49 protein-coding genes (1 of these 49 only partly in view) are annotated in these 57,273 nt (G+C 68.1%); 26 read left to right on the forward strand and 23 right to left on the reverse strand.

Annotated features, from left to right (window positions below):
• Together B146_RS28435 and B146_RS0116425 are read right to left on the reverse strand one after the other, a co-directional pair.
• The coding region (locus B146_RS28435; RefSeq protein WP_155897396.1) for a helix-turn-helix domain-containing protein at nt 1-167 on the reverse strand (167 nt) is incomplete at its 3' end.
• Nucleotides 168-327: 160 nt separating this feature from the next.
• Nucleotides 328-915 (reverse strand): transglycosylase SLT domain-containing protein, encoded by a 588-nt coding sequence (locus B146_RS0116425; RefSeq protein ID WP_019997561.1) that lies wholly within the window; start codon nt 913-915, stop codon nt 328-330.
• Between the two features lie 288 nt (nt 916-1,203).
• Between B146_RS0116425 and B146_RS0116430 the strand changes: the two genes are divergently transcribed.
• Nucleotides 1,204-1,950, forward strand: coding sequence for a hypothetical protein (locus B146_RS0116430; protein WP_019997562.1), 747 nt, complete (start codon nt 1,204-1,206; stop codon nt 1,948-1,950).
• Nucleotides 1,951-1,987: 37 nt separating this feature from the next.
• Here B146_RS0116430 and B146_RS0116435 read toward each other — a convergent pair whose 3' ends face one another.
• From B146_RS0116435 to B146_RS0116445, 3 genes are all read right to left on the reverse strand, one after another.
• Complete coding sequence (locus B146_RS0116435) at nt 1,988-2,653, reverse strand: 4'-phosphopantetheinyl transferase family protein (protein ID WP_051091585.1); 666 nt, start codon at nt 2,651-2,653, stop codon at nt 1,988-1,990.
• A 1-nt stretch (nt 2,654) separates the two neighbouring features.
• Entirely contained in the window at nt 2,655-3,095 is a 441-nt protein-coding gene (locus B146_RS0116440) for a GNAT family N-acetyltransferase (protein ID WP_019997564.1), read from the reverse strand.
• Between the two features lie 80 nt (nt 3,096-3,175).
• Nucleotides 3,176-7,177, reverse strand: a complete 4,002-nt coding sequence (locus B146_RS0116445) for a Pls/PosA family non-ribosomal peptide synthetase (protein WP_019997565.1) — start codon at nt 7,175-7,177, stop codon at nt 3,176-3,178.
• Nucleotides 7,178-7,622: 445 nt separating this feature from the next.
• Here B146_RS0116445 and B146_RS0116450 point away from each other — a divergent pair, with 445 nt between their 5' ends.
• From B146_RS0116450 to B146_RS0116460, 3 genes are all read left to right on the forward strand, one after another.
• Nucleotides 7,623-9,566, forward strand: a complete 1,944-nt coding sequence (locus B146_RS0116450) for a sigma-54-dependent Fis family transcriptional regulator (RefSeq protein WP_019997566.1) — start codon at nt 7,623-7,625, stop codon at nt 9,564-9,566.
• A gap of 144 nt (nt 9,567-9,710) precedes the next feature.
• On the forward strand, nt 9,711-10,784 hold the full coding sequence (locus B146_RS0116455; RefSeq protein ID WP_026358674.1) for a 2,3-butanediol dehydrogenase: 1,074 nt from the start codon (nt 9,711-9,713) through the stop codon (nt 10,782-10,784).
• 66 nt (nt 10,785-10,850) lie between these two features.
• The gene (locus tag B146_RS0116460; RefSeq protein WP_019997568.1) at nt 10,851-12,683 is read left to right on the forward strand and encodes an NAD(P)/FAD-dependent oxidoreductase; all 1,833 of its coding nucleotides are present in this window, start codon (nt 10,851-10,853) and stop codon (nt 12,681-12,683) included.
• Between the two features lie 39 nt (nt 12,684-12,722).
• Here B146_RS0116460 and iolB read toward each other — a convergent pair whose 3' ends face one another.
• From iolB to B146_RS0116480, 4 genes are all read right to left on the reverse strand, one after another.
• Nucleotides 12,723-13,520 (reverse strand): 5-deoxy-glucuronate isomerase, encoded by a 798-nt coding sequence (iolB, locus tag B146_RS0116465; protein ID WP_019997569.1) that lies wholly within the window; start codon nt 13,518-13,520, stop codon nt 12,723-12,725.
• A 10-nt stretch (nt 13,521-13,530) separates the two neighbouring features.
• On the reverse strand, nt 13,531-14,415 hold the full coding sequence (gene iolE / locus B146_RS0116470; RefSeq protein ID WP_019997570.1) for a myo-inosose-2 dehydratase: 885 nt from the start codon (nt 14,413-14,415) through the stop codon (nt 13,531-13,533).
• Nucleotides 14,416-14,486: 71 nt separating this feature from the next.
• Nucleotides 14,487-16,397 carry a bifunctional 5-dehydro-2-deoxygluconokinase/5-dehydro-2-deoxyphosphogluconate aldolase gene (locus B146_RS0116475; RefSeq protein ID WP_019997571.1) on the reverse strand — a complete coding sequence of 637 codons (1,911 nt, stop codon included), beginning with the start codon at nt 16,395-16,397 and terminating at the stop codon, nt 14,487-14,489.
• Nucleotides 16,398-16,550: 153 nt separating this feature from the next.
• A complete protein-coding gene (locus B146_RS0116480; RefSeq protein WP_019997572.1) occupies nt 16,551-17,417 on the reverse strand; it encodes a MurR/RpiR family transcriptional regulator in 867 nt (288 codons plus the stop codon).
• 191 nt (nt 17,418-17,608) lie between these two features.
• Between B146_RS0116480 and B146_RS0116485 the strand changes: the two genes are divergently transcribed.
• The 11 genes from B146_RS0116485 (at nt 17,609) to B146_RS26405 (ending at nt 31,396) form a co-directional block, all read left to right on the forward strand.
• The gene (locus B146_RS0116485; protein WP_019997573.1) at nt 17,609-18,409 is read left to right on the forward strand and encodes a TIM barrel protein; all 801 of its coding nucleotides are present in this window, start codon (nt 17,609-17,611) and stop codon (nt 18,407-18,409) included.
• 115 nt (nt 18,410-18,524) lie between these two features.
• Nucleotides 18,525-19,445: a sugar ABC transporter substrate-binding protein gene (locus B146_RS0116490; protein ID WP_019997574.1), complete on the forward strand. Its 921-nt coding sequence runs from the start codon at nt 18,525-18,527 to the stop codon at nt 19,443-19,445.
• Nucleotides 19,446-19,529: 84 nt separating this feature from the next.
• Nucleotides 19,530-20,468, forward strand: a complete 939-nt coding sequence (locus B146_RS0116495; protein WP_019997575.1) for a sugar ABC transporter substrate-binding protein — start codon at nt 19,530-19,532, stop codon at nt 20,466-20,468.
• 62 nt (nt 20,469-20,530) lie between these two features.
• Nucleotides 20,531-22,081 (forward strand): sugar ABC transporter ATP-binding protein, encoded by a 1,551-nt coding sequence (locus tag B146_RS0116500; RefSeq protein ID WP_019997576.1) that lies wholly within the window; start codon nt 20,531-20,533, stop codon nt 22,079-22,081.
• 86 nt (nt 22,082-22,167) lie between these two features.
• The gene (locus B146_RS0116505; RefSeq protein ID WP_019997577.1) at nt 22,168-23,211 is read left to right on the forward strand and encodes an ABC transporter permease; all 1,044 of its coding nucleotides are present in this window, start codon (nt 22,168-22,170) and stop codon (nt 23,209-23,211) included.
• 11 nt (nt 23,212-23,222) lie between these two features.
• A complete protein-coding gene (locus tag B146_RS0116510; RefSeq protein ID WP_019997578.1) occupies nt 23,223-24,332 on the forward strand; it encodes a Gfo/Idh/MocA family protein in 1,110 nt (369 codons plus the stop codon).
• 51 nt (nt 24,333-24,383) lie between these two features.
• Nucleotides 24,384-25,394 (forward strand): Gfo/Idh/MocA family protein, encoded by a 1,011-nt coding sequence (locus B146_RS0116515; protein ID WP_026358678.1) that lies wholly within the window; start codon nt 24,384-24,386, stop codon nt 25,392-25,394.
• A gap of 42 nt (nt 25,395-25,436) precedes the next feature.
• Nucleotides 25,437-27,290, forward strand: coding sequence for a 3D-(3,5/4)-trihydroxycyclohexane-1,2-dione acylhydrolase (decyclizing) (iolD, locus tag B146_RS0116520; protein ID WP_019997580.1), 1,854 nt, complete (start codon nt 25,437-25,439; stop codon nt 27,288-27,290).
• Nucleotides 27,291-27,342: 52 nt separating this feature from the next.
• On the forward strand, nt 27,343-28,257 hold the full coding sequence (locus B146_RS0116525) for a sugar phosphate isomerase/epimerase family protein (protein ID WP_019997581.1): 915 nt from the start codon (nt 27,343-27,345) through the stop codon (nt 28,255-28,257).
• Nucleotides 28,258-28,391: 134 nt separating this feature from the next.
• The gene (locus tag B146_RS26400; protein WP_019997582.1) at nt 28,392-30,083 is read left to right on the forward strand and encodes an EAL domain-containing protein; all 1,692 of its coding nucleotides are present in this window, start codon (nt 28,392-28,394) and stop codon (nt 30,081-30,083) included.
• Between the two features lie 128 nt (nt 30,084-30,211).
• Nucleotides 30,212-31,396, forward strand: coding sequence for a L,D-transpeptidase family protein (locus tag B146_RS26405; protein WP_202814999.1), 1,185 nt, complete (start codon nt 30,212-30,214; stop codon nt 31,394-31,396).
• A 6-nt stretch (nt 31,397-31,402) separates the two neighbouring features.
• Here the strand turns inward: B146_RS26405 and B146_RS0116540 are convergent, their stop codons facing one another.
• Nucleotides 31,403-32,398, reverse strand: a complete 996-nt coding sequence (locus B146_RS0116540) for an MBL fold metallo-hydrolase (RefSeq protein WP_019997583.1) — start codon at nt 32,396-32,398, stop codon at nt 31,403-31,405.
• A gap of 562 nt (nt 32,399-32,960) precedes the next feature.
• Between B146_RS0116540 and B146_RS0116545 the strand changes: the two genes are divergently transcribed.
• Genes B146_RS0116545 through B146_RS0116570 form a run of 6 tightly spaced genes read left to right on the forward strand, consistent with a single transcriptional unit; the run spans nt 32,961 to nt 38,580 of the window.
• Nucleotides 32,961-34,025: a substrate-binding domain-containing protein gene (locus B146_RS0116545; RefSeq protein ID WP_019997584.1), complete on the forward strand. Its 1,065-nt coding sequence runs from the start codon at nt 32,961-32,963 to the stop codon at nt 34,023-34,025.
• The gene (locus B146_RS0116550; RefSeq protein WP_019997585.1) at nt 34,010-35,017 is read left to right on the forward strand and encodes an extracellular solute-binding protein; all 1,008 of its coding nucleotides are present in this window, start codon (nt 34,010-34,012) and stop codon (nt 35,015-35,017) included. The genes B146_RS0116545 and B146_RS0116550 overlap by 16 nt, the downstream gene beginning before the upstream one ends.
• A 60-nt stretch (nt 35,018-35,077) precedes the next feature.
• Nucleotides 35,078-35,887 carry an ABC transporter permease subunit gene (locus B146_RS0116555; protein WP_019997586.1) on the forward strand — a complete coding sequence of 270 codons (810 nt, stop codon included), beginning with the start codon at nt 35,078-35,080 and terminating at the stop codon, nt 35,885-35,887.
• A complete protein-coding gene (locus tag B146_RS0116560; protein ID WP_244498237.1) occupies nt 35,874-36,677 on the forward strand; it encodes an ABC transporter permease in 804 nt (267 codons plus the stop codon). Before B146_RS0116555 ends, B146_RS0116560 begins: the two co-directional genes overlap by 14 nt.
• Nucleotides 36,674-37,750 carry an ABC transporter ATP-binding protein gene (locus tag B146_RS0116565; RefSeq protein ID WP_019997588.1) on the forward strand — a complete coding sequence of 359 codons (1,077 nt, stop codon included), beginning with the start codon at nt 36,674-36,676 and terminating at the stop codon, nt 37,748-37,750. Before B146_RS0116560 ends, B146_RS0116565 begins: the two co-directional genes overlap by 4 nt.
• An 8-nt stretch (nt 37,751-37,758) precedes the next feature.
• Nucleotides 37,759-38,580, forward strand: a complete 822-nt coding sequence (locus tag B146_RS0116570) for a phosphodiesterase (protein WP_019997589.1) — start codon at nt 37,759-37,761, stop codon at nt 38,578-38,580.
• Nucleotides 38,581-38,662: 82 nt separating this feature from the next.
• On the opposite strand, the gene B146_RS0116575 is transcribed toward B146_RS0116570, so the two are convergent.
• The 4 genes from B146_RS0116575 to B146_RS0116590 all read right to left on the reverse strand — a co-directional run bounded on the left by B146_RS0116575 (nt 38,663) and on the right by B146_RS0116590 (nt 41,873).
• Nucleotides 38,663-39,175, reverse strand: coding sequence for a hypothetical protein (locus B146_RS0116575; protein ID WP_051091586.1), 513 nt, complete (start codon nt 39,173-39,175; stop codon nt 38,663-38,665).
• 334 nt (nt 39,176-39,509) lie between these two features.
• A complete protein-coding gene (locus tag B146_RS0116580) occupies nt 39,510-40,853 on the reverse strand; it encodes an ABC1 kinase family protein (RefSeq protein WP_019997591.1) in 1,344 nt (447 codons plus the stop codon).
• 4 nt (nt 40,854-40,857) lie between these two features.
• Complete coding sequence (locus B146_RS0116585) at nt 40,858-41,352, reverse strand: DUF427 domain-containing protein (protein WP_019997592.1); 495 nt, start codon at nt 41,350-41,352, stop codon at nt 40,858-40,860.
• A complete protein-coding gene (locus B146_RS0116590) occupies nt 41,349-41,873 on the reverse strand; it encodes a thiol-disulfide oxidoreductase DCC family protein (RefSeq protein WP_244498238.1) in 525 nt (174 codons plus the stop codon). Before B146_RS0116590 ends, B146_RS0116585 begins: the two co-directional genes overlap by 4 nt.
• A 380-nt stretch (nt 41,874-42,253) precedes the next feature.
• Between B146_RS0116590 and B146_RS0116595 the strand changes: the two genes are divergently transcribed.
• From B146_RS0116595 to B146_RS0116610, 4 genes are read left to right on the forward strand one after another with little or no spacing between them, the layout of a single operon-like run.
• Nucleotides 42,254-43,219, forward strand: coding sequence for an ABC transporter substrate-binding protein (locus tag B146_RS0116595; protein ID WP_026358681.1), 966 nt, complete (start codon nt 42,254-42,256; stop codon nt 43,217-43,219).
• A complete protein-coding gene (locus tag B146_RS0116600; RefSeq protein WP_019997595.1) occupies nt 43,216-44,253 on the forward strand; it encodes a FecCD family ABC transporter permease in 1,038 nt (345 codons plus the stop codon). The genes B146_RS0116595 and B146_RS0116600 overlap by 4 nt, the downstream gene beginning before the upstream one ends.
• Nucleotides 44,250-45,290, forward strand: a complete 1,041-nt coding sequence (locus tag B146_RS0116605) for a FecCD family ABC transporter permease (RefSeq protein ID WP_019997596.1) — start codon at nt 44,250-44,252, stop codon at nt 45,288-45,290. Before B146_RS0116600 ends, B146_RS0116605 begins: the two co-directional genes overlap by 4 nt.
• A gap of 7 nt (nt 45,291-45,297) precedes the next feature.
• Nucleotides 45,298-46,131, forward strand: coding sequence for an ABC transporter ATP-binding protein (locus B146_RS0116610; protein ID WP_019997597.1), 834 nt, complete (start codon nt 45,298-45,300; stop codon nt 46,129-46,131).
• Here the strand turns inward: B146_RS0116610 and B146_RS0116615 are convergent.
• The 4 genes from B146_RS0116615 to B146_RS0116625 form a co-directional block, all read right to left on the reverse strand.
• Nucleotides 46,101-47,507 carry an MATE family efflux transporter gene (locus B146_RS0116615; RefSeq protein WP_019997598.1) on the reverse strand — a complete coding sequence of 469 codons (1,407 nt, stop codon included), beginning with the start codon at nt 47,505-47,507 and terminating at the stop codon, nt 46,101-46,103. The two genes, B146_RS0116610 and B146_RS0116615, sit on opposite strands and share 31 nt — an antisense overlap.
• 5 nt (nt 47,508-47,512) lie before the next feature.
• Entirely contained in the window at nt 47,513-48,535 is a 1,023-nt protein-coding gene (locus B146_RS0116620; protein ID WP_274532748.1) for a PLP-dependent cysteine synthase family protein, read from the reverse strand.
• A gap of 179 nt (nt 48,536-48,714) precedes the next feature.
• A complete protein-coding gene (locus B146_RS30295) occupies nt 48,715-49,302 on the reverse strand; it encodes a CoA transferase (RefSeq protein ID WP_081631015.1) in 588 nt (195 codons plus the stop codon).
• A gap of 59 nt (nt 49,303-49,361) precedes the next feature.
• Complete coding sequence (locus B146_RS0116625) at nt 49,362-50,570, reverse strand: acyl-CoA dehydrogenase (RefSeq protein WP_019997600.1); 1,209 nt, start codon at nt 50,568-50,570, stop codon at nt 49,362-49,364.
• Nucleotides 50,571-51,091: 521 nt separating this feature from the next.
• Between B146_RS0116625 and B146_RS0116630 the strand changes: the two genes are divergently transcribed.
• On the forward strand, nt 51,092-52,099 hold the full coding sequence (locus tag B146_RS0116630; RefSeq protein WP_019997601.1) for a zinc-dependent alcohol dehydrogenase family protein: 1,008 nt from the start codon (nt 51,092-51,094) through the stop codon (nt 52,097-52,099).
• Nucleotides 52,100-52,123: 24 nt separating this feature from the next.
• Here B146_RS0116630 and B146_RS0116635 read toward each other — a convergent pair whose 3' ends face one another.
• The 5 genes in view from B146_RS0116635 to B146_RS0116655 are tightly spaced (at most 35 nt apart) and all read right to left on the reverse strand, a layout consistent with a single transcriptional unit that may run on beyond the window.
• Nucleotides 52,124-52,849, reverse strand: a complete 726-nt coding sequence (locus B146_RS0116635) for an SDR family oxidoreductase (RefSeq protein WP_019997602.1) — start codon at nt 52,847-52,849, stop codon at nt 52,124-52,126.
• Nucleotides 52,850-52,881: 32 nt separating this feature from the next.
• Nucleotides 52,882-54,513: an FGGY-family carbohydrate kinase gene (locus tag B146_RS0116640; protein ID WP_019997603.1), complete on the reverse strand. Its 1,632-nt coding sequence runs from the start codon at nt 54,511-54,513 to the stop codon at nt 52,882-52,884.
• 32 nt (nt 54,514-54,545) lie between these two features.
• The gene (locus tag B146_RS0116645) at nt 54,546-55,277 is read right to left on the reverse strand and encodes an SDR family oxidoreductase (RefSeq protein WP_019997604.1); all 732 of its coding nucleotides are present in this window, start codon (nt 55,275-55,277) and stop codon (nt 54,546-54,548) included.
• A 35-nt stretch (nt 55,278-55,312) separates the two neighbouring features.
• Entirely contained in the window at nt 55,313-56,284 is a 972-nt protein-coding gene (locus B146_RS0116650; protein ID WP_019997605.1) for an ABC transporter permease, read from the reverse strand.
• On the reverse strand, nt 56,274-57,273 hold the 3' portion of the coding sequence (locus B146_RS0116655; protein WP_019997606.1) for a sugar ABC transporter ATP-binding protein. It continues 503 nt past the right edge of the window; the window shows 1,000 of its 1,503 coding nt (coding positions 504-1,503); the start codon falls outside the window, past its right edge — the gene reads right to left on this strand; it ends in the stop codon at nt 56,274-56,276. Before B146_RS0116655 ends, B146_RS0116650 begins: the two co-directional genes overlap by 11 nt.

Consider the following 57,273-nt stretch of genomic DNA (forward strand, 5'->3'; position numbering starts at 1 on the left):
CCCATCTTGCCCGGAGCCAACGAGCCCGTCGTGCGATAACGTTGCGACCACTTTACCGCCGAGGACACCGCGACCCCAAACCGCGTGGCCGCAGATCGGCAGCTCTCGCCGGCTTCGATCGCACCAACGACCCGCTGGCGAAGATCATGCGAAAGAGGTGCTGTCATCCGATGCCGGCCTCCCATCCAGTCAGCATCTTGAATCACACATCAGCCGCGATCGGAACCACAAGTCGATTCCGATAAAACCCGAAACGCTCTAGGAGCCTGTTTCACAACTCGCCGGGCCGACCCGGTCGCGTTGTCAAACAGGTTCTCAGGCCCCGCGTCAGCGGCAGCGCTGGAGCTGCGCGGCGTAGCGGCTCGCCATGGTCTGCGCTCGTTTTGCTCCGCGCAGCGCTTCCGGCCGGTCGCGCCAGACGCCGCGCCCATAGCCGGCATGGCCGGAATGATAGGCGAGATAGAGCCGATAGGCGTCGGACTTGGAAATGCCGAGAATGCGCGCGCTGTTGGCGTGATACCAGCCGATGAAGCGGATCGCGTCGGCGAAATCGTAGCGCCGGTCGGAATAGCGGCCGGTCTTGCGCTGATAGTCTTCCCAGGTTCCGTCCAGCACCTGCGCATAGCCATAGGCGGTGGAAATGCGCGGGCCTGGGATGAAACCCAGAATCCAGCGGCGCGGCGGCCGGGCGCGGGCCTCGAAATTCGATTCCGCCTGGATCGTCGCCATCAGCACGGACACGGGAATGCCGAACTCGGCGGACGCCCGCTCGGCGTCGCGGCGCCAGTTCGTCACGAACCCGCTGCGCTCGGCGAAGATCGCGCAGGTGTTGGCGGTGTTCCTCGGGATCGACGCGCAACCGGACAGGGCGAGCACGGCGAGAAGCGGAAGCAGACGCTTGGCATGATCACTCATGTCGGCAAAATGCGCAGCGAGAAGTTTCCGAAGCGTTGACCATCGATCGGCCTCACGCAATCGGCACCAAGCCTGTGGAAAACCCCGGCGCGGGCGACCGAGCCCCTTCCGCGCAAAGGGCGGGGGCGCGTCGGCCCTCCACGCGAACGCGCTCTAAGCGCCCCCACGCGCCCAACCGCGCCTTAACGCTTACCCTTTATCCATCGGAGCCTGGTGGACGATCGTCCGGTGGATGGGAACGGCTCGGACGACAACGAGACGGCAAGCGAAAGGGGGATTTTAAAGGTCATGCGCGCGCATCGAGCCCTGCTTTCGCTGCCCGTCCTTCTTCTCGCGCTCATCGGGCTGACCGGCGCCTCGCTCGCCGCCGGCCCGATCCTGTGGGAGCTGCGGCCGAGCGTCGGGCTGGATGTGTCGCATATCCTGCCGACGGCGCGGGACATGGCGGTCGCGCTGGTTCCCTGGCTCCCGCCGCTGCGGCTGCACACGCTTCTCGTCAGCCTTCACCTCGCCGGCCTGTGCTTCGGGCTCGGCGGCGTGTTCGTTCTCGACATTCTTCTTCTGAAGGCGACGCTGCGGCGGCATTTCCACCCGCGCAACGCCAACATGGTCTGGATCCTGTCGCAGACCACGACGCTCGGCCTGCTGCTTCTCTGGATCAGCGGGATCGGCCTTCTGCTTCTGGCCGGGCCTGTCGGCGCGACGTTTGCGAGCAATCCCAAGCTGATCGCCAAGATCGCCGTGGTTCTGGCGCTCAGCCTCAACGGCGTCCTGATCCACCGCGTCTGCCTGCCGCGCCTGATGAGCGACCTGACGCCGCCGCTCATGGCCAAGCTCTCGCGGCCGACGCGCACCCTCATGCTCTTCAGCGGCAGCGTGTCGAGCGTGTCCTGGTGCTTCGCCGCCTTTCTGGGAACCGCGAAGGAGCTGAACGGCACGGTCGGCGCGGCCCCGCTCCTCGTGACCTGGGCCTTGATCGTCCTTCTCGCCTTCGCCGCGAGCACGCTGACCCTTCTGCCGCGCCAGCGCGTCTGACCGCCCGGCGAAAGCCGCGCGTCGACGCACTTGGCGCCTACGGCTCGACCACGGCGAGGGTCACGATGCAGGGCGCGCTCGTGTGAAACAGGCGCGCCGCATGGCCGGTCCGGGTCGTCGCCGAGCAGCGCGGCAGGTCGATGGCGATGTCGTCATAGTCGAGAATGCGTCGATGGAGCGGAAAGGTCGCCTTGTAGACCGCCTCTTTCGCGGAAAACACGAGGCGCGCGTCGAGGGCCGAGCCGGGGGCGGGGAGGCGATCGTCGGGCCGCACCACCAGCGCGAGGATATCGTCCGGCAGGGGGTCGGCCGGCTCCACGTCGATCCCGATCGATCCGACCTCGCCGAGCCGCCCGAGCGCCGCGACGGCCCATATGCGATCATGCGCGAGCGAGCCGGTCCACCCCTCCGGCCAGATCGGCTCGCCGGAAGGCGCGCGGGGGATCGCGCACGCGCCGATGCCCCGCGCGCGCAGGAGATCACGCGCCGCCAGCCGCGCCGCGCCGCTCGCGCGCCGGCGGTCGAGCCGCGTCGAGGCGATCGTGACCGCCTCGGCCGGTAGCAAAGCCGCCTCGTCGCCCGCGCGAATGGCGCGGCAGGCGAGCGCGACGCCGGCGGGGGCCATCGCATCCAACGCCCGTTGCAGCGCCGCCTCGTCCGCATCTGGGCCTTCCGCCCCTAGGCCGAGACCGACGCGGCTCATGTCAGGCCCGGAAGCCGGCGAGGCGGGCGATCATCTCGCCGTCCTCGTCGAGCCCTTCCTCCCTGAAGCCCGCCGCCGCATACATCCGCCGCGCCGCCACGTTGGCGGGCTCGTAGCAGATGGTGACGGCGCGCACGTGCTCCAGCGCCTCGATCTCGCGCAAGGCGGCGCCGAGCGCGGCGCGGCCATAGCCCCGACCCTGCTCGGCCCGGTCGATCATGAAGCGATAGATGCGCGCCTCGCCCTCGGTCTCGGTCGCGTCGTACATCAGGAAACCGACCAGCCGCTCGCCCGCGAGGATCGCGCGCGGGCAGGCGCCGGGGTCCTCGTCGGCCTCGGCCAGCGAGGCGGCGTTGGTGGCGACGAAGGAGGCCTGTTCGGGCGCGACGCGGAGCGCGGCCAGCGCCGCGCGGTCTTCCGGCCGCACGGGCGCGAGGCGCACGGGTTCCGATCGAAGGGGCTCCGGTCGGGGGGCCTCCGGTCGGGGGGCCTCCGGTCGGGGAAGGAGCTGGTCGGGACCGCTCACGCGGCGCCCCGGCGCAGGCCCTTGCTGCGCACCGGCGCGGCGAAGCGATGGAGCGTCGCCGGGTTGCCGCGCCAGATCGAGCCGGGCTCCAGCACCTCGCCCTTCATGACGAAGGAATCGGTGTCCACGATGGCCTCGTCGCCCATCGTCACGCCGTAATGGACGAAGGCGGCGGGGCCGACCGTGCAGCCATTGCCGATGCGGATCGTGTCGGACTTGAAGGCGCCTTCCTCCAGCGAATGGGCCTGGATGACGCAGCGCTCGTTGAGCGTCGCGTCGTCGCCGATCGAGACCAGCGAGCGTTCGGTCAGGTTGGCGCCGCCGTCATAGACGCGCCGGCCGACCTCGGTGCCGAGAAGCCGCAGCATGAGCGGGCGGAAGGGCGTGCCCGGGAAGAGGTTGATGACCGGCGAATCCGACAGTTTCCAGTGCCGCTCGTGGAACCAGAAATAGCGGTCGTAGATCGTCGTCATGCGCGGCCGGAGCTTGCCGAAGCGAAGGCTCGCCCGTTCGATCAGGACATGCAGCGGCAATTCGATCGCCATGACGAGGATCGTGCCGACGAACAGGGCCGTCGCGCCCCATTCGTCGTAATAGTTGAGCGCCCGGTCGGCGATCACGAGCGCGATGAAGAGCTCGAGCCACTGCGTTCCCAGGAAGAACAGCGCCGTCAGGGCGTTGTGGCGGTTCTTCTTGCGCACGCGCACGCGCCGCTCGGCCTCGCTGACGCCGGCGATCAGCTCCTTGTCGCGCGACACCATGCGCGGGATCTCGAAGGGCGGCGAGCCGAGAAGACCGACATTCTCGCGCACCGGACCGTCGATCGGCACCATGACCTTGGTGCCGAGCAGGACGTTGTCTCCGGTGCGGCTGTCGGCCGGGAAGAAGATGTTGTTGCCGAAGTAGTTCCGCTCGCCGACGCGCGTGTGCTCCAGCTGGAAGGAGGAGGCGGACTTGTGCATGTTGATCATGAACAGGCCGTCCGACACCATGGTCTGGCTGCCGATCTCGCACAGGAGCGGGTTTTCCTGAACCTGGTTGCTGCCGAAATTCGAGCCGGTCTGGGTGATCTCGTTGAGGTTCCAGCCGAGCGCGCGCAGGTAGTGGACGGCGGCCGAGCTGTCACCGAACAGGAGATTGAGGATGCGCGAATTCGTACAGAACTCCACCGCGTTCTGAACGAGATAGTGGAAGCCGTAGAGCGTGTAGGTCCGCCCCGGCTTCAGGACGAAGCGGGCGAGGCGCGGCAGGAGAAGGGCGACCGCCAGCGACAGGGCGATGATGCCGACGAGCGTGACCGTGGTGCCGATCGCCACGATGCCGATCGTTTCCTGATAGTTGTCGCTGACATTCTGCCAGTAGGAGTGGAACAGAAGCGGGAAGGGCGTGACGATGGCGAAGAGCAGCACGAGCTGCACGACCTCGAACAGGATGCGCCGCATTTCCGAGATCGGGCGGCTGCGCACCTTGCAATAGTCGGCGTCGGTCGGCACCGCCGGCGAGCCGTGCCAGCGTTCGCCATCGGGGATGGTCTGACCGCGCTGCAGCGAGGAGGAATGGCCGAGCTGGGCGTTGTCGCCGATCCGCGTGTCGATATCGAGAACGCAGCCGACGCCCACGAACGCGCCGTGCCCGACTTCCACCGGGCCGGTGTGCATGTAGCCGGCGCGCGCATGATAGCCCAGAATCATCGACTCCTTGCGCAGGATGGCGTTGTCGCCGATGCGGATCAGGTCCGTGCAGACCGGGATCGTGCGGCATTCGATGATCGTGTTGTGGCCGATCCGCGCGCCGAGAAGCTTGAGATAGAGGCTGTAGAGCGGGCTGCCCTTGAACAGCACAACCGGCGCGGTGCGGATCAGCGTCTGCACCACCCAGAAGCGGTAGTAGCGAAGGCCCCAGAGCGGGAAGGCTTCCGGCTTCCAGCGCCCGATCAGGAGCCATTTGGCGCCGACCGCGAGGCCCGACATGCCGAAGAACAGGAAGGCCGACAGCGCCACGCAGCGCAGGTAGAGCTGCCAGGGCTGATCGAGCGCCACATAGACCCAGTCGAGCCCACGGTCGAAGACCCACAGGCCGAAATAGCTGTAGAGCCCGTAGAACAGGAGCTGCGCGGCGCCCGTCGCCCAATAGGCGAAGTCCGTGGCGCGATGGGTCAAGACGGACTCGTGCGTCGCCTCCGCGATCTCCTCGGGCGTGCGCAGATGCTCGGCCAGAAGCGCCACGGACGGGAAGAGATAGATGTCGCGCATGGACGTCGTCGCCCAGGCGGGCTTGGCGCGCACGCGGGCGCAGAAGCGCGCCATCAAGAGCGAATTGGCGCCGAGATCGTCGAAGAAGTGATCCTCGACCGAAATCTCGTCGAGCCCGAGCACCGTTTTCGCCGCGTCCAGAAGGAAGCGCTCGTCCTCGTTGCGCGGCGGCGTCACGGGCCGTTCCAGCGCGACGGGGCCGCCCTTGGGTTTCGGCAGCTGGCGAAGGTCCACCTTGTTGGCGACCGTCATCGGCAGGGCGTCGAGCTCCTCCAGATAGGTCGGCACCATGTAGTCGGGCAGGCGGCGCTTCAGCTCGGCCGAGATCTCGCCCTTGGCGAGCAGGCAGCTTCCGGCTTTGGGCGCATAATAGGCGACGAGTTCCGTGCGGCCGGGCTGCAGCTCGACCGCCGTGACGGCGGCCTGCGCGATGCCGGGCTGGTCGAGCAGCGCGGCCTCGATCTCGCCGAGCTCGATGCGGTAGCCCCGGATCTTGATCTGCGTGTCGATGCGCCCGTGATACTCGACCTCGCCCTCGGCATTGATGCGGCCGAGATCGCCGGTGCGATAGATGCGGTGCGAGGGGTTGTCCGGCAGGTCGAGAAAGTCGGGAATGAACTTCTCGGCCGTCAGGTCGTCGCGGTTGAGATAGCCGGCCGCCAGGCCGATGCCGGCGATGCCGATCTCGCCCATCTCGCCGGGCTCGGCGAGCCTGGGCTCGGCGGCGTCGAGAAGAACGATCGTGTAGGAGGGCAGGGGCGCGCCGATGGTCACGGCGCGGTCGGCCACGAGCCGGCCCATCGTCGCCGTCACGGTCGCCTCGGTCGGGCCGTAGGTGTTGAGGATCTCGCGCCCCGGCTGCTCCCAGCGCTGCACGAGGTTCTGCGGGCAGGCCTCGCCTCCCACCAGAAGCAGGCGCAGGCTCGGCACGTCGCTCTCGATCGAGGAGAGAAGCGTCGGGCTGCAGGCCATGCAGGTGATCGAATGGGCGCGCAGGAAGTCGGACAGTTCCTCGCCCACCAGCGTCAGGCGGCCGGGCGCGGGATAGATCGTGCAGCCGGCCGCGAGCGGCACCCAGATCTCCTCGGTCGAGAAGTCGAAGGCGACGGTCATGCCCTGGTAGACGCGGTCGCCCAGCTTGTAGCCATAGGCGGCGGCTGCGACCTGCACGAAATTGGTGATGCTCGGGTGCCGGATCACGACGCCCTTGGGGCGGCCCGTGGTGCCGGACGTGTAGAGAATGTAGCAGCTGTCATCGACAAGCGCGCCGAGGAAGGGCGCGTCGGCCGTTTCGGCGTCGATCTCGGCCTGCGCCTGATCCAGAAACAGCGGGGCGACCGGCAGGCGCTCGACATTCAGCGCATAGGCCGAGACCGTGATCACCAGCTCGATCGCGGCGTCCTCGACGATCAGCGCCATGCGCTCGGGGGGAAAGGCGGTGGCGAGCGGCACGAAGACCGCGCCCGCCTTCATCACCGCCAGGATCGCCACATAGGTCATGGCCGAGCGGTCGAGCAGAAGGCCGACCCGGTTGCCCGGGCGCACGCCGCGCCGCACGAGCGCATGGGCGAGCTGGTTGGCCCGGGCGTCGATCTCGGCATAGGACCAGGTGCGCCCGTCCGACACCACGGCCGGCAGCGCGCCGTAGCGCGCGGCGCGCTGGGCGAAGAAGGCGTCGAGCCGCTGGTCCGGCGGCCCGTCCGCGCGGAAGGATGCCCCCTTCAGAATGGAAGCGTGGTCCGGCATTCGCGCAGGACCTTCGGCAACGGAGAGGGCCGCTTGGGTGTTGAGTTTGGGCATCGGCTGGTTCGCAAGATCTCGTCAGATATCGCGGCGACACCAGGCCCGCAACGCAAGGCAGCGCCCGGCCGGGCGCGTCCGCGCGGCGGACCCGACCCAGGTGCCAGAGGCTTTCGAACTTTGCTTACCCGTCATTCGCCATCGCGCCGGTCGAGGGGTCGACGAGGCGCAAGACCCATGTCCCTTCGTAAAGGGGAGGTCAAGAGGTTTTGATCCATCGTGATCGGAGCGCGAGCAAGAGTGATCGGCGGGGCCGGACGGCGGGTCCCGGGGTAACATCCGGAAGGGATTGGCAAGGCTTCGTCCCGGTGCGATGCTCCTGTCCAGCAAACGGGAGGACGGCACGACCAGCCGACGGCAAGAGCGGCGAGCGGCGCCGCGATGGGTTGCCATGGGGCTCGGACTCGGCCTTCAGCATATCAAGGAAATCGAGACGGTGGCGCTCGGCGCGGCCTCGCCGCGCGACGCGGCGGTGCGCCAGAGCTGGCAGCGCTGCATCGAGACCTATCGGCTCGATCCGGCCCGCGCCTGCGAAGCCTATATCCTGCCCGAAACGCGGCTGCGCGAGCACCGCCAGCGCTCCGAGGAGCTGATCCGCACCGCCCGCTCGGGGCTGGAAACGCTGCACGGGCAGATGGGCGGCCAGGGCTACGTGCTTCTCCTGTCGGACGCGCAGGGCGTGACGGTGGATTTCGTCGGCGATCCGACCTTCGACAACCAGCTGCGCCGCGCCGGCCTTTATCTCGGCTCGGAATGGTCGGAGCCGCGTGCCGGCACCTGCGCGGTCGGCTCCTGCATCGCGATCGGCGAGGCGCTGACCATCCATCAGAGCGATCATTTCGACCTCACCCACACGCCGCTCACCTGCTCGGCCGCGCCGATCTACGACACGGACGGCACGCTCGCCGCCGTTCTCGACATTTCGGCCCTGCGCTCCCCGGAAGCCAAGGTCAGTCAGGCGCTGGTCCTGCATCTCGTCTCGGCCGCGGCCCGGCGGATCGAACTCGCCAATCTCATGGCGCGCTCGCGCGGCGACTGGGTGATCCGCTTCTCGCGCTCGCCGGACTTTCTCGACGTCGATCCCGAAGGCGCCGTCTCGCTCGATGCGTCGGGACGCATCTCGGGCTTCACCCATGCCGGCCACAAGTTCCTCGCCGAAGCCGTCGGCGCGCCCTGGCGCGATCCGGCCACCGTGCTTCTCGGCCGCCCGATCGGCGACTTCCTCGATCTCGACCTCGACGGGCTGCCGCTTCTGACCCGCGACCGGCCGAGTGAAACGCGGCTTCTGGCCGCGCGTGACGGCAACGGCGTCTTCGCCCATGCGATCGCCCCGCCGAGACCCATCGTGGCGAAGCCCGCGCCGCGCGCGCCCGTGCCCGTTCCCCCGCCCGCGAGCGGCGCCTTGCCGGCCGCGCTCTCGGCGCTCACGGGCGGCGATGCGGCGATGGCCTCGCTTCTCCAGAAGGCCGCGCGTCTCGCGCCGACCGCGATCCCGATCTGTCTCCAGGGCGAGACGGGCACCGGCAAGGAGGTGCTGGCGCGCGCCATCCACCGCTGCCGGGGCGCGCAGACGCCCTTCGTGGCGCTGAACTGCGCGGCGCTCCCCGAAACGCTGATCGAGGCCGAGCTGTTCGGCCATGCGCCCGGCGCCTTCACCGGGGCCGGCCCGAAGGGGCGGCGCGGGCTGATCGAGGCGGCGAACGGCGGGACGCTGTTTCTGGACGAGATCGGCGACATGCCGCTCCTTCTCCAGTCGCGCCTCCTGCGCGTTCTCTCCGAGCGCGAGATCGTGCCGGTCGGCGCGCGCACGCCCGTGCCCTTGAATCTCCGCGTCCTCTCCGCCTCGCATCGCGACCTCGGGGCGCTGGTGCGCGAGGGCCGCTTCCGCGAGGACCTTCTCTACCGCCTCAACGCCGCGACGCTGCGCCTGCCGGCCTTGCGGGAGCGCAGCGATCTCGACTGGCTCATCGACCGGCTTCTCACAGAGACGGGCGGCGCGACCCTGAGGCCGGACGCGCGCGCCGCGCTTCTCGCCCATGCCTGGCCCGGCAACATTCGCGAGCTGCGCAACGCGCTGGAGGTCGGCGCGGCGCTGGCCGAGGGGGGCGCGATCGGCCTGGCCGACCTGCCGGACGCGATCCTGGCGCCGATCTCCGCCGCCGCGATCCGACCGGACGCGGAGAAGGACGAGGGCGAACCGGGCGAGGCGAACACGCTTCGCGCCGTTCTCGCCGACTGCCGCTGGAACGTGTCGGAAGCCGCGCGCCGGCTCGGCTGCGACCGCACCACGGTGCATCGGCGGATGCGCCGGCTCGGCGTCGCGCCGCCGCACTGAACCTGCGGCGCCACAGGTGCGGCACGCGCCGTGGCGGGCCTTGCCCGAGGGTGGCCGGATCGGCCGCGCGCCCCCGGAAAACGCCGAGTTCCCGGCCTTGGCACGGCGCTTGCAATTCCTTCAGCGGGAGGACCGCCGATGACCATGCAAGCCTTACGATTCCATGCCGCCAAGGATCTTCGCGTCGAGACCGTGGCCGAGCCCGGCCGGCCGGGGCCGGGCGAGGTTCGCATCCGCAACACGCGGGTCGGCATCTGCGGCACGGATCTGCACGAATATGCCTATGGCCCGATCTTCGTGCCGAAAGAGCCTCATCCCTTCACCGGCGCCTCGGGCGTCCAGATTCTCGGCCACGAGTTCGGCGGCGTCGTCACCGATGTGGGCGAGGGGGTGACGCGCGTCGCGCCGGGGGATCGGGTGTCGGTCCAGCCGCTGATCATGCCGCGCGACAACGAATATTACGCCGATCGCGGCCTGTTCTTCCTGTCGGAGAAGCTGGCGCTGGCGGGCCTCTCCTGGCCCTGGGGCGGCATGGCCGACTATGCGCTGCTGAACGACTACAATGTCTACAGGATTCCCGACGCCATGAGCGCGGAGGAAGCCGCGCTCGTCGAGCCCACCGCCGTCGCCGTCTATGCCTGCGACCGGGCGGGCGTTCGCGCCGGCTCCAGCGTCCTCGTCACGGGCGCGGGGCCGATCGGCCTTCTCACGGTGCTGGCCGCACGGGCGGCGGGCGCGACGCGGGTCTTCCTGTCCGACCCCAACCCGACCCGGCTCGAGATCGCGCGGACGATCGATCCCGATCTGGTGGTGATCGATCCGACCAAGACCTCGGTCGCCGAGCGCCTGCGCGAAGGGACGGACGGAGGCGTCGGCGCCGATGTAGCCATCGAAGCGGTGGGCAACGAGCGGGCGCTCGGCGACTGCGTCGAGGCCGTACGCCGGCAGGGCGTCGTGGTGCAGGTCGGCCTCCATCCCGGCCCGTCCAAGCTCGACTGGTTCACCGTCACCTGCAAGGACATCGATGTCCGTGGCTCCTGGGCCTATCCGACGACGTCCTGGCCGCGCGTCATGGACCTCATCGCGACCGGCCGCCTGCCGGCCTCGAAAGTCGTCACCCGCCGCATCCAGCTCAAGGACGCCGTGCGCGAGGGTTTCGACGCGCTGCTCGACCCGGCCGGCACGCAGCTGAAGATCATGATCGATCTGGAATCTTGAAAAATGCCGGCGGGAGCGCTCGCAGAAGCGCCCCGCCCTCCGACAATCTCCTGGGAGGAACCCTTCATGAGCGAAACTCTGGAACGCCCCGTCACGCGGAGCCCCGAGACCGACAACACGGCGCGCCGCGCCGCCGAGACCTGGCTGTCCGCCTTCGAGGCGGCGCTCGGCGCCAAGGACGCCGCGCAAGCCGCCAGCCTGTTTGCCGAGGACAGTTTCTGGCGCGACCTCGTGTCCTTCACCTGGAACATCAAGACCGTGGAAGGGCCTGATGGCGTCGGCGACATGCTGGCGGCGCAGCTGCCCGGCATGAGCGCCTCGCGTTTCGAGCTGGAGGAGGAGCCGACCGAGGACGGGGGCGTCGTCACCGCCTGGTTCCGTTTCGAGACCGATGTCGGACGCGGCAAGGGGCTGCTGCGTCTGAAGGACGGCAAGGCCTGGACCTTCCTGACGACGCTCCATGAGCTGAAGGGTTTCGAGGAGCCGATGAACGAGCGCCGGCCGATGGGCGCGCAGCACGGCGTCTCGGCCAACCGGCAATCCTGGCTGGAGCGGCGCGAGGCGGAGGCGCGCGAACTCGGAAACACGCGCCAGCCCTATGTTCTCGTGATCGGCGGCGGGCAGGGCGGCATCGCGCTGTCCGCCCGGCTCGGCCAGCTCGGCGTGCCCACGATCGTGATCGACCGGCACGAGCGGCCGGGCGATCAATGGCGCAAGCGCTACAAGTCGCTCTGCCTGCACGATCCCGTCTGGTACGACCACCTTCCCTATATCGACTTCCCCAAGAACTGGCCGGTCTTCGCGCCGAAAGACAAGATCGGCGACTGGCTGGAAATGTACGCCAAGGTCATGGAGCTGAACTACTGGGGCTCGACAACGGCCAAATCCGCCCGCTACGACGAAGCGAAGGGCGAATGGGAGGTCGTGGTCGAGCGCGGCGGCGAGGAGATCACGCTGCGGCCGAAACAGCTCGTGCTGGCGACCGGCATGTCCGGCAAGGCGAACTGGCCGAATTTTCCGGGCATGGACCGCTTCCGGGGCGAGCAGCACCACTCGTCTGAACATCCGGGACCGGACGGCTACAAGGACAAGCGCGTCGTCGTCATCGGCTCCAACAACTCGGCCCATGACATCTGCGCCGCGCTCGCCGAAAACGGCGTCGACGTCACCATGGTCCAGCGCTCGACCACCCATATCGTGCGCTCGGAATCCCTCATGGAACACGGGCTCGGCGATCTCTATTCCGAGCGCGCGCTCGCCAACGGCGTGACGACGCAGAAGGCCGACCTCATCTTCGCCTCGCTGCCCTACCGGATCATGCACGAGTTCCAGATCCCGGTTTACCGGAAGATCGCGGAGGTGGATGCCGACTTCTACCGCGACCTCGAAAAGGCGGGCTTCCGGCTCGACTGGGGCGCGGACGGCTCGGGCCTCTTCATGAAATATCTGCGCCGGGGCTCGGGCTACTATATCGATGTCGGCGCCAGCCAGATGATCATCGACGGCCGCATCAAGCTGAAGGCAGGGCAAGTCGAGGAGATCACCGAGACCGGCGTGAAGCTCGACGACGGCACGGAACTGCCCGCCGACGTCATCGTCTATGCCACGGGCTACGGCTCGATGAACGGCTGGGCGGCCGACCTCATCAGCCAGGAGGTCGCCGACAAGGTCGGCAAGGTCTGGGGCCTCGGCTCCGACACGCCGAAAGACCCCGGCCCCTGGGAGGGCGAGCAGCGCAACATGTGGAAGCCGACGCAGCAGGAGGCGCTCTGGTTCCACGGCGGCAACCTGCACCAGTCGCGCCATTACTCGCTCTATCTGGCGCTGCAGTTGAAAGCACGGATGGAGGGGATCGCGACGCCGGTCTACGGCCTGCAAGAGGTCCATCACCTGCGCTGAGGGAAACGATCGGGGCGGCTTCGAGCCGCCCCGCTTCGTTCAAGGCTTCAGCAGCCACTCGTGTTCGGGCGCGTTGTGGAATTTCCACGTCCGCTTCGGCCCGGCCATGACGTTGAGATAATAGAGATCGTAGCCGTGGATCGTGGCGCAGGGGTGGTAGCCCTTGGGAACGAGCGTCACGTCGCCGTCCTCCACCGCCATGGCCTCGTCCAGCGAGCGGTCGTCGGTGTAGACGCGCTGGAAGGCGAAGCCCTGCGGCGGGTTGATGCGGTGGTAATAGGTTTCCTCGAGATAGGATTCCTGGGGCAGATCGTCTTGGTCGTGCTTGTGAGGCGGATAGCTCGACGTGTTGCCGGCCGGGGTGATCACCTCCACCACGAGCAGCCCGTCGGCCTCGGCCGTTTCCGGCAGGATATTGGTGACGTGGCGCACATTGTTGCCGCGCCCGCGCACCTCCTGCGTGTTGTCCTCCTCGCCGATCAGGCGCGGGGGCCGCGCGCCCGGCGTGCCCGGCGCGGTGCAGACGGCGAGTTCCAGATCGGTCTCGGCGGTGACGCGCCATTCCATCCCGGCCGGCACATAGACCGAGGAGGGCTTGCCGTCGAAGGGCGACATGCGCCGGCCGAGCGTGCCGAACTCTGTGTCGCCCGCCTTGATGTCGGCCTTGCCCGACACGAGCACGAGGCAGGTCTCGCGGGTCGCCTCGCCGCCCGTGACGGTTTCGCCGGGCTTCAGCTTGTGAAGAGCGAACCCGACATAGGTCCAGCCGGCGCTATCGGGCGTGACATCGACGACCCGGCCCTCGATGCCGGAGGGTTTGACGAGAAGCTTGGACATGGGCTCTCCCTCAGCGCTTCAGGCCGGCTTCGGCGAGAAAACGGGTCAGGTTGTCGTAGCCGAGTTTCACATAGGTTGCGGGATGGGCCTTGTCGGGGTCCTGCTCGGCCTCGATCACCACCCAGCCGGAATAGTCGGGCAGTGCCCTGAACACCGAGACATAGTCCACCGACCCGTCGCCCGGCACCGTATAGACGCCGGCGAGAACCGAGGTGAGGAAGCTCCAGTCCTCCTGCGCGGCCTGCCGGGCCACATCGGTGCGCACGTCCTTCACATGGACATGGACGATGCGATCCTTGTAGCGGCGCGCGAGATCGGCCGGGTCCGCCCCGCCCCAGGTGGCATGGCCCGTATCGAGAAGAAGGGTGAAGGCAGGTCCCGTGCCCGCCATCATCCGGTCGATCTCCGCGCCGGTCTGGATCACCGTTCCCATATGGTGATGATAGGCGATGCGCAGCCCTTCGGCCTTCAGAAGCTCGGCAAAGCGGGTAAGGCGCGGCAGGAAGCGCTCCCATTCCTCTTCCGTGAGAACGGGCCGAGCGTGAAGCGGGGAGGCCTCGTCGCCATGCACGGTGCGGGTGCATTCGCAGACGATGAAAATGTCGGTGCCCGCGCCCTTCACGAGGGCGATATGGTCGCGCGCGGCCTCGAACTCGGCCTCGGCGTCGCGGTCGAGAAGGAAGGTCGAGTACCAACCGCCGACGAAATCCATGCCGTATTCGCCGAGCTTGGCCTTCAGCGCCCCCGGCTCGCGCGGGAACTTGTGGCCGAGTTCCATGCCCTCGATGCCGATCGCGCTCGCCTCCGACAGGCATTGTTCGAGGCTGATATGGCCGCCGATGTCCTGCCGGTCGTCATTGCTCCAGCAGATCGGGTTCGCGCCAATACGGATCATGCTTCCTCCCAGACTGTCCTGATATCGCTGGGCGCGGGGTGCCGCCGCCCGGTCCTCGATGTGGCCGCCGCTCACGCGGCCTTGATGCTTTGCGCCGCCCCGCGCCAGGCGTCTACCAGCGCGCCGAAGCGACGGGCCATGTCCGCGATCGCCGCCTCGTCGTCGATCTCCCCGCGCAGCCAGCGGCGCGCGGCGTCGGCGAAGATGGTGCGGCCGACCGCGAATCCCCTAACCATCGGCACCTCGGCGACGGCGGCGAAGGCGGCCTTCAACTCGGCTTCGGGCGCATCGAGCCCGAGGAGGACGATGCCCCGGCAATAGCGATCATTGGCCGCGATCGTGGTCTCGATGCGGCGCCAGGCGCCGACGCTCGTCTGCGGCTCCAGCTTCCACCAGTCCGGCTTGATGCCGAGATCGTAGACATGCTGCACGATCTCGGCGACCGTGGTCTCGCCGAGCGCGCCATGCTTGCCGGCGATGATCTCCACCAGAAGCTCGCGTCCGACGGTGCGCGCGGCATCCCACAGGCGCAGAAGCTCGCGGTCTTGGCGCTCGCGCAACTCGGCCGGATCGTCCGGGTGGTAGAAGCACAGGCACTTGATGACCTGATCCACGGGCCATTCGGTGAGATGGCTTCCGAGATCGGCCATGTGATCGAATTCCAGCGGGCGCGAGCCCGGCTTTTCTACCGGCCGGCCGATCCAGAAACCCTTGGCGGCGGCGCGATAGAGCGCCTTCTGGCCGTAGATCCCGTCGAGCAACATGCCGAAGCCCGGATCGTCGCCGGCGACGCGCGCCGCGGCTTCCACCGCCAGGACCTTGAAATCCTCGATGCGCTCGCGCGACGCGCCGGCCGCATCCGCCATTTCCTCGATCTGCATCCGGTGGTCGCAGGCGAGCGCCATGAGCCGGTCCGGCCCGGGCCGGCGCGTCGTCGCCCAGTGGATGTGGTTCAGCTCCTCGTCCCGGCGCAGGCGACGCTGGATCGCACTCTTGGCGAGAAACGCGTCGAGCTCGGCCGAGGTCGGATATTCCGGCGAGCAGAGAAGGCGCGACACGGCGAAGGCGCCGCAGGCATTGGCCATGGTGGCGCATTCGGCGGCCGGCCTGCCGCGCAGCCAGCCCGCCAGAAGGCCGGACATGAAGGCGTCCCCCGCGCCGAGCACGTTGAACACCTCGATCGGGAAGCCGCGCCCGGCGATGCCGTCCTCCAGCGTCTCGATCGGCCCCTCGAAGACGATGCAGCCCATGGCGCCGCGCTTCAGAACCAGCGTCGCCGAGGACACCGCGCGAATCGCCTTCAGCGCCGCCAGCGGATCACCGACGCCGCCGGCGATCATCATTTCCTCTTCCGTGCCGACCACGAGATCGCAATCGGGGAGGATGGCTTGCATCTTCCGCGACACGGCGTCGGAGGCGACATAGCGCTCGAAGCCCGCCGCGTGGCCGGCGAGGCCCCAGAGATTGGGGCGGTAGTCCACGTCGAACACGACCTTGCCGCCATGGGCCTTGGCGATGCGGATCGCCTTGAGCTGGGCCGCTTCGGTGTTGGGCTTGGAGAAATGCGTGCCGGTGACGACGATCGAGGCCGCCGAGGCGACGAGGCTTTCGGAAACGTCGGCCTCGCAGAGCGCCATGTCGGCGCAGTCGGAGCGATAGAAGATCATGGGCGAGACGCCCTCGTCCTCGACCGCGAGAAGCACGAGCGCCGTCAGCCGCTCGGGATCGACGGTCACGCCCGCCGTCTCGACGCCCTCGCGCACCAGCTGCTCGCGCACGAAGCGGCCCATCTGTTCGGCGCCGACGCGTGTCAGCAGCGCCGACTTGAGCCCGAGCCGCGCCGTGCCGATGGCGATATTGGCGGGGCAGCCGCCGACGGATTTGGCGAAGGAGCCGATATCCTCCAGCCGCGAGCCGATCTGCTGGCCGTAGAGGTCCACCGAACAACGGCCGATCGTGACCACGTCGAGCGCCTTGGCCATGTGCCTCTTCCTTCTCATGGGATGAACATGGGGGACGGACGCCTCGATCCGGCGGCGATGCCGACGGGTCGGGCCTCGCCCCTCTCGAAGATTAGATGAAGCACGTGGTACAAACTGCGTCAATATGGAATTTCAATTCCAAATAACGTCGGTTCAGTCGCCTTGCTCCCGCCCCGGCCCGCGCCGGTGCTCGGCGATCCCGACGACGAGCGTCATGGCCAGCGCCATGCTGGCGGCGAGCGAGCGGAAGCCCTGGAAATCGGCCTCCACCACCTCGAACCAGAGCCGCCCTTCGGCGACGAGCGGGCTGAACGGGCTGTCGGTGATGACGACGAGCGGCGCGCCCTGATCGGCGATCTGCCGCGCGAAGCTGACGGTTGTGGAGGCATAGGGCGTGAAGGAGATCGCGAGCGCGGCGTCGCGCGGCGTCGCGAAGGACACCGTCTCGGCGTCGGTGCCGACCGCCGAGCCGATCAGGACATTGCGGATGCCAAGCTTGCCGAGCGCGTAGCTGACATAGGCCGTGACGGGGAAGGAGCGGCGCTGGGCGATGAGATAGATCGTCTCCGCCTCGGCCAGGACGCGAATCGCCCGGTCCATCTGGCTCATGTCGAGCCGGTCGTGCATCCCGGAGATGGAGCGCGTCGAAGCCTCGCAGAACCCGTCGAACAGGGCGGCCGAGCGCGAGGCGTCGCCGTTGCGGCCGCGCAGCGACAGGAGCCGGTCGTCATAGTTCGACACCTGATTGCGCAGGCGCTCGCGAAACAGGGTCTGGAGATCGGAAAAGCCCGCAAAGCCGAGGGCCTGGCTGAAGCGGATCAGCGTCGAGGGCTGCACCTCCGCCTTTTCCGCGATGCTCGTGACCGTGCCGAGCGCGATCTCGTCGGGCTGCGCGAGCGCGAAGGAGGCGACCTGCTTCAGGCGCTTGGGCAATTTCACCGTGCCCCCGGCCAGCAGCTCGCGCAGCTCTGCGAAGCTCTCGGGCGCCTGCGGCCCGACCGGGTCTTCCTCTGCCGTCATGCCCTGGCGCTCCCGTTTTTCAATTTGAAGGTGAATCGCGATCGAAGGCCGCTTGACACGGTTTCGAATTGCAGAATACAAAATTCCATATCGACGTAAATGGGCATACAAGTTCCAAATTTTCCGAAAACCGGAAAGCGATCGATCTGCGGGAGGAGAGACGTCGGGTGGTTGAATTTGCCTTGAATCACATGACGGCGCCCGGTTTGAGCGTCGAAGCCTTCTTCGAACTGGCCGCGCGGCTGGGCGTGTCGGCGGTGGAAATCCGCAACGATCTGCCGGGCGTCGCGCTCGCCGACGGAACGGCGGCGAGCGAGGTCGGCTCCCTTGCTTCCGCGAAAGCCTTGCGCATCCTGTCGATCAACGCGCTGCAGCGCTTCAACGAATGGACGCCGGCCCGCGCCGTGGAAGCCAAGGCGCTGTGCGAGCAGGCCCGCGCCGCCGGGGCGGAGGCGCTGGTCCTGTGCCCCGTCAACGAGGAGGGGTTCTGGACGGACGACGCCTCGCGCCTCCAGGCGCTTCGCGACGCGCTTGCCGCGCTCGCGCCGATCCTGGAAGCCGCCGGCCTCGTCGGGCTGGTGGAGCCGCTCGGCTTTGCGGAATGCTCGCTGCGCCTGAAGAGCGAAGCGGTCGCCGCGATCGACGCGGTCGGGCAGCGCGATCGGTTCAAGCTCGTCCACGACACGTTTCACCATTTCGTCGCCGGCGAAACGGCGCTCTTTCCCGAGCGCACCGGCCTTGTCCACATTTCCGGCGTGGAGGACCGCGCCGTGCCGCGCGAGACCATGCGCGATCCGCATCGCGTGCTGGTCGGCGCGGACGACCGGCTGGACAATCTCGGCCAGATCCGCGCGCTCGAGAAGGGCGGCTATCGCGGCCCCCTGTCTTTCGAACCCTTCGCGCCTTCCGTCGCAGGAAGCCGCGACATCGAGGGCGATCTCAGCGCCAGCATGCGCTTCGTCGCGGACGGCCTGACGTCCAAGGCGGCCTGAGACCGACATGGGGCGCCGGCGGGGAGGCCGGCGCCTTTCACTGGAAAAACCAAGCACTTCAAGAAACGGGCCGCTGCATCCAGGCGAGCGTCCGAATGTCCCGGGAGGAACCCTCATGAAACGCATCCTGCTCGCGCTCGCCGCTTCCGCCGCGATGATGGCCTCGGCCCAGGCCGCCAATATCGGCGTGTCCATGGCCCTGTTCGACGACAACTTCCTGACCGTCCTGCGCAACGGTCTGGAGACGGCCGCCAAGAAGGATGGCCTGTCGCTGCAGGTCGAGGACGCGCAGAACGACATTGGCAAGCAGCTCAACCAGATCCAGAACTTCATCGCGCAGGGCGTCGACGGGATCATCGTGAACGCGGTGGACACCGACGCGACCGCGCAGATGACCAAGCTCGCCACCGCGGCCGGCATCCCGCTCGTCTACGTCAACCGCCAGCCGGCTGATGTCGAGACCCTGCCGGAAAAGACCGCCTTCGTCGGCTCCGACGAGAAGAAGTCCGGCACGCTCGAAATGCAGGAAGTCTGCAAGCTCATGGGCGGCAAGGGCGACATCGTCGTCATGATGGGCGAATTGTCCAACCAGGCGGCCCGCCAGCGCACGCAGGACATCGAGGACGTGATCGCCAAGGAGCCCTGCACCGGCATCAAGATCCTCGACAAGCAGACCGCCAACTGGCAGCGCACCCAGGCGACCGACCTGATGACCAACTGGATCTCGGCCGGGCTGAAGCCCGCCGCCGTCGTGTCCAACAATGACGAGATGGCGATCGGCGCGATCCAGGCGCTGAAGGCCGCCGGCATGAAGGACGTGATCGTCGCCGGCATCGACGCCACGCAGGACGGCCTCGCCGCCATGAAGGCGGGCGATCTCAAGGTCACCGTGTTCCAGAACGCCGCCGGCCAGGGCGCCGGCGCGGTCGAGACCGTCAACAAGCTCATCAAGGGCGAGAAGGTCGAGAAGGTCGTGGACGTGCCCTTCGAGCTCGTGACCCCCGCCAACATGGCCCAGTACGAAGCCAAGAACTGAACGAAGTCCGGACCTGACGGTCCGGCCGGGGTGCCGCGCCCGCGCGGCGCCCCGCTCCCTCCTCATCTCGACGGAACCCGAACCATGACGACGTGTCTTCGCGCGGCGCTGGCCGTGTCGTTTCTCTCCATCATCGCAGCCCCCGCGAGCGCCGAGACGATCGGCATCACGCTGGCGCGCGCCGACTCCGTTTTCCTCACCATCCTGCGCCAGGGCATGGAGACGCGCGGCAAGGACATGCCGGGTGTCACGCTGCAGGTCGAGGACGCGCAGAACGATCCGCAGCGCCAGCTGGATCAGGTCCGCAATTTCATCGCGGCGGGCGTCGACGCGATCGTGGTGACGGCGGTGGACGGCGAGGGCACGCCGGCCATGACGAAGCTGGCGAAGGAGGCGGGCATTCCCGTCGTCTATTCCGTCCACCCGCCCGCCGATCTCGACACGCTGCCCGAGAAGACCGCCTTCGTCGGCTCCGACGAGGTGCAGTCCGGCACGATGCAGACGGAGGAAGTCTGCAAGCGTCTCGGCGGCAAGGGCGCGGCCTATGTCCTGATGGGGCCGCTCAACAATCATTCCTCGATCGTGCGCACCAAGGACATCGAGGACGTGCTGGCGACGCCCGCCTGCCAGGGCATCACCATCGTCGACAAGCAGGCCGCCGGCTGGGACCGGATCGAGGCCCAGAACATCATGACCAACTGGCTGTCGTCCTCGGCCGAGTTCGATGCCGTGATCGCCAACAATGACGAGATGGCGATCGGCGCGATCCAGGCGATGAAGGCGGTCGGCCGCGACCCCGCGAGCGTCGTCGTGGCCGGCATCGACGCCACGCCCGACGGGCTCGCCGCCATGAAGGCGGGCGATCTCGACGTCACCGTCTTCCAGAACGCGACGGCGCAGGGCGCCGCCACGGTGGATGCGGCGGTCAAGCTCGCCAAGGGCGAGGCGGTGGAGCGCAAGATCTGGGTGCCGTTCGAACTGGTGACGCCAGAGAACCGGGACCGTTACGCCAAGGCCCAGTAACCCGGCACGCGGCGGCGGGCTCGTCCCGCCACCGGCCCGATCCCTGCGGGAGGCAGCGAGACATGGCGACCCAAACGATCAGCCCGGCCACGATGCGCGCGGTGCGCGAAAGCGGCGCGGTGCCGGGCTCGGACTATCTTCTGGAAGTGGACGGCGTCCGCAAGGTGTTTCCGGGCGTCGTCGCGCTCGACAATGTCGAGTTCCGCGTCCGGCGCGGCACGGTCCATGCCCTGATGGGCGAGAACGGGGCCGGCAAGTCGACGCTCATGAAGATCATCGCCGGCATCTACACGCCGGACGGCGGCGCCTTCCGCCTGCGCGGCCAGCCGATCCGCCTGAAAGGGCCGCTCGACGCGCTCGAGAACGGCATCGCCATGATCCATCAGGAACTCAACCTGATGCCCTTCATGACGGTGGCCGAGAATATCTGGATTCGCCGCGAGCCTTTGAACCGCTTCGGCTTCGTGGATCATGCCGAGCTGCGCCGCCGCACGGAAAAGCTCTTTGCCGACCTTTCGATCGACATCGACCCCGAGGCCGAAACGCAGACGCTTTCGATCGCCTCGCGCCAGATGGTCGAGATCGCCAAGGCCGTGTCCTACCAGTCCGACGTTCTGATCATGGACGAGCCGACCTCGGCGCTGACGGATCGCGAGGTGGAGCATCTGTTCCGCATCGTCCGGCAGCTGCGCGGGCAGGGCAAGGGCATCGTCTACATCACGCACAAGATGGACGAACTCGCCGAGATCGCCGACGAGGTGTCGATCTTCCGCGACGGCAAATATATCGGCACCGAGGACGCCAAGACCGTCACCCGCGACGACATCATCCGCATGATGGTCGGCCGCGAGCTGACGCAGATGTTTCCCAAGGAAGACGCCAGGATCGGCGAGACGGTGCTTTCGGTGCGCGGTCTCTCGCTCGGGCGCGTCTTTCAGGACGTCTCCTTCGACCTTCGCGCCGGCGAGATCCTCGGCATCGCGGGCCTCGTCGGCTCGGGCCGCTCCAACATCGCCGAAGCGCTGTTCGGGGTGACGCCCGCGACATCGGGCACGATCGAGCTTTTCGGCCAGCGGGTCGAGGTCGCCCATCCGGGCGTCGCCATGCGCCACGGAATGGCCTTCCTCACCGAGGACCGCAAGGACACGGGCTGCTTCCTGCCCCTTTCGATCACCGAGAACATGCAGATGGCGGTGATCCAGAGCGAGTTCACCTCCGCCGGGTTCGTCCGACAGAGCGAGGTCGACCGGCGCTGCGAGGAGATGTCGAGGACCCTGCGCGTCAAGACGCCCGACCTCGACGAACGCATCGAGAACCTGTCGGGCGGCAACCAGCAGAAGGTGCTGATCGGCCGCTGGCTGCTGACCAAGCCCAAGATCCTGATCCTCGACGAGCCGACGCGCGGCATCGATGTCGGCGCCAAGGCCGAGATCCACCGCCTCGTCTCCAAGCTCGCGGGCGAGGGGCTGGCCGTCATCATGATCTCCTCCGAACTGCCCGAGGTCCTGGGCATGAGCGACCGGGTGATGGTGGTCCATGCGGGCCGCGTCGCCGGCATTCTGGACCGCGCCGAGGCCACGCAGGAGCGCGTGATGGACCTCGCGTCGAGCTGAGCCGGCGCCCCCCGAACGAACCGCGATGCGACGCCGGACGGGCGCCCGACACGCCGCCCTCCGCCGACCAACCGAAAGGTGAAGCCATGTCCCTGAACGAAGCGACGCAAGGCGGCGTGCCGCCCGCTCCCGCCGTCGACAAGCCCGCGCGGCGCAAGCGCCGCCTGCCGACCGAAGTCTCGATCCTTCTCGTTCTCGTCGGCATCGCGCTGATCTTCGAGGCGCTCGGCTGGGTGCTGATCGGCCAGAGCTTCCTGGGCAACAAGCAGCGCCTGATCGTCATGATCCTGCAGGTCTCGGTGATCGGCATCATCGCGGTGGGCGTGACGCAGGTCATCATCACCTCGGGCGTCGACCTCTCCTCCGGCTCGGTCGTCGCCTTCACCGCCATGGTGGCCGCGAGCCTTGCCCAGAACCCGGACTATGCCCGCGCGGTCTATCCGGCGCTGACCGGCCTGCCGGTGATCGTCCCCATCGTCGCGGGTCTTCTCGTCGGTCTCGGCGCCGGGCTCGTGAACGGCGCGCTCATCGCCTATACGGGCATTCCGCCCTTCATCGCGACGCTCGGCATGATGGTGGCGGCGCGCGGGGCGGCCAAGTGGTACACGGGCGGCCAGCCGGTCTCCATGCTCTCCGACGGCTATGCGGCGATCGGCGCCGGGGCGATGCCGGTCATCATCTTCCTCGCCGTCGCGCTCGTCTTCCACATCGCGCTTCGCTACACGCGCTACGGCAAGTTCACCTATGCGATCGGCGCCAACCGGCAGGCCGCCATCGTGTCCGGCATCAACGTCAACCGGCATCTGCTTCTCGTCTATGCGATCGCCGGCACGCTGGCGGGTCTGGCGGGCATCGTCACCTCGGCCCGCGCCGTCTCGGGCCAGGCCGGCATGGGGGTCGCCTACGAGCTCGACGCGATCGCGGCGGCGGTCATCGGCGGCACCTCGCTCGCCGGCGGCGTAGGGCGCATCACCGGCACGGTGATCGGCGTCATCATCCTCGGCGTCATGACCTCGGGCTTCACCTTCCTGCGCATCGACGCCTATTACCAGGAGATCGTGAAGGGCGTCATCATCGTCGCGGCCGTGGTCGCCGACCAGTATCGCCAGCGCAAGCGGGCCCGGGCGTGAGGGAGCGGGACATGTCCAAGGATTCAATCGGCGTCGGGCTCATCGGCACGGGCTTCATGGGCAAATGCCACGCGCTCGCCTGGAACGCGGTGGCGGCGACCTTCGGCGAAACCCGCCGCCCGCGCCTCGTGCATCTGGCCGAAGCCGACCAGAGCCTGGCGGATAGCAAGGCCGCCGAGTTCGGCTTCGCGAGGGCGAGCGGCGACTGGCGGGCGGTGATCGCCGACCCGCAAGTCGATGTCGTCTCCATCGCCGCGCCCAACCCCTTTCACGCCGAAATGGCCTGCGCGGCCTTCGAGGCCGGCAAGCATGTCTGGTGCGAGAAGCCCATGGCGACGAGCCGGGCGGACGCGCGCCGGATGCTGGAGGCGCAGCGGCGCACCGGCCGGGTCGCCGCGCTCGGCTACAACTACATCCAGAACCCCGCCATCCGGCAGATGGAAGCGCTGATCCAGGACGGCGTGATCGGTGCGGTCAACCATGTGCGCCTCGAGATGGACGAGGATTTCATGGCCGATCCGGACGCGCCCTTCGCCTTCAAGAACGGCGCATCATCCGGCTATGGCGCGCTCGACGATTTCGCGGTGCATCCGCTCTCGATCCTCTGGCGTCTCGCGGGGCCGGTTTCGAGCGTCATGACCGATCAGGCCAAGCCTTACGCCAGCCGCGAGGGGCGGCCGGTCGAGACGCACGAGATCGCGACCTCGCTCCTGCGCCTCGAGAGCGGCGCGTCGGGCCTTTTGGTGGCCAACCGCGCCGCCTGGGGCCGCAAGGGGCGGATCGCCGTGCAGGTCTTCGGATCGAAGGGCACGATCGCCTATGATCAGGAGCGCATGAACGAGTTCCAGCTCTTCACCCGCGAGGGCGACGAGCGGTGCCGGGGCTTCCGCACCGTGTTGACCGCCCCCGCGCACGCCCCCTATGGCGCCTTCGTGCCCGCGCCCGGCCATGGGCTCGGCTTCAACGATCTGAAGGTGATCGAGGCGCACGAGCTTCTCGCCGCCATCGACGGCCGCCCCGCCCGGATCGTGGATTTCGAAACGGGTTTCGCCATCGAGGAGGTGGTTCACGCCATGGCCCGCTCGCACGACGAGCGGCGCTGGGTGGATTGCCCCGCCTGACTCTACCCCCCATTCTCCCGCCAATTCCAAAAGACCTCACGGACAACGAACATGACATTGAAGATCGGTGTGATCGGCACGGGCGCCATCGGCCAGGAACATATCGCGCGCCTGCACGGCAAGCTGGCCGGCTCGACCGTCACCGCCGTCAACGACATCAACCCTGAGAGCGCCCGCGCCACCGCCGAGCGCCTGTGCCCCGGCGCGCGCGTTCACGAAACGGGGCAGGGCGTGATCGACGATCCCGATGTCGATGCGGTCGTCGTCACCTCCTGGGGGCCGAGCCACGAGGAATTCGTGCTGGCCTCGATTGCCGCCGGCAAGCCGGTCTTCTGCGAAAAGCCGCTCGCCACCACGGCGGATGCCTGCCGGCGCATCGTGGAGGCCGAGATCGCGAGCGGCCGTCATCTCGTGCAGGTCGGCTTCATGCGCCGCTACGATGCGGGCTACCGGCTGCTCAAGGGCGTCGTGACTTCGGGCCGGATCGGCGAGCCCCTGATGCTGCACTCGGCCCATCGCAACCCGAGCGTGCCGGCCCATTATTTCGGCGACATGGGCATCACCGACACGTTCATTCACGAGATCGACGTTCTGCGCTGGCTGGTGGACGATGATTACGTCTCGGCGCAGGTGATCCAGGGCAAGCGCTCGCGCCATGCCAAGGAAGGTCTCGATGATCCTTACGTCGTGGTGCTCAAGACCAAGTCCGGCATCGTCATGGACACCGAGATTTTCGTGAACTGCCAGTTCGGCTACGACATCCAGTGCCAGATCGTCGGCGAGGACGGCACGGCCAACCTGCCCGAGCCGATCAGCGTGCCGCTCCGTCACCAGTCCCTCGCGGGGCAGGAGATCATGATGGACTGGAAGCTGCGCTTCATCGACTCCTACGATGTCGAGTTGCAGGAATGGGTTCAGGCGACCGCGAAGGGCGAAGTCACCGGCCCGACCGCCTGGGACGGCTATTTCGCCGCCGTGACCTCGGACGCCTGCGTCGAGGCCAAGCGCACGGGACAGATCGTCCCGATCACCACCATGGACAAGCCGGCCTTCTATCGCTGATCCCTGACGGGACGCAGTGAAGGGGCCGAGGAGAGCAAAGACATGACGAAGACGATCCGGTTGACGGTGGCGCAGGCCGTGGTGCGCTTCATGATGGCGCAGAAGACTGTCGTGGAGGGGCAGACCCTGCCGATCTTCGCCGGCTGCTGGGCGATCTTCGGCCATGGCAATGTGGCGGGCATGGGCGAGGCGCTGCATGGCGTGAAGGACGCCTTCCCGACCTTCCGCGCCCATAACGAGCAGGGCATGGCCCATGCGGCCATCGCCTTCGCCAAAGCCTCGTTCCGCCGCCGCTTCATGGCCTGCACGACCTCGATCGGCCCTGGTGCGCTCAACATGGTGACGGCGGCGGGCGTCGCGCATGTGAACCGTCTGCCGGTTCTCTTCCTGCCGGGCGACGTCTTCGCCAATCGCCTGCCCGACCCCGTTCTTCAGCAGATCGAGGATTTCGGCGACGGCACGGTCTCGGCCTCCGACTGCTTCCGCCCCGTGTCGAAATATTTCGACCGCATCCAGCGGCCCGAACAACTGATCCCGGCCCTTCAGCGCACCATGCAGGTGCTGACCGATCCCGTGGATTGCGGGCCGGTGACGCTCTCGCTCTGCCAGGACGTGCAGGCCGAGGCCTACGACTTTCCCGCCGCACTCTTTGACGAGCGCGTCTGGACCACGCGCCGGCCCCGGCCGGACGAGGACGAGCTGGCCCATGCCGTCTCGCTGATCCGCGCCTCGAAGCGCCCGATGATCGTGGCGGGCGGCGGCGTTCTGTATTCCGAGGCGACGCAGAACCTTCTCGCCTTTGCCGAAACGCACGGCGTTCCGGTCGCGGTCACGCAGGCCGGCAAGTCCGCCATCGACGAGACGCATGATCTGGCACTCGGCTCGATCGGCGTCACCGGCACCTCGGCGGCCAACGCGCTGGCTGTCGATGCCGACCTGATCCTCGCCGTCGGCACGCGGCTTCAGGATTTTACCACCGGCTCCTGGGCCCTGTTCCGCGAGGAGGGGCTGAAGGTCGTCGGCCTGAATGTCGCCGCCTATGACGCGGTGAAACATGGCGGCGTGCCCCTGGTGGCGGACGCCAAGGTCGGGCTGAAGCTCCTCTCGGAAGGCTTGGCCGGCTGGAAAGCCGAGGTCGCCCACACGGCGCGCGCCCATGCCGAGCGCGTCTCCTGGTTCGAGGCGGCGGGCCGGGCGCTGGCCACCTCCAACGCCGAACTCCCGTCCGACGCGCAGGTGATCGGCGCGGTCGCGCGGGCGCGGGGCACGGAGAATTCGATCGTCGTCTGCGCGGCGGGCGGTCTGCCGGGCGAGCTGCACAAGCTCTGGGCGCCGACCCAGCCCGGCGGCTACCATCTCGAATACGGCTTCTCCTGCATGGGCTACGAGATCGCCGGGGGCCTCGGCGTGAAGATGGCGCGGCCCGAGAAGGACGTCATCGTCATGGTCGGCGACGGGTCCTACATGATGCTGAATTCCGAGCTCGCGACCTCGGTCATGCTCGGGCAGAAGATCACCGTCGTCCTCCTCGACAACAGGGGCTATGGCTGCATCAACCGGCTCCAGATGGCCTGCGGCGGCGCCAACTTCAACAATCTCCTGGAAGACTGCCATTACGAGGTCTTCCCCGAGATCGACTTCGTGGCCCATGCCAAGGCCATGGGCGCGTCGGCCGAGAAGGTTTCCTCGATCGCCGATCTCGAAGCCGCGCTGGAGCGCACGCGCGCCGACACGCGCTCGACCTTGATCCTCATCGACACGCATCCGCTGATCACCACCGAGGCCGGCGGCCATTGGTGGGACGTCGTGGTGCCCGAGGTTTCGGACCGCGCCGAGATCGCGCCCGCGCGCGCCGATTACGAGCGGAACCGCGCCTTCCAGCGCGCCCTCAACTGAGCCGGTCAATCCTAGTCGGTCAATCCAAGTCGGTCGGGGAGGACCGGACGCCATGAAGATCGCTCTCGATCCCTATATGCACCGGCACCTGTCGCTGCCGGACCTCTGCCGCAAGACGGCGGAGCTCGGCTACGAGTATATCGAGCTTTCCCCGCGCGAGGATTTCCTGCCCTGGTGGGTGCGCCCGCGCGCCCACAAGGAGCGGGTGGCGGAGTTCAAAAAGGCCCTCTCCGACCATGGCGTGAAGCTCGCCTCGGTGCTGCCCATGTACCGCTGGGCGAGCCCGCACGAGGACGAGCGCATAGCTGCGGTCGGCTACTGGAAGGAGGCCATCCGCGCGACGGTCGAGATGGGCTGCGACACGATGAATTCGGAGTTCGGGCGCGGCCCCTCGCCCGACCGCTCGCACCGCTCCAATTGCTGCGGCGGCCATTTCACGCACGAGCATTCGGAAGCGGCCTGGTGGCGCTCGATGGAAGAGCTGGTGCCGATCTTCGAGAAGGAGGGCGTGACCCTCAACATGGAGCCGCACCCGGAGGACTGGTGCGAGACGCTGCATCCGGCGATCGACATGCTGAAGACGATCGGCTCGCCGAACGTCAAGTTCCTCTACTGCGCGCCGCACACGTTCTATTTCGGCGACGACATGGCGAAGATGATCCGCGACGCGGGCAACCTCATCGCCCACGTCCACGTCGCCGACACCTACAACCACAAGGCCAGTTCAGGCCTGCGCTATATCGTCAACCCGCCGGGCGCGAAGGTGACCGTTCACCAGCACATGGACATCGGCAACGGCGAGATCGACTGGGACGTGTTCTTCGGCTCGCTGGCGGCGGTCGGCTTCGACGGGATCGTCACGGCCTGCGTCTTCGGCTGGGAGGAGCGCGCCGACGCTTCGGGCCGCTTCATGCGCGAGCGTATTGGTCATTATGTCGATAAGCATTGGCCCAATAACAAAGGCTAAGCAAATTTCGCGGGCTTTCGGCCGTTTGAGGACGAGACCTTTCGTCTGTCATGGAACGGGAAAGGTTTCGCTCCGAAAAGACACGAATTCCTAACGCGGACTCGACACAGTCGGGACAACGTTTAGGGGTCCACATGTCGAAGCCCGAGTTCTCGTCCGACCTGATGTATCGGCTGCTGGTCCAGGGCGTGAAGGACTATGCGATCTATCTCCTGGGCCGAGACGGCACGGTTCTGAACTGGAACGCCGGGGCCGAGCGCGCCAAGGGCTACACCGCCGAGGACATCGTCGGGCGGAACTACGCCTGCTTCTATTCGCAGGAAGATCAGGCCAAGGGCGTCCCGCAGCACAATCTCGACCTCGCCCTGCGCGAGGGACATTTTGCCACGGAAGGCTGGCGTTTCCGCAAGGACGGCTCGGCCTTCTGGGCCAGCGTCGCGCTGGACGTGATTCGCGACGAGGCGGGGGCGCTTCTCGGCTTCGCGAAGGTGACGCGGGATCTGTCCGAACAGCGCGAGGCCACGCGCCGTTTCGAGCATCAGGCGATCCACGATCCGATGACCGGCCTTCTCAACCGCGTCGGGCTCGGCGAATGCCTCGACCGGCGCCTGGCCCGGATCGACGCGGAAGCGAGCCTCGCGCTGCACGTGGTCGATCTCAACCGGTTCAAGCCGATCAACGACACGTTCGGCCATCAAGCCGGGGACGAGGCGCTGCGGCAGGTGGCGCGGCGCCTCGAAGCCATGGCCGGTCCGTCCGGCATCGTCGGGCGTCTGGGCGGCGACGAGTTCGCCGTTTTGCAATCGGGCGCACCGAGCGTCGAGGCCGTGGAGGTCATGGCGAGCGCGATCGTCGACTGTGTCGCCCTCCCGCTGCAGATCGGCTCGACGCTTGCCACGGTCGGCGCCAGCGTCGGCGTGGCGATCGCCCCGCGCGACGGGGCCGACGCGGCCACGCTTCTGCGCAATGCCGACCTCGCCGTCCACGCGGCCAAGAGCAAGGGCCGCAACCGAGCGCGCCTCTTCGACCCCGCGATGGGGGAGCTTGCCCTCAGCCGCAACCTTCTGGAGTTGAAGCTGCGCCATGCGGTTGCCGCGCGTGACTTCCGGCTCGCCTATCAGCCCGTCGTGGACGGGCGAAGCGGCCGGGTGCTCGGCTTCGAGGCCCTCCTGCGCTGGGACGACCAGACCGGGCGCAGCATGTCGCCGGCCAGTTTCATTCCGCTCGCCGAGGAACTCGGCCTCATGCCCGAACTCGGCGAATGGGTTCTGCAGCGGGCCTGCGAGACGGCGGCGAACTGGCCCGTCGATCTCGTCGTGGCGGTCAACCTCTCGCCGGCGCAGCTGAAGCAGGAAGGCCTTGCCGACCTCGTCGCCTCGATCCTCGGGGAAACCGGCCTGCCGGCCCGGCGGCTCGAGCTGGAAATCACGGAAACGGCGCTGCTCGGCGATCTCGACAGCGCGCGGCGGGTCCTGTCCCGTCTTCGCGATCTCGGCGTCGGCATCGCGCTCGACGATTTCGGCACCGGCTTCTCGTCGCTGTCGCTGGCGCGCGAGCTGCCGCTGACGCGCATCAAGATCGACCGCAGCTTCGTGGCCGATATCGACGAGACGCAGGCCGGAAACGCGATCGTGGATTCGGTTCTCGCCCTGTGCCGGGGCTATGGGCTGGCGACGACCGCCGAGGGCGTCGAAACCGAACACCAGCGCGCCGCGCTGATCGCGGCGGGCTGCCACGACCTGCAAGGCTACCTCTTCGGCCGCCCGGCCCCGATCGAGAGCTGGCGCTCGATCCTCGATCCGGCGCCCCTCCTGGCGGAGGCCTGACGGCCCCTCGGGGTCGAACGGCAGGGCTTCCGCCGCACCCGCCCGATTTTTTGCCTGTCCGGCAACCGGGCACGGAGCCGGTCCCGCCTTCGCACGTTGCCCTCGCGATCGTTCGAGGGAGGATTGCGATGAAGATCTATCTGCCGGTCGTCACGGCGCTCGTTCTGGCGTCGGGCGGGGCGCTGGCCGCGCCGGCGCAGCCCGACCTCTCGGAAAGCGCGATCAACGCCGCGACCTTCTCCGACTGGCGCACCCGCCAGGACGAAGCCGCGCGCGACACGCCGGAAGACGGCCGGACACCTGATGGGAAGGCCGCAGGCAACGAGGCCACGGGCGGCGAGGCGGAAGAGGACGCGTCGGCCGAAGGCGAGGGCACCGACGCCGCCCGCACCGAGGACCGATCCGACGCCTCCTCCGATCAGACCGACGAAGCCACCCGAAGCGAAAACGAGAACACCGACACGCCGGCGGACCCGTTCCTCGTCCGGCTTCAGGTTCTCCTCGACCGCGCCCATGCCTCGCCGGGCGTGATCGACGGGCGCGCCGGGGGCAACACCGACAAGGCGATCCGCGCCTTCGAGGAGATGCGCGGCCTGAAGGCCGACGGCGCGGTGGACGAGGAACTCTGGTCCGCCCTGATGAGCGACGAGGCGCCCGTGGTCCGCAGCTACACGCTGACGCAGGAGGACGTGGACGGGCGCTACGTGAAGGACCTGCCGAGCGACTACGGCGCCTTGGCGAAGCTCGACTGGATCGGCTATCGCGGCCCCGAGGAGATGCTGGCCGAGCGCTTCCACATGGACGAGGACTTCTTGCGGGAGCTGAATCCCGGCGCCGATTTCGGCAATGCCGGCACGCAGATCCTCGTCACCGATCCGGGCGCCGAGCCCCAGACCAAGGTCGCGCGCATCGTCATCAGCAAGTCGCGCGGCGAGTTGTTCGCCTATGACGAGAACGACAAGGTCGTGATCGCGGCGCCCGCCACGATCGGATCGGGCGACACGCCCTCGCCGAGCGGCACGATGAAGGTCAATGGCAGCGCGCAGGAGCCGACCTACGAATACGACCCCGACAAGAACTTCCAGCAGGGCAAGAACAAGAAGGAGCTGACCCTTCCGCCCGGCCCGAACGGCCCCGTCGGCATCGTCTGGATCGATCTGGCCAAGCCGACCTACGGCATCCACGGCACGCCGGACCCGTCCGAGATCGGCAAGACCGCCAGCCATGGCTGCGTGCGCCTGACCAACTGGGACGCCAGGGCGCTGTCGAAGCTCATCCTGCCGGCGCGAACCGTGGTCCGCTTCGAGAAGTAATCGGGGTCAAAGGGCCGGCAGGGCAGGGACGTCCCAGCTTTCGCCGGCCCGCATGGCGCGGAAGCGCTCGGCCGGAAGGCCGCGCGCCGCCATCGCCGTGCGCAGCGCCTCGGCGGGCTCGCCCAGAGCCTCGTCGGTCAGCTGAAAGGTCGCCCAATGGTGGCCGACCGCGAAATCGGCCTTCGCCAGCACCATGCCCTCGACCGCCTCGTCCGGGTTCTGGTGCTGCGCTTCCATGAACCAGCGCGGCGCATAGGCCCCGATCGGCAGGATCGCCAGCCGGAAGCCGCCATGCTTGGCCGAGGCGGCGCGGTAGTTGACGCCCCGGTGAAAGCCGGTGTCGCCGACATGGTAGATCCGCCCGGCCGACGTTTCCACCGCGAAGCTCGCCCAGAGCGCCATGCGGCGATCCCGCGTGCCGCGCGCCGACCAGTGATGCGCCGGCTCGACATGGATCGTGGCGCCCGGCGCATCGATCCGGTCGCCCCAGTCGCCGACCGAAAGCCGCGCCTTCGGCACCGCGTCGCGGACGATGCGATCGTTGCCGAGCGGCGTGACGATCAGCGGATCGTGCGCGGCCTGAAGCCGGGCCAGCGTCTCGACATCGAGATGGTCGTAATGATTGTGACTGAGCAGCACGAGATCGATCGGCGGCAGCGCGTCGAAGGCGATGCCGGGCGCCACGACCCGTTTCGGGCCGATGAAGGAAAAGGGCGACACGCGCTCCGACCAGACCGGATCGGTCAGGATGTTGAGCCCGGCGATCTGCACGAGCAGCGTCGCATGGCCGACCATGGTGACGCGCAGATCCGCGACCCGCGCGTCCGGCACGGCGCTCGGAAACGGGCTCGGCGCGCTCGCCGGCCAGGCCACGCGCCCGCCGCCGAACTGCCAGCGCAGGACGTCGAGAAAGGGCCGAGGCTCCATACCCTCGGGATTGAAGAAGCGCGTTCCGTCGAAATGGTCGCTGACGGGGCCGGAGTAATAGGGATTCCCGGCCATGGCGCTCCTCGTTCCCAAGGCAAGCGCGGCGGCCACGGCGCCAAGGCCGAGAGTTCCAAAGAGCTGCCGTCGATTCATGGGACGAGTCTAGACGGGCGTCCGACGAAAGCAAGGCAGGCAAAGCTTGGAGCCGCCAGCGATGGGTGAGGCGCGGGAGACTTTGATGGGTGCCGTGCGATCCGGAACGCAGTTCAGCCCCGAAGCGCTCCGCACTCCGATGCGATTGTTCGCGCGCTCGCAATCGCTTGTAAGGGATTCCACTCCCATTTCCGAAAGCTTGAATCCGCCCGATCCGAAGACATCGTAATATGTCTTATGGAACATAAAGGGCATTTTCCGGCCGGAATGGCAGCCCGTTCTCTGGTCAGGACGCTGAAACTAAAACGAAAAACGACATAGATCCCAAAAAGAATGTGCGGACGGATTGTCTCTGATCCACCCCCATTGAAACGGTCCGCCCTGACGTCATGAAAACGGATGAAAACGCCGTCATCCCACCATCACGCGACAGAGCTAGGAGATCCGCGTCGAATTGATCGAGGCGTGAGGTTTCTGGAAGCGGATGAACGGGGCGGTGGTCACCATCAGGGATGTCGCGCGGGTGGCCGGCTGTTCGATCGCCACCGTGAGCCGCGTCGCGACGGGCTCGGTGCCGGTCGCGGACGCCACGCGGCAGCGGGTGATCGCAGCGGCGCTGAGCCTCAACTTCCCGCTCGGTCGCGGCCCATCGGCCTCGCGCGCCGTGCTGGGCGTCCTGGTCCCCAGCCTCGCCAACCCCGTCTTCGCCGCCGCCCTGGCCGGGATCGAACGCTGCGCCCGCCTGCGCGGCGTCTCCACCGTCATCGCCCAGTCCCACTATCTCCCCGAAGGCGAGGACGAGGGCGTCAGGGCGTTGATGGCCGAAAGGCCGCGCGGGCTCATCCTCACCGTCTGCGATCCCGCCACGAGCCGGGCCCTGGGAGAGATCGCGGCCCAGCGCCTGCCTGCCGCGACGATCTATAACGGCTCGGGGCCCGCGGGCGTCGGGTCGGTCGCGGTCGACAATCGCGGCGCCATGGCACTCGTCGTGCTGGAACTCCTGAAGGCCGGCCACCGCCGCATCCTGTTCGTCGGCGGCCGCTTCGCCTCGTCCGATCGGTCGGCCGCGCGCCATGTCGGCTATCGCGACGCGCTTCAGGCCGTGGGCGTCCGACCCCTTCCCCCGCTGGAGGTCGATTTCATCGATGCGGCGCAGGACATCGACCTCACCGCCGCGCTCGATCGCCACCGTCCCACCGCGATCGCCGCGTCCAACGACCTCCTCGCCGTCAGCGCCATCGCCTCCCTCGATCGGATGGGCCTCTCGGTCCCGCGCGACGTGTCCGTGACCGGGTTCGACGGCATGGAACTCGCCACCCTGATCCGCCCCCGCCTCACCACGGTCGCCCAGCCGTCCACCGCCATGGGCATGGTGGCGGCGTCCATGGTGCTCGACATGGCGGCCGGTGCGCGGGGCCCGGAAGCGCTCCGGGTCGATGCCACGCTCCTGCGCGGCGAAACCATCGGGCCGGCCCCGGGCCCGCAGTCCCTCTCCCCCTCGGCCAACCTCCCAACCACGGAAACCCCGACGCCATGCTTTTCCGACTGACCTTCCTCGCCGCGACGCTCGCGCTCGGCACCTCGTTCGGCTCGCCCGCCGCCGCCGAGGACGCGATCTGCTACAACTGCCCGCCGGAATGGGCCAACTGGGGCAAGATGCTGGACCAGGTCCGCGACAAGCTCGGCATCTCCATTCCCGGCGACAACAAGAATTCCGGCCAGGCGGTCGCGCAGCTCATCGCCGAGCGCCAGAGCCCCGTCGCCGACATCGCCTATCTCGGCATCAACGCCGGCATCTCGGCGGCCGCGCAGGGTCTCGTGCAGCCGTTCCGCCCCGAGCGCTTCGACGAGATCCCGGCGGGTCTGCGCGATGCGGACGCCCGCTGGTGGGCCGTGCATCAGGGCACGCTCGGCTTCTTCGTGAATGTCGACGCGCTGAACGGCGCGCCGGTCCCGGCCTGCTGGGCCGACCTCGAGAAGCCTGCATACAACGGGCTCGTCGGCTATCTCGACCCGACGTCGGCGGCCGTCGGCTATGTCTCGGCCGTGGCGGCGAACCTCGCGCTCGGCGGAACGCTGGAGGACTTCTCCCCGGCGATCGACTATTTCGGCAAGCTCACGGAGAACGGCGCGATCGTCGCCAAGCAGACCTCCTACGCGCGAACCGTGTCCGGCGAGCTCCCGATCCTTCTCGACTACGACTTCAACGCCTACCGGGCGAAGTACACCGAGAACGGCACGTTCGAATTCGTCATCCCCTGCGAGGGCACGGTGAGCTTTCCCTATGTGATGACGCTCGTCGAGGGCGCACCGCATGCGGAGGCCGCCAAGACGGTCCTGAACTACCTCCTCTCGGACGAGGGTCAGCTCTTCTGGACCACGGCCTACCTGCGCCCGGCCATCCCCGTCGAGATGCCCAAGGACGTCGCCGACCGCTTCCTGCCGGCCAGCGAATACGCCCGTGCCAAGGACGTCGACTGGGCGAAGGCGCAGGCCGCCCAGGCCGCCTTCTCCGAGCGCTACCTCGCCGAAGTCCGCTGATCCCGCCCCGGCGGGCGGCCCGGCGCCGCCCGCCATCCCCCGCACACCGTCCGACACGCCATGCGAACCCTTCGATTCGACCTTCTCCTGCTCCTGCCGCTCGCGATCTTCGCCCTCGCCTTCCTCCTGATCCCGCTGGCCTATCTCGCGGTGGAGGCGGCCGGCGGCGCGCGCGGGCCGGCGGCGTTCCTCGCCATCCTCACCGAGCCGCGATACCGCGAGAGCCTCCTCGCGACGCTCGCCCTCGCGCTCGTCACCACGGCGGCGACGCTGGCGGTCGCCACGATCGCCGCGCAGACGCTCGCCAACCGGCGGTTTCCCGGTCGCGGACTGCTCCTCTCGCTGCTCGCCTTTCCCCTCGCCTTCCCCGGCGTCGTGGTGGCCTTTCTCGTCATCCTGCTGGGCGGGCGGCTCGGCCTCGTCGGCAGCGTGAGCCGGGCGCTGACCGGCACGAACGTCGTCTTCGCCTATTCGCTCGTCGGTCTCTTCCTCGGCTATCTCTACTTCTCCGTGCCGCGCGTCCTGCTGACCGTGCTCGCGGCCGCCGAGAAGCTCGACCCGTCGCTCGTCGAGGCGGCCCGCTCGCTCGGTGCCGGGCCGCTCGCCATCCAGCGCGACGTCGTGCTCCCCGCGCTTTTTCCCGCCATGTATGCCGGCGGAGCGCTGTGCTTCGCCACGGCCATGGGCGCCTTCGGCACCGCCTTCACGCTGGCGACGCGCGTCGATGTCGTGCCCATGCTGATCTACACCGAGTTCACGCTCGCCACGAACGCCTCGATGGCCGCCGCGCTCTCCATCACCCTCGGCCTCATCACCTGGGCCGCCTTGGCGCTGGCCCGAACGGGAGCGCTCCGCGATGCCTCGCTCTGACATGCGCTGGACGACGCTGGCCGGCATCCTCGTCACCGCTCTCCTCGTCCTGTTCCTCGTGCTCCCGGTCGCGTTGTCGGCGATCGCCGGCCTCAGCGTCAGCTATGCGCGCGGTTTCGACGCCGGGTTCACGCTGCGATGGGTCGGCGAGGTCTGGAGCCTTTATTCCGATACGATGCTGCGCAGCCTGGCGGTCGCCGGCATGACGCTGGCGGCGACGCTCGCGATCGGGGTTCCGGGTGCCTACGCGCTGGCCCGGCGTGGCGGCCGGCTGGCGCGGGTGGTGGAAGAGATCGTCACCCTTCCCGTCGCGATCCCCGGCCTCGCGCTCGCCCTCGGGCTGCTCTTCGCCTATGGCAGCTTCGCCGCGTTCCGGCAGTCGACGATCTTCCTCGTCGTCGGACACACGCTCTTCACCCTGCCCTTCATGATGCGGGCGGTCGGCGCGACGCTGGAGACGATCGACTGGCGCGTTCTGGACGAAGGGGCCGCAAGCCTCGGCGCCTCGGCGTCCCGCCGCTTCCTCGACGTGGTGCTGCCCAACATCCGGCCCGGGGTCCTCGCCGGCGCGCTCACCGTGGTCACCCTGTCGATCGGCGAGTTCAACCTGTCCTGGATGCTGCACACCCCCCTGACCAAGACGCTGCCCGTCGGCCTCGCGGACGCCTATGCGTCGATGCGGCTGGAGATCGCGTCCGCCTACACGCTCGTGTTCCTCCTGATGATCGTTCCCCTTCTCGTCGGTCTCCAATTCGCGGCGGGCCTCAGTGAAAGGCGCTTCGCCCGATGACCCATCCCTCCCGAGACGGCCTGCACGGCACCGCCGTGTCCATCCGTTCGCTCACCAAGACCTTCCAGGGCGCTCCGGCCCTGGCGGGGATCGACATCGAGATTCCCGCCGGCGAGATCCTGACCCTTCTCGGCCCGTCCGGCTGCGGCAAGACCACGCTGCTGCGCATCATCGCGGGGCTGGAGCGGCCGGACGGGCCGGACATGGTCCGCTTCGACGGCGAGGACGTCTCGCATGTGCCGATCGAGCGGCGTCAGGTCGGCATGGTGTTCCAGTCCTATGCCCTGTTTCCCAACATGACCGTCGCCGAGAACGTCGCCTACGGGCTCAAGGTGCGGCGGGTCCCGGAACCTGAGCGCGAGCGCGAGGCCCGTCGCCTCATGGAGGTCGTCGGCATCTCCGATCTGGCGAACCGACGCATCTCGCAGGTGTCCGGCGGCCAGCGCCAGCGCATCGCGCTGGCCCGCGCCCTCGCCATCCGGCCGCGCATCCTGCTGCTCGACGAGCCGCTGTCCGCGCTCGACGCGGTGCTGCGCGAGCGCCTGCGCGCCGAGATCGGCGAGCTCCTGCGCGAGGTCGGCATCACGGCGGTCTACGTCACGCACGACCAGGCCGAGGCCATGGCGATCGGCGACCGGATCGCCGTCATGGAGAAGGGGCGGATTTCGCAGATCGGCGCGCCCCGCGACATCTACCAGCACCCCGCCAACCCCTTCGTCGCCCGCTTCGTCGGCACGATGAACCGGATCGACGCGGCCGTCGCGAACGGCGCCTTGCGGGCGGGCGACGGCGAGACCTGGCTCTCGATGCCGCGCGGCGGCGACGACCGGGCGACGACCGTCTGGTTCCGGCCGGAAGCGCTGAGGCCGACCGCGGCCGCCGGCCCGCAGATCCGCGCGCGCATCGCCGCGGCCAGCTTCCTCGGCCCGACGCAGCGGCTCGCCGTCACCATCGGCGGGGGAACGCAGACGATCCTCGTCGACCTCCCCGCCTCGCCCCCCCTCGCGCCCGGCGGGATCGTCGAGCTCGCGCTCGATCCCGCCGACCTCTTCGAATACGACCGACAGGCCTGATCCCACCGATGCTCATCGCCCAGATTTCCGATCTCCACGTCCGCCCCGCCGGCCAACTCGCCTACGGCGTCAGCGAGACCAACCCGTTCCTGGAGCGGGCCGTCCACGCGCTCCTGCGCCTCGACCCCGCGCCCGACTGCGTCCTCGTGACCGGCGACATCACGGATTGCGGCCTTGCGGAGGAATACGCCATCGCCGCCGCCCTCCTCGCCCGCCTGCCCTGCCCGGTCTACTGCATCCCCGGCAACCATGACCGACGCGAGCCCTTTCGCGCCGCCTTCGCCCCGGCCGGCTATCTCCCCGCCGCGGGCGCGCTGAACTACGTCGTCGACCGCGGCCGGGTGCGCATCGTCGCGCTCGACAGCCTCGTGCCCGGCGAAAGCGGCGGGGCCTTGAGCCCGGCGACGCTCGCCTTCCTCCGTGCGGCGCTCGACGACGCGCCCGACCGGCCGACGCTGGTGATGCTCCATCACCCGCCCTTCGAGACCGGGATCGCCCATATGGACCGCGTCACGCTGACAGCGGGCCGCGACGGACTGGAGGCGATCGTCTCGGCGCATCCCCAGGTCGAGCGCGTCCTGTGCGGACATGTCCATCGATCGATCCAGACCCGGTTCGCCGGAACGATCGCGCAGTCCGCCCCCTCGGTCGCCCATCAGGTGGCCTTCGACCTGCGAGCGGACGGCGCGTCGTGCTTCGTCCTGGAGCCGCCGGCCTTTCTCGTTCACCGCCTCGGCGAGGCCGGTGTCGTGACGCACGAGGTCGAGGTCGATCGCGCGCCGGGACCGTTCCCGTTCGTGCTGCCGGCCGACTACCCCGGACGCCGCTGATCCGTCAGCCGTGCCAGCTTGGCTGGAGCCCTCGGAACAGCGACGTCTCGGGACGATGAAAGGGGACGTCGCGTCCGCTCGGTCAGCGGACTTTCCGGCTCCGCTCGAGCACAGGTCGATGTCCGGCTTCGTCGAAAGCGCCGGACACGGCGCCCTTTTCATTGGGCACCGGATTCATGCCTTCGTTCGCCGTCCGGTCGACGGGCCAGCCCGGATAAGGTTCCGCATTCTGGCGCTTCAAGTCGAGGGCACGTCGGGCGTTGGCACGCAGATCGCTTCGCGCCGCCTTCGCCTTGCGGCGCGCGCTCTCCTTGTTGGCCCGCTTCAGCGCGGCGGCAAGAAGTTCCCCTTTGCCGGTGGACCCCGTGTTGTCGGCGGCGGGGCGCTGCCCCGAAGGAGCCGCCTTGCCCCGCATCTCGCGCCGCTGCCGCCGCGCTATGCCCTGGGCACGGTCGCGCGTATCGCGCAGCCGGCGCACGAGATCGCCGAGTTCGGCTTCTTCCAGTTGCCCCAAGCCGGGATGTCGCGCGCGCTCCACAAGGTCGAGTTCATCCTTCGAGAGCAATCGCTGTTCGTGACGTCGCGTCCGGGCCATTTGACCTCCTGTTTCCAAGTATACGCCTCCCAAACTCGTCCGCGCGGACGGAGTTGCGGCACGTGGAGTTGAACAGGCTTCAAGATGGGTCAAAGAACATCACGGTTCCGCCATCTCGAAACCTGGTCGGAGCAGCGCGGCGTTCCACTCCCCTCTGCTGCATCGTTCCCGGCAAATACTGGCCGAAAGCCCTTCCCTTTCTCGAGCCTCGATCGCGACGCTGCCATTGCACCATCATTCGCGAGAACCGATCGGTCATAAGGCAACTTTCTGCTGGCGGAGTAGCGGCGCCCAAGCATTGGAAACGTGGCGGTGCGAGCGGGTGGTTCGATCGTCAGAGCCCGCCTGGGCCCATGCCGACATGCGCGGCGACCATCGATCGCACGTCGACCCGTGCCTCAAGGCGCGCCGCGAGGAGCGCGATGCCGCTGATCTTGCGCTGAACGAAGAGCGTGTCGGTCGGCGGCACGTGCCAGGTCTCGCGGTCGCCCGCCACCGTGGCGGCCTGATCGCGGACGAGGGCGAGGACGCGCCGGTCGGTAAAATCGAACGGGCCCGCCTTCGAAGCCTCGCTCACGATGAGCCCGATCATGCGATCGATCAGAACCTCGTGCCGCCGGACGGCGGCCTCGCCGAGGAAACCCGCATCCATCGCGGCCTTCTTCACCGCTCCGCCGTCGCCGGAAAGGCCGGCCGCCAAAAGCGTGCGATAGGCCTGCGCCGTCGCCGCCGAGACCGGGCGCGTCGCGCCGAAGTCGAGAAGCACGATCTTTCCTGTCGCAGGCTGGTATCGGAAATTCGCGAAATTGGGATCGGTCTGCATCACCCGCAAGCGGAAGAGTTCGTCGAGAACGAGTTCGATCAGGAGGGCCGCGATGCGATCGCGCTCGGCCTGCGGCGCGCCGACCATGTCCTCGACCGGCACGCTCTCGACGAAGGACATGGCGAGGACCTTGTCGGTCGTGAAGTCCGGCGCCAGGGTCGGCACCACGAAGGCGTCGCGATCGGCCAGGAGACGCCCGTAGGCCTCCATCTGGGCACCCTCGCGCCGATAGTCGGTCTCCTCGTGCAGTTGCGCCTTCGCCTCGGCCAGGAGAGGCGCGATGTCGAGTCTGGCGGGCAGGAGACCGGACATGCGCAGGAGCGTCGCGACATTGTCGACATCGGCGTCGATGCTGCCGCGAACGCCGGGATACTGGACCTTGATCGCCAGCTCGCGTCCGTCGAGCGTCATGGCCCGGTGGACCTGACCGATGGAGGCCGCGGCGATGGGTCGGTCGTCGAACCGCTGGAAGCGGATGCGCCACTCGCGCCCCCATTCGGCAGCGAGCATGCGCTGGAGCTGAACCGGCGGCATGGGATCGGCCGAAGCCCGAAGCCGGGCCATGAGCTGGGCGAGTTCGGGGGGCAGCGCGTCGCCCGCGTCCATCGAGATCATCTGCCCGAGCTTCATCGCCGCACCGCGTAGGTGCGACAGGCGGTCGGCGACCCGGAGCAGGTTGCCGGGCGTCAGCAGCATGTCGCGCATGGCCGGGCGCTCGCCGTCCGCGAGGCGCCGAGCGCCCTCGACGAGCATCCCGCCCGCAAGCCCGCCGGCGAGCCGTCCGAACTGCCCGAGCCGCGACAGGCGACCGCTCGGCACCGGGCGCCCCTTCGCGCCGTCCCCTCGTTCGCTCATGGCCTCACCATCCCGCGCTGCCGGCGTCACCCTTGAATGGGCCTGCAAAACTGTCGGTGATCCAGCCGCCGTAGAACGTGCCGGGCTGCGGCGTCACGATCTGCCCGTCGACCGAGCAGCGGTCGAACGGTCGCGCATAGAAGGCGACGTGATCCGTCAGGAGGACGAAGGCGGGCGTCGGCGAAGGGTAACTCCATCCGACCCGCTCGATCACCTCGCCGTCCACCACGACGTCCCAGTAGACCGCCGCACCCTTCCATTCGCAGAAGGAGCTGCCTTCGGCCCGGCGCAGAATGCCGGGTTCGATATCCTCTCGGGGAATGTAATAGCTGGGCGGATGGCTGGTCTCGAGCGTGCGGATCGTCCGCCGGCTGTCCGCGATCCGGCGCCCTCCATGCTCGATGACGATATGGGCGCGCGTCGGCTGGGCGATGGCGGGCCGGGGGAAGGACCAGACGCTTTCCTGTCCGGCCGCGATCGGATCGGGCTTGGGTCTCATGGGCGTTCCAGACGGCGGGCAAGCGTCTGCAGCGCGGGGCGCGCTCGCAGGAAGGCACGGTAGAGGGGCTCGAGCAGCGCCGACGCGAGCGGGCTTCGGAACGCGAGCCCGAGCGGGCGAAACATCGGAATGGCCCGCCACATGGCCGCGAAGGCTTGGGCGCCGCTGAGCAGGCGCCCGTTCTCCGACGCGTGGAAGCGGGCGAGGAGCTCACCCCGATCGAGCGGGCACGCCGCCGGCTCGGCCTGCTCGATATCCACGAAGCGGATCGCGCCGCGACGATCGAGGCGCCGCATCAGGGCGATCTCGCGTCGGCACAAGGGGCAGGATCCATCAAACCAGACCGTGAGTTCTGACATGCACAGGAGATGGGGCCGTCGATCCCGGAAGTCGCGCCCTTCAGCCTGCGGCAGATCGCGCTCGATCCGCCTTCCGCCCGCTCCCACCCGGCGCGGTGCTTCGTCACGCGACGCGGTTATCGATCGTCGCCGCCGCAAAGTGGCCACGCTGGCCGTCCGCAAGGTCGATCCATCCCCCTTCGATCGAAGACCGACCCGTTTCTTGGGATGCAGGCGCTTGGAAGGCCAGCCTCCGCGAACCTGTCCCTGATTTTGGCCGCCTTGTCCCATGATGCCGGGTCCGCGACAGCTGCGGCCGGTATGTCGACGAAACGTAACGGAAGGCCGGGCGGGCCGCGGATGTAGCCCTGTCGTGCGATCGGTGATCACGGCGAGAGGCTCGCTGTCTGGCAGGCGGATCGGAAGCACGCTTCGTCGGACGGCTGTTTGGGATGCTCACGGCCTGCGAGCACGGAACCCACTCATAAAAACATGATTGTGATTGTCATGTTATGCGGCTAAAGAGTCCCGAGTGTTGACGTTGCGAAAGAGGGCCGCCGAAAATGTGGAAATATTCTAGTCTATTGTCCGCATCGCTCATTGTCCTGTCTGTCTGCTGTCCTGCTGCGGCCGACAACAAAGCAAATCCTATCACCGACGACCGCGGCGTCAGTGTCGAAGTGCCTTCGAACCCGCAGAGTGTTGCTGCCGTCTCCTATCTGGCCGTCGATGTCGGGCTGGCCTTGGGTGTCGCTCCCGGCCATTTCGCCGTGACCTACATGACCAAGGGCCGCGATCCCGATTTTCTCCTGGGGCTGACGAAGGAGATGAAATCGCTCGGCCAGCGCGCCAAGCCCAATCTCGAATTGGTGAACGAAGCCAAGCCCGATCTGATCGTCGCGATGAAGCGTTACACGATCGGAAACGCCGCCTCCTACGAGAAGATCGCGCCCTACCTCGCCTATAACATCGAGCGCTACGACGAGAGCTTCCGAGAGGTCGCCGATCTCGCCAAGGCGTTCGGTCAACCCGAACGCGGCGAAGCGTTGAACGCGTCCTTCAAGCAGCATCTGGCCGATTACGTCGCAAAGGCCCCCAAGACCGTTCATCCCCGCTTTCAAATCATGTGGGCGGGCGACACCCCCTTCTCCTTCCACACGGAGAACACGGCGGCGTCGATCGTCGCGGCGCTCGGGGGCGACAACATCGTCGGGCCGATGACGCAAGGCGGCCGCTTCGGCATGGAGATGAGCCTGGAAGCCATGCTGGAAAAGGACCCCGAGGTCATCTTCGTCTATGACAGCGGCCCGGATCGGCCACAGGAGAACAACCCGATCTGGAACCAGCTCTCGGCCGTCAAGAACGGGCGCGTCCACTATGTCGGCGACCAGTGGGTGGAGACGAACGGCCCGATCGCGCGCGAGATCGTTCTGCGCGAAGCCGCGCATTTCCTCTACCCCGACACGTTCCCGGCCGTGAATGTCCGGGCGGAAGCGGCCAAGATCATCCCGACCGCTCTCCAGAAATGAGCCCCCGCCGCGCCGCTTCGCCGCCGCGCGGCGATCTTCTTCTGATGCCGGTTCTGACCGGCCTCCTCCTTGCCCTCGCCGGGTTGGCGATCATCGGGGGGCTGACCCTCGGCGACCGCACGCTGCCACCCGGCACCGTGATCGACGCGCTCCTGTCGAAAGCGGGCCGCGTCGATACGATCCTCGTCTGGACGTTGCGCCTGCCCCGAAGCCTTGCCGCCTTCCTGGCGGGGGCGGGGCTCGCGCTGGCGGGCTTTCTCCTGCAATCCTTGACGCGCAACCCGTTGGCGGGACCGGGCCTCACGGGCGTCACGTCGGGTGCGGTGGCCCCGATCGTCGCTGCCTTCGTGTTCCTGCCCTCGCTCTCCTCGGTCTGGTATCCGCTGGTCGGCTTCGTCGGCGGCATGGCGGCGGCGACCGCCACCTTTCTCATCGCCTCGGGGCGGATGGCGAGCCCCTTGCATCTGGCGCTCGGCGGCATCAGCGTGTCGCTCTTCCTCCATGCCGTGACGACCTATGTCCTGCTTCTCAGCGGCCCGCAGGTTCCCTCGCTCCTGTTCTGGCTGTCCGGCGGCTTGCAGGGGCGATCCTGGCCGCATCTGGCGTCCATGGCGCCCTTCGTCGTTCTGGCGCTGGCGGGCGCGCTTTCCATCCACCGCGTTTTGGACCTTCTCTCGTTGAGCGACGGAGCGGCTATGGGCATGGGATTGCGGCTCGCCCTGTGGCGGCCGCTCGTATTGCTTCTGGCCGTGCTGCCGGTGGCCGGCATCGTGCCGGTGGCGGGCCCGATCGCCTTCATCGGTCTCGCCGCCCCCCATATCGCTCGCCTGCTCCGCCCGCCCGGATCGGGATGGGCGATCGGGCTCGCCGCCGCCATCGGCGGCTTGACGACTGTTATCGCCGACCTCGTCGCCCGCAGTCTGGCGGCCCCGCGCGAACTGCCGGTCGGACTCGTCACGGCGCTGATCGGCGGGCCGGTCTTTCTATATCTCGTTCAGCGCCCGCGCGCCCTGGCCGTCGAGGGGGAGCGATGACACCATCGGCCTCCGCGCTCCCCGCCCGTCGGCCCGCGCGCTGGCTCCTGCCGGCCTTGGCCGGCCTGACACTCATTGCGCCGCTCGTCGCGGTTCTCTTCGGGGTCGCGGACCTGCCGCTCGGCGACGTCGCGTCCGTTCTGACGGGAGGCGGCAGCGCCGAGGCGCGCTCGATCATCCTCGACATCCGCCTGCCCCGGATCGTCACCGGGATGCTGGCTGGAATACAGCTGGCGACGGCCGGTTTCCTGCTCCAGACCATCACGCGCAATCCGCTCGCCGACCCCTCGCTCATGGGGGTGTCGCAGGGTGCGACGCTCGCCGTCACCTTGTTCCTGATGATCGCGGTCTATAGTCACGATCCCGGCTCCAACACGCTGGTCGAGCTTCCCTCGTCCTGGCTTCCCGCTGTTGGAATGCTGGGCGGGCTCGCCGCCGGCGGCCTCATCACTCTCATGACGCTGCGCCATGATCTCGGCCCCCTCCGGTTGACGCTGTGCGGCGTCGCGACGGGCGCGCTGCTTCAGGCCGTGGCGCTCGGGATCGTGGCCGGCTGGGGCTCGACGCGCCTGGAAGTCCTGCTCGAATGGCTGTCGGGCAGCCTTTATGCCAGGCGATGGGAACATGCCGTGTTTCTGGCGCCCTTCACGCTCATGGGGCTGGCCGTGCTGCCGCTGATCTGGCGGCCACTCGAACTCCTGCGCTTCGAGTCCAGCGTCGCGCGCTCCTTCGGCCTTGCCTATGCCCGCGACTTCTCCTTCGTTCTCCTGGTGTCCTGCGCGCTCGCCGCCAGCGCGGTCGGCGCGGTCGGGCCGATCGTCTTCGTCGGTCTGATCGTGCCCCATCTCGCGCGCAGGCTGGCGCGCGGGCATTTCCCGCTCGTCCTGCCGCTGACGGTGGCGCTCGGCGCCAGCACCGTCACGCTCTGCGACCTTCTGGGTCGGCTCCTCGGAGGAGCCGACGAAATTCCGATCGGCGTCGTCACCGCGCTGTGCGGCGTGCCGGTGCTGATCGCACTCCTGCGTCGAATGCCATGAGGAACCCATGCCTCTCCACGCTCGCAACCTGACGGTCCGCTACGGTCAGAGAGCGGCCCTGTCCGACTTCGCGCTCAAGCTCGAACCGGGGGAGGTCCGGGCGCTGATCGGCCCCAACGGATCGGGCAAGAGCACGGCGCTACAGGCGCTGGCGGGCCTCGTTCGGGCTGCGGCCGGCGAGGTGGAGATCGAGGGCCGATCGGTCTTGGCCATGGGTCGGCGGGAACTGGCGCGTCATCTGGCCTTCCTGCCCCAGCAGCCGGTCGCACCCGACGAGATGACGGTCGGGCAGCTCGTGCGCCAAGGGCGCTTCGCTCATGTCGGCCTGTTCAGGAGCTATGGACCGGGGGACGAGGCCGCGATCGGCTGGGCGCTCGAATGCACCGGCCTTGCGCGGTTTTCCGAACGCCCGTTGAACGCCCTGTCCGGTGGCGAGCGCCAGCGAGCCTGGATTTCCGCCGCGCTCGCGCAGGAAGCGCGCATCCTGTTTCTGGACGAGCCGACGACCTTTCTCGACATCGGCTATCAGGTCGAGCTGCTCGATCTCGTTTATCGCCTCAGCCGCGAGCGCGGGGTGTCGGTGGTCATGGCGATCCACGACCTGAACCAGGCCCTGTCGGTCGCCGATCGCATCAGCGTCCTCGAAGCCGGGCGCTGCGTCTTCGACGGCGAGCCCGGCGCGCTGGCGGCGAGCGGGTTGATCGAGCGCGTGTTCCGCGTGCAGGGGCGCTTCGTGGATCTCGCCCCCGACGCGCCCCCGCATTTCGATGTCGATCTTCTCCGGCGGCAGGGCACTGTCGCTCTTGCGCCTCACGCGGCCGGGACGCCTTCCCCGTTGTGAGCCGCGGCGAGGCGGCGCAGTTCCATCGTGAAGCGCAGCCACAGGAGAAGGCTCGTCGCGGCGAAGCCGAGGCACAGGCCGAACCAGACGCCATAGGCGCCCCAGCCCGTTCCCTGCGCGCAAAGGGCCATGGCCGGAATGCCGATCAGCCAATAGCCGATCAGCGTGTTGGTGAGACCCGCCCTGGTGTTGCCGAGCCCGCGCAACAGCCCGACGCAAATGTTCTGCGAGCCCTTGAAGATCTGGTGTGCGACCGCGAACCACAGAAGCGTCGAGGCGACAGTCAGCACCGCGCCATCGCCGCGCTCGCCCAGAAAGGGCAGAAGCACGGCCTCCGGCAGGAGAATATAGACGAGGCCGATCGCGCTCATGAGCGTCAGGCTGATCGTCAGCGCCTGGAGCGCGATGCGGCCGATCTCGTCCCGCTCGCCGCGCCCGAGCGCCCGGCTGACCAGGATCGATGTGCCCTGCGAGAGACCGATATTGGCCTGATACACGATGTAGGCGAGCTGGTTGACCACGTTGGAAGCAGCCAGAGCGACCGGGCCGAACGTGCCCATGAAGAGCGAGGCGATGGAGGTGATCGCCGCTTCCGATCCGTAGGTCAGCGAGATCGGCGTCCCCATGCGCACGATGCGCATCACCGTCTCGCGGCGCGCGCGCCAGCCGTCGAGCGCCAGAAACTCCCGCATCGCCGCGTCGCGCCGGATCATCCGCAGATAGACCACAAAGTTCCAGATCTGGACGAGCGTGGTGGAGAGGCCGATGCCCGCGAGCCCGAGCTTCGGCAGGCCGAGCCAGCCGTAGATGAAGACGGCGTTGAGCAGCGCGTTGACGCCGATCGAGACCAGCGTCACGGCCAGAAGCGAGCCCGGCCGGCGCAGGCCGACGGCGAACTGGCGCAGGACGTTCATCCAGAGCATCGGCACGAGCCCCGGCGCGAGCGCGAGCATGATCGGCCGCGCCAGGGCGACGACGCCCTCGTCCTGCCCGAGAAAAGGCAGGAGATGGCCGAGCGCGACCAGAAGCAGGCCGGCAACGAGCCCCGTCGCCGTTGCGATCAACAGCGACGCGCGCAGGAGATCGCGGATCTCCTCGCGTCCCGCCGCATCGATGGCGCTCGACGCGCCGCGCTTCTCGGCGCGGCCCGCCGCGCCCGCGACGAGATTGCCGACCCCCGTCACCATGCCGACGCCCATCGTGCGAAGCTGGTTGTAGAGAAGCAGGCCGAGCCCCCCGGCCGCGACCGCGCCGAGGCCGAGAAGGCCCATCATGAGAAGATCGACCGTGGTCAGCGCGACTTGCGCGAACTGAATGCCCGCGATCGGCGCGGAAAGCCGGATGATCTCGCGGTAGCGGGATGAGGAGGTGGACATCACCGTCAGGTTCCCGTTCGCGCGTGGTCGATCGCAGCCAGACGCTGCGACTCCTCGAAAGCCGCCAGCAGGCGATGGAGGCGCTGATGCGCCGGCTCGTTCAGGAGGCCTCGCTCCATCAGCCAGGCATCGTCGTAGATTGTGTCGAGATACTTCTCGCCGGCGTCGCACACCAGCGCGACCATCGTGCTTCCCGGCTCAACCAGAGCCAGTCGCTTCAAGGCGAAGAAGATCGCCGCGCCCGCCGTTCCGCCGACGAGAAGGCCCGTGCGCCGCGCGACCACCCGCGCCGTGGTGAAGGCATCCATGTCGGACACCGTCACGCCTTCGTCGATCAGATCGTGCCGGACATTCGGCCCGACCGGGAAGCCGGCGCCCGCGCCCGCGCCCGTCTGCCAGTACTTGCCGCCGGGGCCGCCGAAGATGATCGACCCTTTCGGCTCCACGCCGATGCTGGTGACGCTCGACCCGCGCTCGCGTAAGGTACGAACGGTGCCGCAGAGCGTGCCGCCCGTTCCGACCGCGCCGACGAGATAATCGACATCCGTCGCGAGGTCGGCCAGAAGCTCGTCGGCAAGCCCGGCATAGCCGGCATTGTTGCTCGGGTTGTGATGCTGGTCGGGCCAGAACGCGCCGGTGTCGCGCGCGATCTCGCCGGCCACCCGGCGTCGCTCCACCGTGCTCGGCCCCTCGCCGCTGTCACCCACCATGATGAGCTCGGCGCCCATCGCCCTCATGGCGCGCAGCTTGTCCTTCGAGGCGTGACCATCCACCACGGCGAGGAAGCGATAGCCCCGCTCGATCGCCACGAGCGCCAGACCCGTCCCGGTATTGCCCGAGGTCGGCTCGACGATCCTCCCGCCGGGCTTCAGGGCGCCCGACCGCTCCGCCGCGAGGATCATCTCGCGCGCCATGCGGACCTTGGTGGAGCCCGTCGGGTTGAACTGTTCGAGCTTCAGGATAAGGCGGCTTCCGGCGCCCGTGCAGGTGAGTTCCATCGAGGGCGTTCGCCCGGTGAGGTTCGATATCCTCGGTTGCGATCAGGCAGGCGAGATCCAGACGGCAGCATAGCATCGGCAAATCCCTTCTCAGGCTGCGCGAAGTCGAATGATTGCTGATTTATGGGATCAAAATTCTGTCCAGGCGTTTGATAATTTCTTCGTGACCAACAGTCAACGTCTGATAGTGAAGTTTATATACTTTGGAATTATTTTATCTCTAAGTCTGGACTGTCTGTCCTGTCGTTTCGCCGCCAAGCGGAGGGATGCGGATCCCGCCAGGGAGCCCGGTCGGGATGTCGATCCGGGCGCCGCATATCTCCTGCGGCCCGCCCGCTGGCTCGCCGGCGAAGTCCATGATCCCGCATAGGCCCAGAATGAGACAATCGTAGCTCGCAGATGCGCGATCGGATCGCTCTGCCCGAACCCCGCGATGGGGCAGGAGGCGAGGCGCGGATCGAGCCGGGACAAGGGCTCGCGATCGAGCCCGAACCGCCTGACCCGCCGACCCTGAAATTCTCGATCGGGGCGTCGGCATCCTGGATGAGACCCAGAAGCCCGGCAATCTCGGCGTCCTCCGAAATCGCGGGCGATCGACCGCTTGCCCTGTCGGAAGCGTGGAAATCGGCAGCCGTGTGGTCGTGCGGGCCATCCGCCAGATCGCGCTCTCCAAACGGCCGACCCGTGCGGCACGTGTGGCCGCCGCCGGGCGCCTCGACCTCGACGACCTCGGCGCCGAGATCGAGCAGCGCCCGGCCGATCCAGGGACCGGCCAGAATGCGGGCCAGCTCGACCATCTTGTGACCCGCGAGCGAAGGCAGATCCCGGGGCGTCGCACCGTCCGTCCTCGTGCTCCTCAGAAGAAGGCCTGGAGGCCGGTGATGGCCCGGCCGAGGATCAGCGCATGGACGTCATGCGTGCCCTCGTAGGTATTGACGGTTTCGAGGTTCACCATGTGGCGGATCACCTGAAACTCTTCCGAGATGCCGTTGCCACCATGCATGTCGCGCGCCCGACGCGCGATCTCCAACGCCTTGCCGCAATTGTTGCGCTTCACGATCGAGATCATTTCGGGCGCGGCCTCGGCCTCGTCCAGAAGACGCCCGACCCGCAGGCTCGCCTGAAGGCCGAGCGAGATGTCGGTCATCATATCGGCGAGGCGAAGCTGGAAAAGCTGGGTCTGGGCCAGCGGCTTGCCGAACTGTTTGCGGTCCAGCCCGTATTGGCGCGCGGCGTGGAAGCAGAACTCGGCGGCGCCGAGCACGCCCCACGAAATCCCGTAGCGCGCCCGGTTGAGACAGCCGAACGGACCCTTTAACCCCTCCACATCGGGCAGAAGCGCATCATCGGGCACCTCCACGTCGGCCATGACGATCTCGCCGGTGATCGAGGCGCGCAGGCTCAGCTTGCCGCCGATCCTGGGCGCCGACAGACCCTTGGCTCCCTTCTCCAGAACGAAGCCGCGAATCTGGCCGCCATGCGCCTCGGATTTGGCCCAGACCACGAAGACATCGGCGATCGGCGCGTTGGANATCCAGGTCTTCGNCCCGTTCAGGACNTAGCCGCCGTCCGTCTTGCGGGCGGTGGTGCGCATGCCCGCCGGATCGGAACCGGCGTCCGGCTCGGTCAGGCCGAAGCAGCCGATCCATTCGCCGCTGGCGAGCTTGGGCAGGTAGCGTCGGCGCTGCTCTTCCGAACCGTAGGCATGGATCGGATACATGACGAGAGAGGACTGAACCGACATCATCGAGCGATAGCCCGAATCCACCCGCTCCACTTCGCGCGCGATCAGCCCGTAGGCGACATAGGACGCGCCCAGACCACCATAGTCCTCGGGAACCGTGGCACCGAGAAGACCCATCTCGCCCATCTCGCCGAATATCGCGGGGTCGGTCTTTTCCTCGCGATAGGCCTCGATGACGCGGGGCTGAAGCTTTTCCTGCGCGAAGGCGCGCGCCGCATCGCGCAACATGCGCTCTTCGCTGGTGAGTTGACTGTCCAGGCGAAACGGGTCCTCCCAGGAGAACCGGCCGAGGTCGGGCGCGTCTTTGGGCTTCAGCGGCATGAAGGGATTCCTCGAAGCATCGCGCCGGAGCGCGGAATGTAGCGCCAGCTTATGATGCGATGAGGCGAACGCGCCAATGAGTTCGGCCGGCGTAGAACAGGAGAGCGGCTCGGTGACGGATGCGGCGCGCAGCAACGCGGGCTGACGCAGAGCGCGGTCAGCGGTTGGCTCGCCCGCTGGAAGCGCGGCGTGACATCGAACTGTTCCATTGGCTGCGCAAGCGACCGGTGGTCGCCGATGCGGGACCGCCCTCGGATCGGGCACCCGGCCCTGTGTCAGGCAAGGTGCGGCGCGCAGATCGTCGCGAAGCCCGCCCGCCATCTTGGGTCAAAGGGAGGGACAGGGCGAGGCAAACGCCCACGCTTCCAGAGTGCGAATGGTTGGAAGGACGGACGAACGAGACGTGTTCATTCCCCTTGATTAGGCCTCGTCTCGGTCCGGAACACACTTTGGAGCGAACCTGCCCTATCTGCAGGGATCGTTGGCGCGTGGACCGCGCCAGATGGCAGGGAGACAGAGCGATGAAGGCGATGGCATTGCGCGCACCGGGCGGGCTCGACCAGATCAGGGCCGAGGACCGTCCCGATCCCGGCCGACCAGGCCCTGGGGATATCCGCGTCGTCCTTCACGGCGCGTCCTTGAACTACCACGACCTGGCCGTCGCGACCGGTCGGTCGAAGACGGCGGACGGGCGCATTCTCCTAGCCGACGGAGCGGGGCTCGTCGAAAGCGTCGGCGAGGGCGTCACCGAATTCGCGCCGGGGGACATGGTCGTCTCCTGCTTCTTCCCCGATTGGCAGGACGGTGCGCCGACAATCGGCGATTTCGCCCGTACGCCGGGCGACGGCATCGATGGTTTCGCGCAGGAGACCGTCGTGCTTCCCGCCAGCGCGTTCACTCTCGCGCCGAAGGGCTATGACGCGGTGGAGGCGGCGACCCTCACGACCGCCGGCTTGACGGCCTGGCGCGCGCTCGTGGGCGACGCTCGTCTCAAGGCGGGCGACACGGTGCTCCTTCTTGGCACGGGCGGCGTCTCGATCTGGGCGCTGCAGATCGCGAAGATGTTCGGCGCGAGCGTGGCCATCACGTCGTCTTCGGACGAGAAGCTCGAGCGCGCCCGTTCGATGGGCGCCGACTTCACGTTGAACTACCGGGCCGAGCCGGAGTGGGGGCGCCGGGTTCGGGACTGGACAGGCGGAAAGGGTGTCGACCACGTCGTCGAGGTCGGTGGGCCTAGAACCCTCGCGCAGTCGATCGAGGCCGTGCGGATCGGCGGGCATATCGCGCTGATCGGCGTTCTCACAGGCTTTTCGGGCGAAATCCCCACCGGGCTGTTCATGGCGAAACAGGCCCGGCTGCAAGGACTGATCGTCGGAAGTCGTCGGCAACAGCAGGATTTCGTCCGCGCGCTGGATGCGAACGGGATCCGCCCCGTCGTCGACCGTCGCTTCGCCCTGGCGGACCTGGCGAGCGCCTTCCGGCATGAGGAGGGCGCTCACCACTTCGGGAAGATCGGCATCGAATGGTAGGGCCTCCTCCTTCGCCTCCATGCCTCAGACCGCGAGGAACCCGCCGTCGACGGGGAGAACGCTGCCGGTGATCATCCCGCTGTCGTCGCTCAGAAGAAGCGCGATGGCCGATGCGACCTCTTCGGCTTCGGCGAAGCGGTTCATCGGATGGCGAACCATCATCGGCGCGCTCTTCGTTTCGTCGCTCCAGGCCACGGCGGCAAGTTCCGTCAGCGTGATCGTCGGCGCCACGGCGTTCACACGGATGCCGTAAGGCCCGAGTTCCTTCGCCAGAACCCGTGTCGCCCCTTCCAGGCCTGCCTTGGAGGCGGCATAGGCGAGATGATTGGGAAAGCCGCGATGGCCGGCGATCGAGGTGATGTTGACGATCGAGCCGCCGCCGCCCGCCGCGATGCGCAGGCGCGCGAATTCCTGCGCAGCGATCAGCGCCGCACGCAGATTGGTGCCGAGCACGGCGTCGAGACCGGCTTCGGTCATGTCGAGCACGCTTTCCAGAACGTTGATCCCGGCACTGTTGATCAGGTGATCGCAGGGGCCCGCCTCCTGGATCGCGGCGCGCGTCGCCGCCGCATCCGTCAGATCCACCCGGATCGTCCGCGCGCCAATGGCATCGCGAAGCGTGTCGAGGTCCTGCTGGGTGCGCCCGAGCGCGACGATCTCGGCCCCGCGCGCCGCCAGAAGCTCGGCTGAGGCGCGCCCGATGCCCTTGCCGGCGCCCGTGATGATGACGCTCTTGCCGGAAAACTGCATGGAAGTGACTTTCGAAACGGAAGGGGGAGGTTTCAGGACCGCTCGGCGGCCGCGCAATCCTCGCGAATGGCGCGCGCGGTGCCCTGAAGGGCGAGAAAGGCGCGGTAGCGTGCCTCGTGCAGGGCGCGGGCCCCGGGGTCCGGCTCGCAATGCAGGCCGACCCGCGCCATGGCCGGCATGGCGGCGGCGAGATCGGCGTGAAGGCCGGCGGCCACCGCGCCGAGCATGGCCGAGCCCAGAAGCACGGGTTCGGCGCAGTCCACCATTTCCACGCTGAGACCCGTCGCATCGGCGAGGATCTGCCGCGTCAGGGGATGCGCGCCGGCCCCGCCGCTGACGCTGATCCGGCGCACCGGCGCGCCGTGGCGCTCCTGCGTTTCCACGATCTGCCGCAGCCCGTAGCCGAGGCCGCACAGGCCCGCGACATAGAGTGCCAGGAGCGACGCCGCGTCGCTCGCCATGCCGAGCCCCATCACCACGGCGCGGGCGCCGGGATCGCCGAAAGGCGCGCGGTTGCCCAGGAATTCCGGCACGACATGGACGCCGTCGGCAAGGCGCACGGCCTCGCTCGGGAACGGGACCTCGGCGAGCGCCCGGTCGGCGAGAAGATGCGCCGCCCCCTGCCCTGCCGCGTCGGCTTCGGCGGCCAGCGCGCGGCCGGCCGGATGCAGGAGCAGCAACTGGTCGATCGCCGCGCCTGCCGCCGACTGCCCACCCTCGCTCAACCAGAAGCCCGGCACCATGGCCGACTCGTAAGGTCCCCAGACGCCCGGCACGAAGACCGGGTCGCGCGTCGAGGTCATGGTGCAGGAGGAGGTGCCGAAGACATAGCCGAGACAGGCGGTCGGATCGCCCGCCCCGCCTTCCGCGCCGACCGTCGCGAGGCCCCCGGCATGGGCGTCGATCAGCCCGGCCGCAACCGCCGTGCCGGGACGAAGGCCGAGCGCCTCGGCCGCGTCCGCCGTCAGCCCGTCGCCGAGCGCCGTGCCGGGTTCCACGATCCGCGTGCCGATGCGATGGAAGCCTTCGTCCGCGAGGTCGCCGAGCCCGATCGTGCGGAAGTAGCTCTCGCTCCAGCCGCCCTCGCTGCGCACATAGGTCCATTTACAGGTCACCGTGCAGGCGGAGCGGTCGAGCGAGCCCGTGCTCTTCCAGGTCAGGAAGTCGGTGAGATCGAAGAACTGCGCGGCGCGGGCGAAGACGTCCGGCCGGTTCTCCCGCAGCCACAGGAGCTTGGGCGTCTGCATCTCGGGCGAGATACGCCCGCCGACATAGCGAAGGACCGGATGACCCATCCGGTTGATGCGCTCGGCCTGGGTCCGCGCGCGATGGTCCATCCAGACGATGACGTCGCGGTCCGGATGGACGGGGTCGCCCACCGGCAGGCCTTGCCCGTCCGCATCCAGCACTACGAGCGAGCAGGTGGCGTCGAAGCCGATGCCGACGACGGCGACCGGGTCGATGCCCGCCTCGCGAACGGCGGCGCGCGTGGCCTCGCACACGGCGCGCCAGATGTCGGCACTCCCCTGCTCGGCGATCACGCCGCCTTCGCGGTGCATCGCGATCGGGCGTTTGGCGGTGGCGAGGAGCGCACCGCGCCCGTCGAAGAGGCCGGCGCGCGTCGAGCCGGTGCCGACGTCGATTCCGATCACATAAGGGGTCATGCCGGCCCTCCGCTGCCGCTCGCCCGCCGCGCTCAGACGCGGTCGAAATTGGTTGGGAGAACGATCATATCGCGGATGGTCACGGTGCGCTTGCGCGTCAGCATGTATTCCACCGCGTCGGCGACCTCGCTCGGGTCGATGAGGCTGCCCGACTCCTTGGCCTTGCGCAGATTCTCTTCCGGCCAGTCGGCGAGCAGCGCCGAGACAACGGGACCCGGCGACACCTGCCCGACACGAACGCCATGCGGGATCATCTGTCGGCGCATGGTCTGCACGAAGCAGGTGACGGCCCATTTCGAGGAGGCGTAGACCGGCTCCCAATAGGTCGGATAGTGGCCGGCGATCGAGCAGGTGACGATGATGTCGCCGGTCTTGCGCTCCATCATGTGAGGCGCGACGGCGTGGACGTTCTTGATCACCGCGTTGACGTTGAGGTTGAGCATCCGGTCGATCGCGTCCGGCGTCGTCTCGGTCAGTTCGCCGCCGATATAGGTGCCGGCATTGCAGTAGAGAATGTCGATGTGATCGACCTTGGCGAGGATTTCGGGGACCATCGCCTCGCAGCTCGCGGGGTCGAGAAGATCGGTGACCTGCGCCACGGCGCGCTCGCCGAGCCGCGCGACGAGCGCGTTCAGGGCTGCTTCGTTGCGATCCACCATCACGACGGTCGCGCCGGCGCGCAGGAGGGTTTCGGTGGTGGCGAGGCCGATGCCGGACGCGGCACCGGTGATGACGGCGATCTGGCCGTTGAGGGAAACGGACATGGTGTCCTCCTGACAGTCTGGATGGAAGAAGCCGGTCAGCGCCACTCGCGACCGATATAGATGGCCAGCAGGATGATGCCGCCCTTGATGACGTCCTGCAGATACGGGTTGATGCCCATGAGGTTGAGGCCGTTGTTGAGGATGCCGAGCAGCACCGCGCCGATCAGCGTGCCGAGGATCAGGCCCCGTCCGCCGGCGATGGCCGTTCCGCCGAGCACCACGGCGGCGATGGCATCGAGTTCGAAGCCGACGCCGGCATTGGGCTGGCCGCTCATCAGGCGCCCGGTCAGGATCACGGATGCGAGCGCCGAGGTGAGGCCGGAGATCGCGTAGACCGCGAGCTTCACGCGCCTCGTCTTGACGCCGGACAGGCGTGCCGCCGTCTCGTTTCCGCCAAGCGCGTAGACATGGCGGCCGAAGGCCGTGCGCTGGAGCAGGAGCCAGGCCACCGCATAGATCGCGACCATGATGATCACGGGCACCGGCACGATGCCGATGCGGCCGATGCCGAACCAGGAAATCCAGCTCGGAATGCCCGAGATCGGGTAGCCGCCCGAGTAGATCAGCGCGAGGCCGCGCGCCATGCCCATCGTGGCCAGGGTCACGATGATCGCGGGCATGCGACCCCAGGCGACGAGCGCGCCGTTGAACAGGCCGATGGCGAGGCCGAGCAGGAGCCCGAGCGGCAGCGCGACGCCGGCGGGCAGGCCGGAATGGACGATCAGCCCGGCCACCAGCGTGCCGACCAGAGCCATCACCGCACCCACCGACAGGTCGATGCCGCCGGTCAGGATCACGAAGGTCATGCCGACCGCCAGCACCGCAACGATCGAGACTTGGCGCAGGACGTTGAGAATATTGGAGAGGTTGAAGAAGTTGTCGCTCGCCAGCGCCATCAGGATCGACACGACCAGAAGGCCGGCGAGCGGCAGCACGAGCGGCGAATGGATGAGGTTCCCCCAGCCGGCCAGGCGGCTTTCGGAACGCATGGGGGTTTCAAGCGACATGGTCGACCCTCCCGGTCGTGGCAAAGGTCATGATCCGCTCCGCGTTGACGTCCTCGCCCTCGACCGTGGCCACGATGCCGCCGGAGCGGAACACGCAGACGCGGTCGGACATGCCGACGACTTCGGGGAGTTCGGAGGAGATCATGATGATGGCGCGTCCCTCGGCGGCGAAGTCGCGCATCAGGGCGTAGATTTCGGCCTTGGCTCCGACATCGATGCCGCGCGTCGGCTCGTCGAAGATCAGCACCTTCATCTGGTGGTTCAGCCAGCGTGCGATGACGACCTTCTGCTGGTTGCCGCCGGACAGGGTATCGACGCGCGCATGCGGTCCTTGCGCCTTCACGCGCACCTGTTCCATCGCGCCTTGCGTCGCGGCGAGCTCCCGGCGGCGGTCGATGAACCAGTGGTTCCGGCGATACTTGCCGTAATTGTTGAGCGAGATATTCTGCAGAATGGAAAAGGAGGTGATCAGGCCCTGTTCCTTGCGGCTTTCGGGCAGGAGCCCGATCCCGCGCTCCAGCGCCTCGTCCGGCCCGCGTAGCCGCGCCTCCCGCCCCTCGATCCGAAGCCGGCACTCGGCCGCCGGATGGGCGCCGAGCATGGCGAGCACGGTTTCCGTGCGGCCGGAGCCGACGAGACCCGCAAAGCCGAGGATCTCACCGCTGCGCAGCTCGAAGCGCGACACCGGCCCACCACGCCGCAGCCGGATCGCCTCGGCGGCGATCATCACGGCCGCGTTCGGCGCGCGAGCGGGTTTGGGTGGGAAGCTCGCCTCGATGCGGCGGCCGACCATCATTTCGACCAGCCGGTCGTTGTCGATCTCGCTCACCGCGCATTCGCCGACGAAGGCCCCGTCGCGCAGCACCGTGATGCGATCGCAGATCTCGAAGATGTCCTCCAGATGGTGGGAAATGAAGACGATCGCGACGCCTTGGCGGCGCAACTCGCGCATGACCGCGAAGAGGTGCTCGGTCTCGGTCGGCGTCAGC

The organism is Aureimonas ureilytica DSM 18598 = NBRC 106430 (assembly GCF_000382705.1).
Lineage (GTDB): Bacteria > Pseudomonadota > Alphaproteobacteria > Rhizobiales > Rhizobiaceae > Aureimonas > Aureimonas ureilytica.

Excerpts from the sequence above, each read along its gene's own strand:
- B146_RS0116560 (WP_244498237.1), top strand. The coding sequence starts at position 35,874 with ATGCCTCGCTCTGACATGCGCTGGACGACGCTGGCCGGCATCCTCGTC.
- B146_RS0116565 (WP_019997588.1), top strand. The coding sequence starts at position 36,674 with ATGACCCATCCCTCCCGAGACGGCCTGCACGGCACCGCCGTGTCCATC.
- B146_RS0116430 (WP_019997562.1), top strand. The coding sequence starts at position 1,204 with ATGCGCGCGCATCGAGCCCTGCTTTCGCTGCCCGTCCTTCTTCTCGCG.
- B146_RS0116640 (WP_019997603.1), bottom strand. The coding sequence starts at position 54,513 with ATGACCCCTTATGTGATCGGAATCGACGTCGGCACCGGCTCGACGCGC.
- B146_RS0116635 (WP_019997602.1), bottom strand. The coding sequence starts at position 52,849 with ATGCAGTTTTCCGGCAAGAGCGTCATCATCACGGGCGCCGGCAAGGGC.
- B146_RS0116425 (WP_019997561.1), bottom strand. The coding sequence starts at position 915 with ATGAGTGATCATGCCAAGCGTCTGCTTCCGCTTCTCGCCGTGCTCGCC.
- B146_RS0116570 (WP_019997589.1), top strand. The coding sequence starts at position 37,759 with ATGCTCATCGCCCAGATTTCCGATCTCCACGTCCGCCCCGCCGGCCAA.
- B146_RS0116550 (WP_019997585.1), top strand. The coding sequence starts at position 34,010 with ATGCTTTTCCGACTGACCTTCCTCGCCGCGACGCTCGCGCTCGGCACC.
- B146_RS0116595 (WP_026358681.1), top strand. The coding sequence starts at position 42,254 with ATGTGGAAATATTCTAGTCTATTGTCCGCATCGCTCATTGTCCTGTCT.
- B146_RS0116615 (WP_019997598.1), bottom strand. The coding sequence starts at position 47,507 with ATGTCCACCTCCTCATCCCGCTACCGCGAGATCATCCGGCTTTCCGCG.
- B146_RS0116650 (WP_019997605.1), bottom strand. The coding sequence starts at position 56,284 with ATGTCGCTTGAAACCCCCATGCGTTCCGAAAGCCGCCTGGCCGGCTGG.
- iolE (WP_019997570.1), bottom strand. The coding sequence starts at position 14,415 with ATGATCCGTATTGGCGCGAACCCGATCTGCTGGAGCAATGACGACCGG.
- B146_RS0116545 (WP_019997584.1), top strand. The coding sequence starts at position 32,961 with ATGAACGGGGCGGTGGTCACCATCAGGGATGTCGCGCGGGTGGCCGGC.
- B146_RS0116610 (WP_019997597.1), top strand. The coding sequence starts at position 45,298 with ATGCCTCTCCACGCTCGCAACCTGACGGTCCGCTACGGTCAGAGAGCG.
- B146_RS0116645 (WP_019997604.1), bottom strand. The coding sequence starts at position 55,277 with ATGTCCGTTTCCCTCAACGGCCAGATCGCCGTCATCACCGGTGCCGCG.
- B146_RS0116460 (WP_019997568.1), top strand. The coding sequence starts at position 10,851 with ATGAGCGAAACTCTGGAACGCCCCGTCACGCGGAGCCCCGAGACCGAC.
- B146_RS0116600 (WP_019997595.1), top strand. The coding sequence starts at position 43,216 with ATGAGCCCCCGCCGCGCCGCTTCGCCGCCGCGCGGCGATCTTCTTCTG.
- B146_RS0116455 (WP_026358674.1), top strand. The coding sequence starts at position 9,711 with ATGCAAGCCTTACGATTCCATGCCGCCAAGGATCTTCGCGTCGAGACC.
- B146_RS26405 (WP_202814999.1), top strand. The coding sequence starts at position 30,212 with ATGAAGATCTATCTGCCGGTCGTCACGGCGCTCGTTCTGGCGTCGGGC.
- B146_RS0116540 (WP_019997583.1), bottom strand. The coding sequence starts at position 32,398 with ATGGCCGGGAATCCCTATTACTCCGGCCCCGTCAGCGACCATTTCGAC.
- B146_RS0116525 (WP_019997581.1), top strand. The coding sequence starts at position 27,343 with ATGAAGATCGCTCTCGATCCCTATATGCACCGGCACCTGTCGCTGCCG.
- B146_RS0116505 (WP_019997577.1), top strand. The coding sequence starts at position 22,168 with ATGTCCCTGAACGAAGCGACGCAAGGCGGCGTGCCGCCCGCTCCCGCC.
- B146_RS30295 (WP_081631015.1), bottom strand. The coding sequence starts at position 49,302 with ATGGTCGAGCTGGCCCGCATTCTGGCCGGTCCCTGGATCGGCCGGGCG.
- B146_RS0116435 (WP_051091585.1), bottom strand. The coding sequence starts at position 2,653 with ATGAGCCGCGTCGGTCTCGGCCTAGGGGCGGAAGGCCCAGATGCGGAC.
- iolB (WP_019997569.1), bottom strand. The coding sequence starts at position 13,520 with ATGTCCAAGCTTCTCGTCAAACCCTCCGGCATCGAGGGCCGGGTCGTC.
- B146_RS0116450 (WP_019997566.1), top strand. The coding sequence starts at position 7,623 with ATGGGGCTCGGACTCGGCCTTCAGCATATCAAGGAAATCGAGACGGTG.
- B146_RS0116480 (WP_019997572.1), bottom strand. The coding sequence starts at position 17,417 with ATGACGGCAGAGGAAGACCCGGTCGGGCCGCAGGCGCCCGAGAGCTTC.
- B146_RS0116515 (WP_026358678.1), top strand. The coding sequence starts at position 24,384 with ATGACATTGAAGATCGGTGTGATCGGCACGGGCGCCATCGGCCAGGAA.
- B146_RS0116630 (WP_019997601.1), top strand. The coding sequence starts at position 51,092 with ATGAAGGCGATGGCATTGCGCGCACCGGGCGGGCTCGACCAGATCAGG.
- B146_RS0116485 (WP_019997573.1), top strand. The coding sequence starts at position 17,609 with ATGACGGCGCCCGGTTTGAGCGTCGAAGCCTTCTTCGAACTGGCCGCG.
- B146_RS0116580 (WP_019997591.1), bottom strand. The coding sequence starts at position 40,853 with ATGAGCGAACGAGGGGACGGCGCGAAGGGGCGCCCGGTGCCGAGCGGT.
- B146_RS0116555 (WP_019997586.1), top strand. The coding sequence starts at position 35,078 with ATGCGAACCCTTCGATTCGACCTTCTCCTGCTCCTGCCGCTCGCGATC.
- B146_RS0116500 (WP_019997576.1), top strand. The coding sequence starts at position 20,531 with ATGGCGACCCAAACGATCAGCCCGGCCACGATGCGCGCGGTGCGCGAA.
- B146_RS0116475 (WP_019997571.1), bottom strand. The coding sequence starts at position 16,397 with ATGGCCAAGGCGCTCGACGTGGTCACGATCGGCCGTTGTTCGGTGGAC.
- B146_RS0116605 (WP_019997596.1), top strand. The coding sequence starts at position 44,250 with ATGACACCATCGGCCTCCGCGCTCCCCGCCCGTCGGCCCGCGCGCTGG.
- iolD (WP_019997580.1), top strand. The coding sequence starts at position 25,437 with ATGACGAAGACGATCCGGTTGACGGTGGCGCAGGCCGTGGTGCGCTTC.
- B146_RS0116575 (WP_051091586.1), bottom strand. The coding sequence starts at position 39,175 with ATGGCCCGGACGCGACGTCACGAACAGCGATTGCTCTCGAAGGATGAA.
- B146_RS0116585 (WP_019997592.1), bottom strand. The coding sequence starts at position 41,352 with ATGAGACCCAAGCCCGATCCGATCGCGGCCGGACAGGAAAGCGTCTGG.
- B146_RS0116445 (WP_019997565.1), bottom strand. The coding sequence starts at position 7,177 with ATGCCGGACCACGCTTCCATTCTGAAGGGGGCATCCTTCCGCGCGGAC.
- B146_RS26400 (WP_019997582.1), top strand. The coding sequence starts at position 28,392 with ATGTCGAAGCCCGAGTTCTCGTCCGACCTGATGTATCGGCTGCTGGTC.
- B146_RS0116510 (WP_019997578.1), top strand. The coding sequence starts at position 23,223 with ATGTCCAAGGATTCAATCGGCGTCGGGCTCATCGGCACGGGCTTCATG.
- B146_RS0116495 (WP_019997575.1), top strand. The coding sequence starts at position 19,530 with ATGACGACGTGTCTTCGCGCGGCGCTGGCCGTGTCGTTTCTCTCCATC.
- B146_RS0116490 (WP_019997574.1), top strand. The coding sequence starts at position 18,525 with ATGAAACGCATCCTGCTCGCGCTCGCCGCTTCCGCCGCGATGATGGCC.